The organism is Streptomyces sp. NPDC005266, from assembly GCF_040607655.1.
Lineage (GTDB): Bacteria > Actinomycetota > Actinomycetes > Streptomycetales > Streptomycetaceae > Streptomyces.
Genome location: NZ_JBEXHC010000009.1, coordinates 169233 through 226903, shown reverse-complemented (window position 1 = coordinate 226903; position 57671 = coordinate 169233). Strand labels below are relative to the sequence as shown.

Genomic DNA, 57671 nt, shown 5'->3' with positions numbered 1-57671 from the left:
ACTGACAACGCCTCGTCACCGCGGTCCCGCACCAGGTGGCGCTGGGCGCCGCACATCGCGGCCAGCGCCGCGCCGAAGCCGAGCCAGCCGATCGGGCCCGCCGCGATCGCCACCGTCACCGCCAGTGGTCCGACGCTGCGCTGGACGGCCTGGGCGAGGCCGTGGACGCCGAGGTAGGCGCCCTGTGCGGTGGCCGGGGCGAGGACCACGGACAGCTCCCAGGAGATGGTGGCGTGCAGCATCTCCGCGACGGTGAAGGCGGTCGCGGCCAGCACCAGCGCGCCGACGGCGAGCCAGCGCGCGCCCACGGTCGAGGCGGCCAGTGCGGCTCCGCCGAGGAGGAAGGACACCGCGAGCGGCCGGAGCGTGGTGCGTGCGGTATGGGGGGTGGCGCCGAACCGGGCAAGGGGGACCTGGAAGAGCACCACGAGCACGTTGTTGAGCACGAGGAGGAGCGGCACGAGCTCGTGCGGTGCGCTCGTGGCCGTGACGGCCCACAGCGGCAGGCCGATCTTGAAGACGGAGTCGTCGAGGAAGAGCACGGCCTCGGTGGCGGTGTAGGCCAGATAGCGGCGGTCGCGCCAGGGATTGGGCGGCGGTGCGGCGTCGGGTATCCGCTCCGCGGTGCAGGTGGCGGCCACGCGACTGTACGACGGTGGCTCGGCGCAGCGGAGCGTGAGCAGCGCGGAGGCGGCGAAGGAGAGCGCGTCGCCGATGAGGAGCCAGCGGTAGACGGTGACCGTTCCCCCGGTGAGCGCCCCGGCCGCGATGAGTCCGCCGACCGCCCAGCCGATGTTCATGGCGGTGCGGTTGATGGCCTGGTAGCGGGCGCGGTCGGAACCCGCGACCCGGGTCGCGTACAGCTTGGTGAGGACGGAGGCAGCCCGGTCGCCGAGGCTGCCGAGGGACGCTATGGCGAGCAGCAGGCGCAGATCCGTGGTGGTGAGGAGGGCGAGCGAGGCGGCCGCGCGCACCAGCTGTACGGCGAGGAGGAGTGGGCGCAGCGGGATCCGGTCGGCGAGGAGGCCGCCGAGGGGCGGGCCCGCGATGCCGATCGCGCCGGAGACGGCGAGCAGGATGCCGATTTCGGCGGTGGTGAGCCCGGCGGCGTAGGTGAAGTAGAGCGCGGCGGTCGCGCCCCACAGGCCCGAGCCGACCCGGTCGACGAAGCTGACGATCAGCATTCGGCGGCCGTCCGGGCCGCCGGGGATACGGGCTATCGGCGCCGTGTGCCGCCAAGTTCTCTTCATGTGGCCCCCCTTGACACTCAGTTTTGTATTGATACATAATATTTTCTGTGGTGACACAATATGAGATCAGCGGTACGACAGCCAAGGGGATCGCCGCATCGATCGAAGAGGGGGTCGTGGATGGGCAGTTGGCTCCGGGCACCGCCCTCCCACCGGTGCGCCGGCTGGCGGAGCGACTGGGTGTCAGCCCCGGCACCGTCGCGACGACGTACAAGGAGCTGCGCCGACGCGGCATCGTGGTCACCCATGGGCGGGGCGGCACGGTCGTCGCCGAGGCACCGTCGGTGGCCTCACGCCGTCCGCCGCCGGTGCCGGACGGGGTGCTCGATCTGGCGGGCGGTCACCCCGATCCGGCCTTCCTGCCCGCCCTGCTGCCGGCCGCCCGGCTGTCCCCCGGAGTCCGGCCGCACCGCGCCCGGCCCCGGCTGGCCGGTCTGGAGGAGACGGCCCGCGCGTGGTACGAGCGCGACGGCGTGCCCAGCGGGCATGTCACCTTCGCCCAGGGCGCGCTCGACTGCGTCGCCCGGCTGCTGTCGGTGGAGCTCAAACCGGGCGACGCGGTGGCGATGGAGGACCCGGGCTACCACCACCTCCTCGATCTCGTCCCGGCGCTGGGGCTGCGCAGTGTGCCGGTGGCCGTGGACGACGAGGGCATCCGGCCGGACGCGCTGCGGGCCGCGCTCAGGGCCGGGGTGCGCGCGCTCGTCTGCAGCCCGCGCGCCCAGAATCCGTACGGGGGGTGGTTCTCGGCCGGGCGTCGGGAGGCCCTGCTGGAGGTGCTGGGTGACGCGCCCGAGGTGCTGGTCGTCGAGGACGACTACGCCGCGGACATCGCCGGGGTTCCGCTGCACAGCCTCACGACGGGGGGCCTGACCCGCTGGGCCCAGGTGCGTACGGTCTCCAAGCACCTCGGGACGGACCTGCGGTGGGGCTCGGTCGCCTGCGACCCGACGACGCTGGCCCGCCATGACGGCCGGCTGCTGCTGACCTCCGGCTGGGTCAGCCATGTGCTGCAGGAGACGGTCGGCCGGCTGATGGCCGATCCCGACACCCAGTCCCTGGTGACCGGGGCCCGCTCGGCCTACGCCCGGCGGCGCGAGGCACTGCTGGCCGAGCTGGCGACCCGCGGGATCGCCGCCCACGGGGCGAGCGGGCTCAATGTGTGGGTGCCGGTCCGGGACGAGGCGGCGGTGGTCAACGGTTTGCGGACGCGCGGCTGGTGGGTCGCGGCCGGGGCCCGCTTCCGGCTGACGTCGGGGGCGGGGGTGCGGATCACGACGGCGGAGCTGCCGGTGCGGGACACGGAGCGGCTGGCCGCGGATCTGGCGGGGGTGCTGGGTGAGTCGCAGGCCACGTACGGGGGCTGAGGCCCCTCCCCGCCACCCCCGCCCTCTCGTCAGGTGGCCGACGGGCGCTTCGCCTGGGCCAGCCGCTCGTAGAAGCGCAGCAGCTCCACGTTGTCCACCGAGCCCGGGTTGACCGCCTTGTCCAGCGAGGTTCCCTGGAGGAGCCGCTTGACCGGGACCTCGATGCGCTTGCCGGTCAGGGTGTGCGGGACCCCGGGGACCTCGATGATCTCGTCGGGGACATGGCGCGGGGAGAGCCGCGTCCGGATCGTGCTCTTGATGCGGTCCAGCAGATCGTCGTCCAGCGTCGCCCCCGGGGCGAGATGGACGAACAGCGGCATCCAGTAGCCTCCGTCCGGCTGTTCGACGCCGATGACCAGGGACTCCCGGATCTCGGGGAGGCGCTCGACCGCCTCGTAGATATCGGCCGACCCCATGCGCACGCCCTGCCGGTTGAGGGTGGAGTCGGAGCGGCCGTGGATGACGACGCTGCCGCGTGAGGTGAGGGTGATCCAGTCGCCGTGACGCCAGGCGCCGGGGAACATCTCGAAGTAGCTGTCGCGGTAACGGCTGCCATCGGGGTCGTTCCAGAAGCGGACCGGCATGGACGGCATCGGGCGGGCCACGATCAGCTCGCCGACCTCGTCGATCACCGGCTTGCCCTGCGGGTCCCACGCCTGGAGGTCGGTGCCGAGGCCGGGTGCCTGGAGCTCGCCGATGTGGACGGGGAGGGTGGGCACGGCTCCCGCGAAGCAGCTGCAGACATCCGTCCCGCCGCTGACGGAGGCGATCCACATGTCCTCCGCCACCTCGTCGTGGATCCAGCGGAAGCCGTCGGGCGGCAGCGGGGAACCGGTGGTGGCGACGCACTTCACCCGGGAGAGGTCGAAGTCGCGGCCCGGGTGCACCCCGGCCTTGCGGCAGGCCATGACGTACGCCGCCGAGGTGCCGTAGAGCGTGGTCCCGGTGCGCTCGGCGACGCGCCACTGGGCGGCGGTGTCCGGGTAGCCGGGGCTGCCGTCGTAGAGGACGACGGTGGCGCCGGCGAGCAGCCCGGACACCAGGAAGTTCCACATCATCCAGCCGGTGGAGGTGTACCAGAAGAAGCGGTCGTCGGGCCCCAGGTCGCAGTGGAGGCCGAGCTGCTTGAGGTGTTCCAGCAGGATGCCGCCCTGGGACTGCACGATGGCCTTGGGCAGACCGGTGGTGCCGGAGGAGTAGAGCACCCACAGCGGATGGTCGAAGGGCAGCGGCTCGAAGACCGGCTCCGCCGGGTCGCGGACGATGTCGTCCCACTCCAGGGCGGACTCGGGGGCTGGGGTGCCCAGCAGCGGGATGTGGACGACGGCGCGCAGGGTGGGCAGCTCGCGGCGCAGCTCGGCGACGGTCTCGGTGCGGTCGTGTGTCCTGCCGCCGTAGCGGTAGCCGTCGACCGTGAACAGCACCACCGGTTCGACCTGCTGGAAGCGGTCCAGGACGCCGCGGGCGCCGAAGTCGGGGGCGCAGGAGGTCCATACTCCGCCGACGGCGGCGGTGGCGAGGAGGGCGACGGCGGCCTGGGGGATGTTGGGGACGTACCCGCTGACCCGGTCGCCGGGGCGCACGCCCAGGCGCCGCAGCTCGGCGGCGACCGCGCCGACCTGGCCGCGCAGCTCGGCCCAGGTGACCGGGCGGGGCTCATGGGTCTCGTCGACGGACAGCAGCGCGGGGGTCTCCGCGCGGGCGGGGTCCTCCGCGGCGCGCAGCGCGTGCTCGGCATAGTTGAGGGTGGCGCCGGGGAACCAGCGTGCGCCGGGCATGGCGGCGTCGGCCAGCACGGTCTCGTACGGGGTGGTGAAGCGCACCTCGAACCAGTCGGCGACCGCCCGCCAGAAGGTCTCCAGCTCCCCCACCGACCAGCGGTGCAGCGCGGCGTAGTCCGCGGCCGGGTCGCCGGGGATCGGGGCGGGCGCGCCGTACCGCTCGGCGGCCCAGGCGTGGAAGCGGGTCAGCCGGGACCGGGCGATCCGGTCCGCGCCGGGCTGCCACAGGGGGCGGGGCGGATGGTCGGGGTGCGCTGCGGTGGTCATCTGTGTCGGCTCCCGGGCTGTCCGCGTCGGTTGCACTCGTGTCGGGTACAACCGCGTCGTATGCGTCCGCGTCGTATGCGTCCGTGCAGGACGATGCCATGTGATCGACTGACGCACCAGGGGCGCCACTCCACATCGAGGGCCGGGGTGATGTGGGCGGACCACGGGTGAACGGCAGTTGAACTCTGGCCGCACCCGGCCCGGTCAATGGCAGGGTGATCAGTATGGATGCGCGTGACCTGGTGCGGTGGGCGAAGCTGGTGCGGTCGGTAAAGGTCGTCGGTACGGCGCAGGGGCTGCTGTCCCTGCGCTCGGCGTGGCGGCATCGGCGGTCCGACGCGGTCGGGCTGGAGCGCCGGGGCACGGAGCTGGCCCGGATGCCGGGGGTGGTGGAGGGGGCGGATCCGCAGCCGGGGGGCGGGGTGGTGCGGTTCGCCCGGTCCTCGCTGCGGGTGCGGGTGACGGCGGGCGGGGCGGTGTTCTGCGGCTGGGACGGGGCCGAGCCGGAGCCGTCGTACGCGCTGGACGGCACCTGCCCGGAGGCGGACGAGCGGGTGGCGCTGGAGCCGGACACGGCCGGTGGCTGGCGGGTGGTGTCCGAGCGGGTCACGGTGACGGTGTCGCGGACGGGCGAGGTGGAGGTGCGCACCCCCGGCGCTGTGCTGCTCCGGCGGGATCTGCCGCCGCGCTGGTGGGAGCCGGCCGGTGCGGGAGCCCCGGGGCAGGACGGTGCGCTGCACGGCGGGGCGGGCGCACGCTGGCTGCAGCGGTCCGAGGTGGCGGCGGACGCGCGGTTCTTCGGACTGGGCGGGCGGGCGTCGGGGCCCCGGCTGCGGGACGGCACCTACCGGCTGTGGAACACCGATCCCGGCGGCAGCTTCGAGCCCGGCGACGATCCGCTGTATCTGACCATGCCGGTGCAGCTGGTGGTGGCCGACGCGGGCACCCATCTGGTGTTCCACGACAACTCCTGGGACGGCACGGTCACGCTGCGGGAGGGCCAGGAGGGCGCGGGCTCCGGGCACGACCGGCCGGGCGGCTGCCGGATACGGATGGACGGCGGCCCGTTGCGCTACTGGGTGATCGCGGGAACGCCGGCCCGGGTGCTGCAGGGCTGGGCGGCGCTGACGGGCGCTCCGGCGGTCCCGCCGCGGTGGGCGCTCGGCCACCATCACGCGCGCTGGGGGTTCGGGGACGCGGAGGAGGTGCGACGGGTGGTGACGGGCTACCGGGAGCGGGATCTGCCGCTGTCCGCGGTGCATCTGGACATCGACCACCACGCCGCGAACCGGGTGTTCACGGTGGACCGGGGGCGCTTTCCCGATCTGCCGGGGCTCGCCGCCGAGCTGCGCGCGGGCGGGGTGCGGCTGGTGTCGATCGTCGATCCGGCGGTGAAGGCGGAGCCGGGCGACGCGGTGTACGACAGCGGGTCGGCGGAGGATGTGTTCGTCCGCGACGCCCGGGGGCGGGAGGTGCGGGGGGTGGTGTGGCCGGGCGAGGCCGTCTTCCCGGACTTCACCGATCCGCGGGTGCGCAAGTGGTGGAGCGGGCTGTACGCGGAGCGGCTGGCGCAGGGCTTCTCCGGGGTGTGGCACGACATGAACGAGCCGGTGTCGTTCGCGGCGTTCGGCGAGCCGACGCTGCCGCGCTCGGCGCGGCACGCCCTGGAGGGCCGGGGCGGCGACCACCGCGAGGCCCACAATGTCTACGCTCTGGCGATGGCGCGGGCCGGTTACGAGGGGCTGTGCGAACTGCGCCCCGGCGAGCGGCCGTTCCTCTTCTCGCGCTCGGGCTGGGCGGGTCTCCAGCGGTACGGGGGCAGCTGGTCCGGCGATGTGGCGACCGGCTGGCCGGGACTGCGCGCCTCGCTATCGCTGGTGATCGGGCTCGGCCTGTCGGGGGTGCCGTACTCGGGCCCGGACATCGGCGGTTTCACCGGCTTTCCCTCCCCGGAGCTGTATCTGCGCTGGTTCCAGCTGGGCGCGTATCTGCCGCTGTTCCGCACCCATTCGGCGATCACGGCGGGGCGGCGCGAGCCGTGGGAGTTCGGGCCGCGGGTGCTGGAGCACGCGGCGGCCGCGCTGCGCGAGCGGCAGCGGCTGCTGCCGTACTTTGTGACCCTGGCGCAGCTGGCCGGGCGCACCGGCGCCCCTTATGTGCGCCCGGTGTGGTGGCGGACGCCGAAGGACCGGGAGCTGCGCGACTGCGAGGACGCGTTTCTGCTGGGGGACGCGCTGCTGGTCGCGCCGGTGCTGGAGGAGGGCGCCGAGCGGCGCACGGTCCGGCTGCCGCGTGGCCGCTGGTACGACACGGCGACCGGCCGGGCGTACGAGGGCCCCGGGCAGGTGGAGCTGGAGGCTCCGCTGTCGCACATCCCGGTGCTGGCGCGGGCGGGTTCGGTGGTGCCGGTGGCGGGCCCGGACGGCGGGGTGGAGCTGGAGGTGTGGCTGCCGTGCCAGGGGCGCAAGGGCGGCGGGGGCGGGTGGCTGGCCGTGGACGCGGGCGACGGATGGGAGAAGACCGAGCTGGTGCGGTTCGCCACGCGGCTGCGCGGGGGTGAGGTGAGCGTGGAGCGGGAAGACGGGGGCGAGGCGGGGTACCCGTTGCGGGTACGCGGCGAGGTGCCGCCGCCACCGTCGAACCGGTCGCGGGGGCACCGCTAGGTTCTGGCCCGCGTGTCCGGCCGGGCGCGGCGCCGTTCTCTCACGGGCGCTCCGCCCGGAGGCGCCCTCGGCGGTGGTGGGCGGCCGAAGGGCCCGTGCGACCGCCCTGCCGCGGGCGCGGCGTGGCCACGGCGCGATGTGCTCGGTAGCGGGGCGGCCCGGTACGGTCAGCCGCACGGTCGCAGCCAGGATGGAACGGCCGGGCCGCATGGGGTTGTTCGCGGACCGCGTGGCTGATAGGTGGAAGGGCCATGACAAGATTTACCGCCGCGCTGCGTGCGCTCGCCCTGCCCGTCGCCGCCCTGCTGGCCGTCGCCTCCCCCGCCCCGGCGCAGGCGACGGCCGAGCCCAAGGCCCCGAAGGAGTTCGTGGCCCTGAGCGATGTGGATCCGACGATCCGGCAGGAGATCCGCTACTTCACCCCGCACAACTTCACCGGCCACCGGGTGGACGGCTACCGCAGGCCGATGTGCGTCCTGACCCGCCCCGCCGCCGAGGCGCTGCATCAGGCCCAGCGTCACCTGCTGCGGCGCGGCTACACACTGAAGGTGTACGACTGCTACCGCCCGCAGCGCGCCGTGAACGACTTCGTGGAGTGGGCCAAGGACCTCGACGACCAGAGGATGAAGGACGAGTTCTATCCTCGGGTGGACAAGACACGGCTGTTCGCGGACGGCTATATAGCCGAGAAGTCGGGCCACAGCCGGGGCAGTACCCTGGATCTGACGATAGTGAAGCTGCCCGCGCTCCCCACGCGTCCGTATGTGCCGGGTGAGAAGCTGGTGCCCTGTTACGCCCCTCAGGCGGAGCGCTTCCCGGACAACTCCGTGGACATGGGCACCGGATACGACTGCTTCGATACGCTCTCGCACACCCTGGACCCGCGGATCACGGGGCAGCAGCGTGCCAATCGGTTGCTGTTGAAGAGCACCATGGAGTCCCTCGGCTTCGTCAATCTGGCCGAGGAGTGGTGGCACTACACCTACAAGCCGGAGCTGTTCCCGGACACCTACTTCGACTTCCCGGTCTCCCGCCGGTCGTTGACCGGTCACTGACCGCCCGTCACAGCCGCCCGCCCGCGGTGCCCGAGGACAGCCGCTGCGCGATGCACACGGGCACCACGGACAGGGCGATGAGCAGCGCGGCGACGACGTTGACGACGGGTGCCTGATGATCCCGGTCGATCCGAGCGGGGGGCTCGCGTCGTTCGGGGAGGCGGTCCCGGCCCAGGCCATCGCCCAGGTGTGCGAGCTCACCTGGCAGCTGCGCGGGCAGGCGGGCGACCGTCAGGCGGCGGGGGCACGCACCGGAATCACCGCTGACCAGGGGCTGTTCGGCCATGGCGCGTCGATCGTGGCGGTCCGCTGATCCGGGCGCACGCCGGGCGGCTGTCCCGGGTCATCGTTGCCGTCCATCACCTTGACGCCCCTGGACCGCCGGTGAACACTGCTGCGGTGTCAGTCGGCGTCGCCGCGCGCAGACTCCCCCACGCTCACCCCCCATGGGCGATTCCGATGCATCCGCACGCTCGCAATGACCCAGCACGGAGGACCGGGGCAGTCCGCCCCGGGCGAGGTCCTAGGAGCCGCCATGAGCAATGGGGACATCTTCACCGGTGAGGTCATCGGCACCGCGATACTGATTCTCTTCGGCGCCGGCGTCTGCGCCGCCGTCACGTTGAACCACTCCAAGGCCAAGGCCTCCGGATGGATCGTCATCGCCTTCGGCTGGGGTTTCGGTGTGCTCGCCGGGGCCTACACCGCGGGCCCGCTCTCGGGCGGCCACCTCAATCCGGCCGTGACCGTCGGCATCGCCGTCGACACCGGCGACTGGGACAAGGTTCCGCTCTACATCGCCGGTCAGATGGTCGGCGCGGTCCTCGGTGCGGTGCTCGCCTGGCTGGTCTACTACGCGCAGTTCGCGGCCAACGCCGACCGGGACAACGCCCTGCCCACGCTCGGGATCTTCTCGACCATCCCCGAGGTCCGGAACCCGGTCGCCAACCTCGTCACCGAGATCATCGCGACGTTCGCCCTGGTGCTGCCGGTCCTCGCCTTCGGCCTCACCCAAGGGCTCGGCACGTCCGGTACACAGACCCTCATCGTGGCCTTCCTGGTGGTCGGCATCGGCCTCTCCCTCGGCGGGCCGACCGGCTACGCCATCAACCCGGCGCGCGACCTCGGGCCGCGGCTGGCGCACGCCGTTCTCCCCATACCCAACAAGGGGCCCTCGGACTGGGGTTACTCCTGGATACCGGTGGTGGGCCCGCTGATCGGGGCCGTGCTCGCGGGTCTCGTCTTCAACGCAGCCTTCTGACCGAAGGAGACGCCATGCCGAACAACACGGACAGATACGTCGCGGCGATCGACCAGGGCACCACCTCCAGCCGCTGCATCATCTTCGGCCACGACGGCGCCACCGTCGCCGTCGACCAGCGCGAGCACCGCCAGATCTTCCCCAAGCCCGGCTGGGTCGAGCACGACGCCACCGAGATCTGGGCCAAGACACAGGCCGTGGTCGCCGGCGCGCTCGCGAAGGCGGGGCTGCGCGCCGACCAGTTGAGCGCCCTGGGCATCACCAACCAGCGCGAGACGACGGTGCTGTGGGACCGCGCGACCGGCAAACCGGTGCACAACGCGATCGTCTGGCAGGACACCCGCACCTCCGCCCTGTGCCATGAACTGGGTGGCGAACACGGGCAAGACCGCTTCCGGGACACCACCGGACTGCCGCTGGCCAGCTACTTCTCGGGCCCCAAGGCCGCCTGGCTGCTGGAGAACGTGCCGGGACTGCGCCGCCGCGCCGAACTCGGCGAGATCGCCTTCGGAACCATCGACTCCTGGCTCATCTGGAACCTCACCGGCGGCACCGACGGCGGCGTGCATGTCACCGATGTGACCAACGCCGGGCGCACCCTGCTGATGGACCTGGAAACCCTCCAGTGGGACACCTCGATCCTGGCCGCCATGAACCTTCCCGAGGCGATGCTGCCCGAGATCCGCTCCTCGGCCGAGGTGTACGGCACGGCGGTCGGGCAGCTCGCCGGGGTGCCGGTGGCCTCCGCGCTCGGTGATCAGCAGGCCGCCGTCTTCGGCCAGACCTGCTACGGCGTCGGCGAGGCCAAGAACACCTACGGCACCGGCAGCTTTCTGCTGCTCAACACCGGCGACCGTCCGGTGCCCTCCAAGAGCGGGCTGTTGACGACGATGGGCTACCGGCTCGGCGGCGAGCGGCCCGTCTACTGTCTGGAGGGGTCGATCGCGATCACCGGCGCGCTGGTGCAGTGGTTCCGCGATCAGTTGGGGATCATCCGCTCCGCCGATGAGATCGAACCGCTGGCCGCGAGCGTGGCCGACAACGGCGGTGCGTACATCGTCCCGGCCTTCTCCGGACTCTTCGCCCCGTACTGGCGCTCGGACGCCCGGGGCGTGGTCACCGGCCTCACCCGCTATGTCACCAAGGCACATCTGGCGCGCGCCGTGCTGGAGGCGACCAGCTGGCAGACGCGCGAGGTGGTGGACGCGATGTACCAGGACTCCGGGGTACGGATCACCTCGCTGAAGGTCGACGGCGGGATGACCGCGAACGGGCTGCTGATGCAGCATCAGGCGGATGTGCTGGGCGTACCGGTGATCCGCCCGGTGGTGGCCGAGACCACGTGTCTGGGCGCGGCGTACGCGGCCGGGCTCGCCACCGGCGTCTGGCAGGACCTCGACGAGCTGCGGGCGCACTGGCAGCGGGACACCGAATGGACCCCGCGGATGGGCGCCGAGGAGCGCGAGCGCGAGTACGGCAACTGGCGCATGGCGGTGGAGCGCAGCTTCGGCTGGCACAAGGAAGACCAGGCTGCACAGAGCGCCGAGGGCCACGCGTAGCACCTTTCACGAACACGGTGCACGCGATGCCGCGGCCCGTACCCCGGACGGCGGAGTACGGGCCGTGGCGCGCTCCCTAGCGGCGGGTGGCGGAGGCGAGCATCGCGTGCTCCACCACGGAGATCAGCACTTCCTTGACGGACTCCCGCTCGCGGGCGTCGCATATGATGACCGGCGTCCCCGGGTCGAGGTCGAGCGCGTCGCGCACCAACTCCTCCGGGTAGATCTCGGCGCCCTCGAAGCAGTTGACGGCCACCGTGAAGGCGATGTCGCGCCGCTCGAAGTAGTCGACGGCGGCGAAGCAGTCCTCCAGCCTACGGGTGTCGGCGAGCACCACCGCGCCCAGCGCGCCGGTCGCCAGCTCGTCCCACAGAAACCAGAACCGGTCCTGCCCCGGTGTGCCGAAGAGGTAGAGCACCAGGTCCTCGCGGAGCGTGATGCGCCCGAAGTCCATGGCGACGGTGGTGGTCGTCTTGGACTCCACCCCCGCGATGTCGTCGACCGGCCGGCCCGCCTCGGTGAGCAGCTCCTCCGTGCGCAGCGGTTTGATCTCGCTGACCGCGCCCACCAGGGTCGTCTTGCCCGCACCGAACCCCCCCGCCACCAGTATCTTGAGCGTCACGGGTTCGATGATGTGAGAGCGGCCTCGGTCAGAGTGCCCGTAGCCCATTGATCACCTCGCGCAGAATCCTCTCGTCCGGCAGTTCCGCCGGAGGTACGGGCCGGGACACTCGGACGAGTGCCGCGTGGAGCAGGTCACCGATCAGCACGCGGACCACGCCGACCGGAAGGTCGAGCTCGGCCGCCAGTTCGGCGACGGACTGCGGGGTGTCCCGACTGCGTTCGACGATGTCGAGGTGTTCCGGGGACAACGTCTGGTCGGTGACGCTCCGTTGGTCCGTGCTGTCGGCGACGACGACGGCGATCAGGTCGAGCTTGCCCTCGGCCGCGCTGCGGGTGCGTCCCCGCGTCATCGCGTAGGGCCGGACCACCGGTCCCGCCGCGTCGTCGAACCAGCGGGCGGCGCTTTCCCCGTCTCCGGTCATGTCCCCCGCCTCCGTCACCCACCGGAGCGCGGAGCGGAGCCCAGATGTGCACCCACCCGCTTGACCAGCAGCGTCATCTCATATGCTACCTGCCCCACATCCGAGTCGGCGTCGGCCAGCACGGCCAGGCAGCTGCCGTCGCCGGCGGCGGTGACGAACAGGAAGGCGTCGTCGAGTTCGACGATGGTCTGACGGACACCGCCGACGTCGAAGTGGCGGCCGACGCCCTTGGCGAGGCTGTGGAAACCGGAGGCCACGGCGGCCAGATGCTCGCCGTCCTCCCGGGACAGATCGCGTGAGCCGCCGGTGAGGAGGCCGTCTCCGGAGAGCACAAGCGCCTTGCGGATGCTGCCGACTCTCCCGACCAATTCGTCAAGCAGCCAGTTCAGTTCGCCCGATCCCTGGGGCGAGGCGTTCCGTGCTGCGTTCGATGCGGTCATCGACCGTCCCCCTCATGTGTCGTTCCTGGTGCTGTGTCCGCCCCGCCGGAGCCGTTGGTCTGCTGCCTCCGGCCGCGCTGCCAACCCCGTTGCAGCGAGACCATGGTGGCCCTCGCCTGCTCGGCCTCGCGTTCCGGATCCGTGTCGGCAGCGTATCGGTCCGCCTCCGTCCGCTCTGCCGGCGGTGGGGGGTCGTTCTTCAACTGCGGGGCCAGGCTCGCCTGCCGTATCCGTTTGGGCAGCCCGGAGGCGGCCCGCTGGGCGGGCACCGCGCGCCGCCGGCCCTGCCGCTCGGTCCGCTCTGCCTGCGGTGACCGGTCGGGCCGCTCCTCGTCGCCGGGTTCGTCGCGCCCCACGCGTTCGGCCCGGGACGGCTGTCCGGCTCCGGCGCCCTGCGGGCGGGCGTGGCGTCCGCCCGAGGTCCCCCCGACCGGGCGGCCGTGGTCGGAGACCAGCACCGGTGGGACGCGGCGGGGCAGCGGCGCGAGGACGTCGGCGCGCACGGGCAGGGGGCCGTCCGGCGCCTGCTGGTGCTGCTCCACGGGGGTGGGCCGGCGCGCCGGCAGACCGCGGGCGCGGAAGATTCCGCCGACTTCCTCGTCCTGGTCCTGGTCCTCCTCCTGGACGAAGGCCGAGAGCGGGGAGACCGGCACCTCGAGTTCGACGGGCCCGTCCAACTCCGCCCCGCACGGCGTGGTCTGCCGGTCCCGCGGATCCTCATTCTCGTCCCGGTCGTCGGTGCCGCTGTCGGTGAGCAGCGAGGAGGGGATGAGCACGATGGCCGTGATGCCGCCGTAGGGAGAGGGCTGCAGCGAGACGCGCACTCCCTGCCGCTGGGCGAGCCGGCTGACCACGAACAGCCCCAGCCGGTCGGTGTCGGACAGCTCGAACTCGGGGGTTTCGGCGAGCCTGAGGTTGGCCTCCAGCAGCGCGTCGGGCGTCATGCCGAGCCCCCGGTCGTGGATCTCCAGGGTGAAGCCCTTGGCGACCCGCTCGCCGTGCACATGGACGGCGGTGTGTGGCGGAGAGAAGACGGTGGCGTTCTCCAGGAGTTCGGCGACGAGATGGGTGAGGTCGCCGACGGCCGGGCCGATGACCGCGAGCCGCGGCAGCCGGCGGACCTCGATCCGCTCGTAGTCCTCGACCTCGGCGACGGCGGCGCGCACCACGTCCATCAGCTGGATCGGCTTGCGCCACTGCCGCGAGGGGGCGGCGCCGGAGAGAATGACCAGGCCCTCGGCGTGGCGCCGCATGCGGGTGGTCATATGGTCCAGGCGGAAGAGGTCGGCGAGTTCATCGGTGTCCTCGGTGCGCCGCTCCATGGTGTCCAGCAGGGTCAGCTGGCGGTGCAGCAGCACCTGGCTGCGGCGGGCGAGGTTGACGAAGACGTCGGAGACGCCCTGCCGGAGTTCGGCCTGCTTGACCGCGGCCTCGACGGCGGCCCGCTGGAGGGTGTTGAGGGCCTGGCCGACCTGGCCCATCTCATCGGAGCCGTAGTCGAGCCGGGGTGCCTCGGTCTCGACGTCGATCTGCTCCCCGGCGCCGAGGCGGCGCATCACGCTCGGCAGCCGGACGCTGGAGACCTCCTGGGCGTCCTTGCGCAGGTGGGACAGGTCGCGGACCAGGTTGCGGCCGATCCGGAACGAGACGAAGACCGAGACGATGAGGGCGAGCAGGCCCAGGATGCCGGCGGCGCCGGCCCTGAGCAGGACGCTCTTGGCGACGGGGTCGATGCGCTTTTGGAGCCGGTCGGTCGCCTCGTTGCCCAGCCGGTCGTAGTCGTTGAGGACGGGCTGGGCCGCGGCCTCCCAGTGCTCCTGGTCCAGGGTCTTGACGGCCTTGCCGGGGTCCATCGAGGCCAGGACCCTGCCCTCGGCGACGCGCAGGGCCGCGGGGGCGGCGTTGGTCCGCCGGTAGTCGGCGAAGACCTTCTGCTCCGAGGCGGGCAGGATCGGCAGATTGGTCTCGTAGAGGAGGGTGCGCTCGGCGATGAGGTCGGAGAGCGACTGAAGGTCGGTCAGGGTCATCTTGCGCGCGGTGAGCGCCGAGACGTAGAGGGCGTCCTCGCGGGACAGCGCCTCCCGGGCGCGGATCATGGCGACGAGCGCACGGCCCTGTTTGTCCAGATCGGTGTCGGGCACGGCGTGCAGAGAGCTGCGGAATGTGTAGCAGAGATCGACAAGCTTGTTGTAGTACTCATATGCTGCGGTTCGCGTGATGCCGTTGTCCTCGGCCTTCCGGCGCAGACTGTCGAGGCCGTCGGCCGCTTTGAGGAGGTCGTCGAGTTCGTTCTCGGAGTCGTCGTTCAGCCGGTCGTGCACATCGGTGTCCGATTCGGCGGCGCGCAGCTTGCCGATGGCCTCGTCGGTCTTGCGTTGTAAGGCGTGGAGCAGGGGCAGCGCGTCGGACTGACGCGGATCCGCGAGCAGGATGAGGGTCTGCCGCCGTTCCTTCTGAACGGCCTGCACCGCGTCCTCCGCCGGCTGGCCCGCTTTGTCGATGATGGCGGAGGCGTCCAGCAGTTGCATCGCCTCGCGACTGGTGATCACGGTGGCGAAGGCCCAGATGGCCGTGAGTGACACGAGCGGCACCAGCAACAGCGCCACGATCTTCCTGCGGATGGACTTCCCGCGAAAGCGCATGGCCTCCCCAACGTCATCCCCGAAGTCCGGGGGCGGTGTTCCGAATTCCGACAACGAGCGGGCGCGAGCCTACTACTGCGAGTTGACCATCTCGAAGACTTGTCCGCTTGCTGAAGGGAACACCGCACACGCCGCGATCACGAGTTGTCGGGAGATTGCCCGACTTACCCCCCGTGGCCTGGTGGTCTACCGACGGTTACCGAGCGCGTCCAGCCGGGTGCGCTTGGCCGGTTTTCCCCTCCCCAGGGGAACCCGCGATCGCCGCCGATCGTGATGTTACGAGGGACGCCAGGGGGGCATACGACCCAAGTCCCGCTATCCGGACGGCCGGACCGGGGCAGCCGCAGAAAGGGGTGGGAGCGTCATGGACGCCATGGACAAGGATCGCGACATCCCGGCGCGAGAGACCCGCCAGTTGTGGACCGAGGAGCCGGCCCGCAGGCGGCGGCTGCCCGATCCGGTGCGGACGGCGGCGGTGCGGGCGGTCATCATCGTCGCGGTGACGATGGTGCTGGCGATGGTCGCCACGCTGTGCACGCTCGCGGGCTCGTGGTCCGCCTTTCCCGCCGTGCTCGCCACGGTGGCGAGCACGGTGGTGGCGACCTGGGGCGTGCTGGACGTCTGGGTGACCCGGCAGGTCTGGAACCAGCGCTACGGGGTGGTGTCCCGGCCCAGCAGCACGGCGCGGGAGATCCGCCGGCGGCGCCGGCTCGCCCGCAAGGCGGAGCGGGTCACCTCCCGGCCGGCTGCGGAGCGCGGGCCAGCTCGCGGCGCAGCCGTGTGAAGGACCGGGGCCGGTTGACGGCCAGGACGGCGGTGGGCCTTTCGTCGCGTTCGTAAACGGCGAGGAAGCCACCGCCGTCGGCCGTGTCCCCTTCGAGGACGCGGACCGTATCGGCCGGCTCCCGCCGCCCGGCGAACTGGATGCGCGCGCCGTACTGGTCGGACCAGAAGTACGGCAGGGCGCCGAACGGTTCGACGGTGGATCCGGCGAGCAGATTGCGGGCGGCCACCGCGCCCTGCGCGACCCCGCTCGTCCAGTGCTCGGCCCGTACGGTGCGCGCGGTGCCGGGCTGGGCGAGGCGGGCCACATCGCCCACGGCGACGATATTGGGCAGCGCGGTGACACACCCCTCGTCGCACAGCACCCCGTCGCCGAGCGCCAGACCGGAGCCTTCCAGCCATCCGGTGACGGGCCGCACCCCGACGCCGACCACCACCACATCGGCGGGCAGCACCCGGCCGTCGGTGAGCTCGACGCCGGTGACCCGGCCGGTGCCGCGCCAGGTGGCGACCCCCGCGCCGCACAGCAGCCGCACCCCGCTGCTCGCGTGCAGCGCGGCGCACACCCGGGCCATCTCCTCGCCCAGTTGGGGCATCAGCGGCAGCGGCGCGGCCTCCACCACGGTGACCTCGAGGCCGAGGGCGGCGCACGAGGAGGCGACCTCGGCGCCGATGAACCCGGCGCCGACGACCACCACCCGCTCGGCGCCCGCGCGCAGTTCGGCGCGGAGCCCGGCGGCGTCGTCGAGGGTACGCAGGGTGTGCACCCCGGCGAGATCGGGGGTGCGCAGCGTCCGGGGCGTGGCTCCGGTGGCGATGACGACGCCGTCGGTGCGCAGCGTGCGGCCGTCCGCGAGGCGGACCTCGCCGGCCGCGGCGTCCAGCCCCTCGGCTCGGACGCCGAGCAGCCACTCGGCGTCCAGTCCGGCCTCCTCCTCGGGGTCGGTCAGGGCGAGCGCGCCCAGGCCCTCACCCGCCTCGCCGTCCGCGGTCAGGAAGTCCTTGGACAACGGCGGGCGGTCGTACGGGCGGTGGCGCTCCTCGCCCACGACGACCAGCCGCCCGTCGTACCCCTGGGAGCGCAGGCCGCGCACCGCGTGCAGACCCGCGAGCGAGGCCCCGATCACCGTGACCGCCCTCATGCGACGGCTTCTTCCCGTGCCGCCCGTACGGGCTCACCGGGTACGGCGGGCACCGCGGGGTGGACATACAGCATTCCGTCGAGGACCGTGACCGCATGGGTCCGTACGGGCTTACGGGCCGGCAGGCAGGTCGGCTCGCCGGACCGCAGATCGAACAGCGCGGCGTGCAGCGGGCATTCGACGTAGCAGCCTTCCAGCCACCCCTCCGAGAGGGAGGCGTCCTGATGGCTGCAGGTGTCATCGATGGCGTAGAACGCTCCGTCGGTGTGGAACACCGCGATCGGCGCGGTGGCGTCACCGGCCTCGACACGCACCGACTCGCCCTCCGGCAGATCCTCGATACGGCAGACGGGAATCATTGGCCCCCCTCACACTGATCGGTATCATGTGCGTTTTGAATGGTGCATTGGAAAGCGCGATGCGCAACAGAATCCAGACTGGGAAGGGCGCCGTCAAGAGTTCCCCGCCGAGGGGCCCCACGCGAAGCCGCCGGATGGTGAGATCAGACCCATGACGAGAACGACCGAGGAACGGGCCGAGGAGAAGCGGGGGGCCGCCGGGGCAGTGCAGTCGGTGGACAGGGCGGTCAGCGTCCTGGAGATCCTTGCCAGGCTCGGCGAGGCCGGAGTGACCGAGATCGCCGACGAGTTGGGGGTCCACAAGTCGACCGCCTTCCGGCTGCTCGGCGTGCTGGAGAACCGCGGCCTGGTCGGGCAGGAACGCGACCGGGGGAAGTACTACCTGGGCGCCGGGGTGCTCAGACTCGCGGGCGCGGCCGCCATCCGCCTGGACATCTCACAGGAGGGCGCCCCGGTGTGCCGGGGGCTGGCCGACGAGACCGGCGAGACGGCCAACATCGCCGTGCTCGACGGGGACGCGGCGGTCAACATCATGCAGGCGCGCGGCGCCGCGGCGGTCACCGCCTTCAACTGGCTGGGCCGGCGCACCGCCCTGCACGCGACCGCGAGCGGCAAGGTGCTGCTCGCGCATCTGACCGGCGAGCGCCGGGAGCGGCTGGTGACACGGAAGCTGCCGCGCTTCACCGAGCACACCATCACCACCTCGGCCGAGCTGCGGCAGCAGTTGGAGACTGCCGCCGAGCGCGGCTTCGCGTACTCCTGCGAGGAACTGGAGATCGGGCTGAACGCGGTCGCGGCACCGGTGCGCGGCCACGACCGCGCGGTCATCGGGGCGATCGGCGTCTCGGGCCCGGCGTACCGGATGGCGCAGAGCCGGCTGCCCGATCTGGCCGAATACGCCGTGAAGACGGCCGAGGAGCTGTCCCGCCGGATGGGCTTCCCGGGCTGACCGCCGCACCACCTGTCACCACCCCACCGCCGCGCGGTCGAGGGGGCCGGAGCGTTCCGGCCCCCTCGTGGCATGTCCGGGGCCGTCCGCGGGGGCCGGGTGGCGGAGGCGAAACCGGGAGTCAGCGCACCTTTACAGCTGGTTGTCCCGTACCCCTTGACCGCATGGGGCGACGACTTTCAGGATGTTTCCCATCGCGCAACGCGCCGCGCCATACGCAACATGGCGGGTAACCAGCGGCCGTTGAGACAGCCGACTGTCCCGTCCATCGAGGCAGCCATGCCAGCTCCCATGCACCGGTCCCTGCAAGCGCAGGAGAACAGAGGAGTGAGCCATGCCGCAAGAAGCCCGCGCCGTCGTCGCGGTGAAGAAGGGCGCACCCGTCGAGGTGATGCCGGTCCTCGTGCCCGATCCCGGCCCCGGTGAGGTGCTGGTGGGAATCCAGGCGTGCGGGGTGTGCCACACCGATCTGCACTACCGGGACGGCGCGATCGGTGAGGAGTTTCCGTATCTGCTCGGTCATGAGGCGGCCGGAACGGTGGAGGCGGTGGGCCCCGGCGTCACCGGCCTCGCACCCGGTGACTATGTGGTCCTGGCCTGGCGCGCCCCGTGCGGCGGCTGCCGCTCCTGCCGCCGGGGCCGCCCGTGGTACTGCTTCGACAGCCTGGGCGCCACCCAGCCGATGACCCTCACCGACGGCACCCCGCTCAGCCCGGCGCTCGGCATCGGCGCGTTCGCCGAGAAGACGCTGGTCGCCGCGGGACAGGCGGTCAAGATCGACCCCTCGGCCCGTCCCGAGGCGGCGGGCCTCATCGGCTGCGGGGTGATGGCCGGTTACGGAGCGGCCGTGCACACCGGCGGGGTGTCCAACGGCGACACGGTCGCGGTCATCGGCTGCGGCGGCGTCGGCAACGCGGCGATCGCCGGAGCCTCGCTGGCCGGGGCGCGCCGGGTGATCGCCGTCGACATCGACGACGCCAAGCTCGACGCGGCAACCCGCTTCGGCGCCACCGACACCGTCAACTCCCGTGGTACGGACCCGGTCGAGGCGGTGCGCGAGCTGACCGGTGGCTTCGGCGCGAACATCGTCATCGACGCGGTGGGCCGCCCCGAGACCTACCGCCAGGGCTTCTATATGCGCGATCTGGCCGGGGTGCTGGTGCAGGTCGGGGTGCCGGACCCGCAGATGCGCATCGATCTGCCGCTGATCGATCTGTTCTCGCGGGGCGGTGCGCTCAAGTCCTCGTGGTACGGCGACTGTCTGCCCAGCCGGGACTTTCCCGTCCTGGTCGACCTCCATCTCAGCCGCAAACTGGATCTGGACGCGTTCGTCAGCGAGACGATCTCGCTGGAGGAGGTCGAGGCGGCATTCGCCAAGATGCAGCGCGGTGAGGTGCTGCGATCGGTGGTGGTCCTGTGAACGACACACGCACGGCCGCCGGACCGCACACGACCACAAAGCCCGCACCACCACGCCGCACCAGCACAGAAGCGAACGAGGTGGCCCTGTGAACGACACACGCACGGCCGCCAGGCCGCACACGACCACAAAGCCCGCACCACCACGCCGCACCGGCACAAAAGCGAACGAGGTGGTCCTGTGAGCCGCGACCTCTCCGCCCCTGTCGTGATCGTCGGCGCCGGGATCGTCGGCTGCTCGCTGGCCGATGAGCTGACGACGCGCGGCTGGACCGATGTGACGGTCCTCGACCAGGGCCCGCTGCTCGCCCCCGGCGGCTCGACCTCGCACGCGCCCGGGCTGGTCTTCCAGACCAGCCCCTCCAAAACCCTCACCGACTTCGCCAAGTACACCGTGGAGAAGTTCTCCTCCCTCGAGGTCGACGGGGTGTCCTGCTTCAACCCGGTCGGCGGTCTGGAGATCGCCACCAGCCCAGAGCGCTGGGCGGATCTGCACCGCAAGGCAGGGCTCGCCGCCTCCTGGGGCGTACGCGGCGAACTCCTCACGCCCGCCCGGTGCGTCGAGCTGTGGCCACTGCTCGACCCGGAGGCGATCCTCGGCGGCTTCCACACCCCCGCCGACGGACTGGCCCGCGCGCTGCTCGCCTGCCGCGCCCAGATCGAGCGGGCCACCGCGCGCGGCGCCCACTTCCTGGACCGGCACACCGTCACCGGCATCGAGCGGGAGAACGGCAGGGTCACGGCCGTGGTCACCGACCGGGGCACCTTCCCCGCCGACATCGTGGTCTCCGCGGCCGGGTTCTGGGGGCCGCTGATCGGCGCGATGGCAGGAGTGCCCGTACCGCTGCTGCCGCTCGCCCACCAGTACGCGAAGACCGCGCCGCTGCCGGAGCTCGCGGGCGTGAACGACCCGCGGACGGAGGCGAGCCGGCCGATTCTGCGCTTCCAGGACCGCGACCTCTACTTCCGCGAGCACACCGACCGCATCGGCATCGGCAGCTACGCCCACCGCCCGCTGCCGGTCGACCCGGCCACCGTGCCCGCCTACGATGACGCCCCCGTCATGCCGTCCTCGCTGCCCTTCACCGAGGAGGACTTCGCGCCCAGTTGGCGGGACGGCGTCGGACTGCTGCCGGCGCTGGGCAGAAGCCGCGTCGAGGAGGGGTTCAACGGCGTCTTCTCCTTCACCCCCGACGGGATGCCGGTCCTCGGCGAGTCCCGGGAGGTGCGTGGCTTCTGGCTGGCCGAGGCGGTGTGGGTGACCCACTCCGCGGGCGTCGCCCGGGCCGTCGCCGAGTGGATGACCGTCGGGCGGCCGTCCATGGACGTGCATGAGTACGATCTCCACCGCTTCGAGGACGCCCAGCGCTCCCCCGCCTATGTCGCCGAACGCGGAGCGCGGAACTTCGTCGAGGTCTACGACGTCATCCATCCGCTGCAGCCCATGGAGGAGCCCCGCCCGCTGCGGGTCAGCCCCTTCCACGTACGGCAGCGGGAGCTGGGCGCGTACTTCCTGGAGGGCGCGGGCTGGGAGCGGCCGCACTGGTACGAGGCCAACGCCCCGCTCGCCGAGGGGATCGAGCTGCCTGAGCGCGACCCCTGGTCGGCGCGCTACTGGTCGCCGATCGCCGCTGCCGAGGCCAAGGTCACCCGGGAGCGGGTCGCGCTGTACGACATGACCCCGCTCAAGCGGCTGGAGGTCAGCGGGCCCGGGGCGCTCGGTTTCCTCCAGCGCATGACCACCAACCAGCTCGCGAAGAAGCCGGGCTCGGTCACCTACACCCTGATGCTGGACGAGGCGGGGGGCATACGCAGCGATCTGACGGTCGCCCGCATCGCGGAAAGCCACGCTTTTCATGAACGCTGGCAGGTGGGCGCGAACGGCGGACTGGACCTGGACTGGCTGCTGCGCCACGCACCCGACGACGTCCATATAGCCGACATCACTTCGGGCACCTGCTGCATCGGTGTCTGGGGCCCGCTCGCGCGGGACCTCGTCCAGCCGCTGACCCGCGATGACTTCTCCCATGAGGCGTTCGGCTACTTCAAGGCCAGGCGGACGTATCTCGGCCATGTCCCGGTGACCGCGATGCGGCTGTCCTACGTCGGCGAGCTCGGCTGGGAGCTGTACACCACCGCCGATCTGGGCCTTCGACTGTGGGACACGCTGTGGGAGGCCGGGCAGCCGCACGGGGTGATCGCCGCCGGGCGGTCCGCCTTCAACAGTCTGCGGCTGGAGAAGGGCTATCGAGCCTGGGGCCATGACATGACCGCCGAGCACGATCCGTACGAGGCCGGGGTCGGCTTCGCCGTCCGGATGAACAAGGGCGACTTCGTCGGGCGCTCGGCGCTGGAGGGCCGCAGTGAGGAGACGGTGGCACGCAGGCTCGCCTGTCTCACGCTGGACGACCCGGCCGCGGTCGTCATGGGCAAGGAGCCGGTCTTCGTCGACGGTGTCGCGGCGGGCTATGTGACCAGCGCGTCCTACGGCTACACGGTCGGCCGGACCGTCGCGTACGCCTGGCTGCCCGCCGGGGCCGCCGTCCCGGGCACCGCCGTCCACATCGAGTACTTCGGCGAGAAGGTCCCCGCGACCGTCGCCGCCGAACCGCTCTTCGACCCGCGGATGGAACGCATCCGCCGGTAACCCAAGGAGGATGCCATGGCCCCCACCTACGATGTGATCGTCCTGGGCCTCGGCGGCATGGGCAGTGCCGCCGCCCACCATCTCGCCGCGCGCGGCGTCCGCGTGCTCGGCCTGGAGAAGTTCGGCCCGGTGCACAACCGGGGGTCCAGCCACGGCGGTTCACGGGTCACCCGCCAGTCGTACTTCGAGGACCCCGCCTATGTGCCGCTCCTGCTGCGCAGCTATGAGCTGTACGAGCGGCTGGAGCGGGACACCGGCCGCGAGGTCGCCACGCTGTGCGGCGGGGTGATGATCGGCCGCCCCGGCAGCCGTACGGTCGCGGGCAGTGTGCTCTCCGCCCGGCAGTGGGACCTGCCGCACGAGCTGCTCGACGCCAAGGAGGTGCGCCGCCGCTTCCCCACGCTGACCCCGGCCGAGGACGAGGTGGCGCTGTACGAGGCGCGGGCCGGTCTGGTGCGCCCGGAGAACACGGTCGCCGCCCATGTCCAGCTCGCCACCCAGGGCGGCGCGGATCTGCACTTTGAGGAGCCGGCCACCCGCTGGGAGGCGCTGCCGGGCGGCGCGGGCGTCCGCGTGCACACCCCCGAGAACACCTACACCGCCGGGCATCTGGTGATCTGCCCCGGGGCGTGGGCGCCCGGGCTGCTGGCCGATCTGGGGGTGCCGTTCACCATCGAGCGCCAGGTCATGTACTGGTTCGAGCCCAGGGGCGGCACCGGTCCGTACACTCCGGACCACCACCCCATCTACATCTGGGAGGACGCCGCCGGGGTGCAGATCTACGGCTTCCCGGCGATCGACGGCCCGGGCCGCGGGGCGAAGGTGGCGTTCTTCCGCAAGGGCACCGTCTGCACCCCGGAGACCATCGACCGGACCGTGCACGACGAAGAGGTGGCGGCGATGGCCGGCCAGCTCGCACCGCGGCTGCCCACCCTGCCCGGCACCTTCCTCAAGGCCGCCACCTGCATGTACAGCAACACGCCCGACGAGCACTTCGTCATCACCCGGCACCCGGCACACACCGACGCGGTCACCGTCGCCTGCGGCTTCTCCGGACACGGCTTCAAATTCGTGCCGGTCGTCGGCGAGATCCTCGCCGACCTGGCGCTCACCGGTGACACCCCGCACCCCATCGAACTCTTCGACCCCCGACGGCTGACCGCCGCCGCGCCCGCCTGAGGAGACCCCATGACCGTCGCACCCGAGTCACCCACCGCCGCCGCTGCCTCTCCAGGCTCCAGTCTTATCGCGACGCTCCCCGGTCACTGGTACACCTCTCCGTCGGTCTTCCGGCGGGAGCAGGAGCATCTCTTCGAGGCCCTGTGGTTCTGCGCGGTGCGCAGCGCCGATCTGGACCGCCCCGGGGCGTTCCGTACCGTGCGGGTCGGCCGCGAGAGCGTGCTGATCACCCGCAACCGCCGCGGTGAGCTGCGCGCGTTCCTGAACATCTGCCGCCACCGCGGCGCCCGGCTGTGCACCGAGGAGTCCGGCACGGTGCGGCGCTCGCTCCAGTGCCCGTACCACGCCTGGACCTACGATCTCGACGGCAAGCTCACCGCGGCCCCCAATCTGCAGAAGATGCCCGATATCGACCGGGCCGAGCGCGGGTTGCTGCCCGTGGCGCTGCGCGAATGGCTCGGGTATGCCTGGGTGTGCCTGGCCGAGGAGCCGCCGTCGTTCGAGGAGACGGTCATCGGGGCGGTCGCCGAGCGGCTCGGCGACGCCGCCGCCGTGGAGCGCTACGGGGTGGCGGGCCTGTCCCTGGGCCGCCGGATCAGCTATGACATCCGGGCCAACTGGAAGCTGATCGTCGAGAACTTCATGGAGTGCTATCACTGCGCGACGATCCACCCGGAACTCACCGAGGTGCTGCCGGAGTTCGCCGACGGCCTCGCCGCACAGTACTTCGTCGGGCACGGCGCCCGGTTCGCCGAGGAGGCCGAGGGGTTCACGGTGGACGGCAGCGCGGGGTTCGGCCGGATCACGGGTCTGGCCGAGGAGCAGGACCGCCGCTACTACGCGATCACCGTGCGGCCACAGGTCTTCCTCAACCTCGTGCCCGACCATGTGATCGTTCATCGGATGTTCCCGCTCGCCGCCGATCGCACGCTGGTGGAATGCGACTGGCTCTACGCGCCCGAGGTGGTCGCCTCGAAACGGGATCTGTCGAAGTCGGTCGAACTGTTCCATCGGGTCAACACCCAGGACTTCGACGCCTGTGAGCGCACCCAGCCCGCGATGCACTCGCGCGCATACCGCCGCGGCGGGGTGCTCGTCCCCAGCGAGCACCACATCGGCGCCTTTCACCAATGGGTGACCGACCATGTCCCGACCCCGGAAGCGGAGGAATGCCCGTGAATGATCTCTTCATCGGTGGCCAGTGGATCGAGGCGATCGACGAACGCACCCGTGGGATCCGCTGCCCGGCCGACGGATCGCTGGTGGCGGTCGTCGACGAGGGCGGGGGCAAGGACGCCGCCGAGGCGGTGGCCGCCGCCCGGCAGGCGTTCGACCAGGGGCCGTGGCCGCGCACCCCGGCCGCGACGCGCGGCGATCTGCTGCTGCGCGTCGCGGACCTGATGGAGCGGGACAAACCCGGACTCGCCCGAGCGGAGTCCCTGGACACCGGAAAGCGGCTGGCGGAGAGCGAGCTGGACATCGACGACGCGGTGGCGTGCTTCCGCTACTACGGGCGGATGGTGCGCACCGAGGCGGACCGGGTCGTGGACACCGGCACCGAGCACGCCGTCAGCCGCGTCGTCCAGGAGCCGGTCGGGGTCTGCGCGCTGATCACCCCCTGGAACTATCCGCTGCTGCAGACCGCTTGGAAGGTGGCGCCCGCGCTCGCCGCGGGCAACACCTTCGTCCTGAAGCCCAGCGAGCTCACGCCCAGCACGGCCATCGCCCTGATGCGGCTGCTGGAAGAGGCCGGGCTGCCCGGCGGTGTGGCCAATCTGGTGCTGGGCCCCGGCGCCGAGGCCGGCGCACCGCTCACCGACAACCCCGACGTGGACATGGTCTCCTTCACCGGAGGGCTGCGGACCGGGCGCCGGATCATGGCCGCCGCCGCGGGCACCGTCAAGCGAACCTCGCTGGAGCTGGGCGGCAAGAACCCCAATATCGTCTTCGCGGACGCCGACTTCGAGACCGCCGTCGACTACGCGCTCACCGCGGTCTTCCTCCACTCCGGGCAGGTCTGCTCGGCCGGCGCCCGGCTGCTGGTGGAGGACCGGCTGCACGACGCCTTCGTCGAGGAGGTCGTACGCCGCGCCCGCGGGATACGGCTCGGCGGGCCGTTCGACGAACATGCCCAGACCGGTCCGCTGATCTCCGCCGCGCACCGGGCCAAGGTCGAGGCGTATGTGGCCACGGGGATCGCCGAGGGCGCACGGCTGCGCTGCGGCGGTGCCCGTCCCGACGATCCGGATCTGGCCGACGGCTTCTACTATCTGCCGACCGTTCTGGACTCCTGCCACCACGGCATGTCCGTGCTGGCCGAAGAGTCCTTCGGACCGGTGCTGACGGTGGAGCACTTCGCCGGCGAGGACGAGGCGGTACGGCTGGCCAACGGCACGGTCTTCGGGCTCGCGGGGGCGGTGTGGACGGGCGACGAAGGGCGGGCGCAGCGGGTCGCCTCCCGGCTGCGGCTGGGCACCGTCTGGATCAACGACTACCACCCCTATGTCCCGCAGGCGGAGTGGGGCGGGTTCAAGCAGTCCGGCACTGGCCGGGAGCTGGGACCCGGCGGTCTGGCTGAGTACCGCGAGACCAAGCACATCTGGCGCAATACGCGTCCGCGTCCTCAGGGCTGGTTCTCCTGAGAGCTCCCGGCCGTGGCCGGCGCCGGCTCAACGCGCCGGGCGGCGCCGGGCCGTTCGGGTGACGCCGGGGCGGCGGTGTTGCTCCACGCGTCACCACAAGGGGTTGCTGAAACGGTCCGATTCCGGTGGGCCGCCCATCCTTTCCGGAGGAGCGAGGCGGCGTCCTGCCCTGTTCCGGGCCTCCCCATGATGACTCCGCGTCTGAGTGCTCCTCCGCAGGGGACACGCAGGGACCGAGAACTGCGTCGCCGTCGTCGACCCGGAGTCCCGCGGAATCGTCCGCACACTCAGCGCGCTGATTCCGCTCGTGGCGCGGGGAGCCTCGGACGGCCTGGTCCCGCGCACCGCGAACGCCGCGCCCTCCGTCACGGCACGTCTCCGGGGGCGTGGCGACCGTCACCCACGCCTACGCGAGCTCGTCCGGCAGCCCTTACACGATCAGCGCCGGCTACAGCGGATACGCCGACTTCGCCCCCCTCCACCCCCGGAGCGGGGACGCCCACCGGGACCGTCACCCTCGCCATGACGGAACGTACCCCGCAGACAGTGATTCTCGTCGGCGGCACGGCCTCCACGACGTTCAGTCCGCTGCCGAAGGGGACCCACACGGTCACCGCCCACTCCAACGGCGACGGCAGCTTCTCGTCCTCCTCCGTGTCCATCACCCGGACGGTGCCCCCTGGTCAGGGGTAGCCCCGCGGCTCCTACGGGCGGTCCGCCGCCTCGGCGGGCGCGCCCGCGCCCGCCTCGGGCCGCCGGTACATCCGTGTCGCCGTGATCTGGCCGTGCACCTGCTCGCCCTCCGGGTCCTGGGCCGGCAGCCCCGGGCGCAGATGCTCCTCGACGCTGATGTATTTCAGCCCGGCCCGCAGGTCCGCGTCGTTCCGCAACCGGATCACCAGCGGGAACTCGGCCAGCGCGGTCGTGTCGAACAGCCCCGTCGTATAGAGCAGCTGGACGCCCAGCGCGTCGGCGACCGCCCGCTGGAGCTCCAGCAGATACGTCGCGTTGGCGCGGCCGATCGGGTTGTCGAGGAAGAGCGTGCCCGCGTGGCGGTGCTTGTCGCGGCCCCGGTCGTTGCTGCGCAGCGCCGCCATGGTGCAGTACAGGGCGATGGCGGCGGTGAGCAGCTGGCCACCCGAGAAGACGTCGCCCATCTGCCCCACCGGGACCCGCTCGGCGCGCAGCACCGCGTCCGGCTTGAGGATCTCGACGGCCACCCCGCGCGGCTGGAGCGCCGCGTGGACGCCGCGCAGCAGCAGCGACATGCCGTCGCGGCGCAGATCGGAGTTCTTCTTCACGGCCGAGCGAGTCGCCTCGTCGATGACCTCGCCGAGCCGCTCGGTGAGCGTCGCCTGATCCGGGTCGTCGAAGCGGATCCGCAGGAACTCCTGCCCCGACCACTCGCCGAGCCCCTCCGGGAGCCGGGAGAGCCGCTGCGCCGAGCGCAGCGTGGCCAGGCACGACTCGACCAGGCCGCGCAGCCGGTCCACGATGCTGTCCCGGTTGCGCTCCAGCTGCTCCAGCTCGTCGGTCAGCACGCGCAGCCGGGGCGCGAACGCCTCGGCCCAGGCCGCGGCGTGCTCGGGCAGGGCCGCCGCGGGCAGTTCGCGGATCTGCTGGCGGGCGGGGGTGCGTACCTGCTCGTAGCGGGTGGAGTTGGCGTGCCGTACGAGCACATCGCTGGCCTCCCGGACCGCCGAGTCGGCCGCCGACAGGTCGGCGGCGCAGCCGCGCAGCGAGCGCCGGACCTCGGCCGCCGCCTGACGGGCCTCGGCCAGGTCACCGGCGTACGGATCGGGCTGCTCAGTCTCGTCCTCCGCGGCGCCCGGACCGTCCCGCAGCAGATCCCGCAGCAGGGCCGCGGTCTCGTCGAAGCCGCCCGCCGCGTCCTCGGCAAAGCGGTGGGCGCGCTGCAGATCGGCGTGGGCGGTGCGGGCGGCCTCCAGGGCGTCCGTACGGGCGGCCAGTTCGGCGTTGGCGGTGCGCAGCAGCTCCTTCGCGCGCTCCGCGTCGGCCGGAACCATCTCCTCCGGCAGTTCGGTGTGCGCGTCGCCGTCAGTGGGCGCCAGCCGCTCGGCCTCGCCGCGCAACCGTCCCAGCTGCTCGCTCGCCGCCGAGGCACGGGTCTCCAGCATCTGGACGAGCGACTCGGCGCGGGCGGCGGCGGCCTGGCGGGACGGGCCGTCGGCGCCGTCGGTGCCCTCCAGGAGCTGGGCGGCGCGGGTGCGGACCTTGTTGGTGAGCCGGTCGAGCGCGGCGAGGGCAGCGCTCTCGTCGCTCTCGGCGCGGGCCTGTTCGGCGCGGAGGTCGGCGCCGACGCCGACCTTCTCGTACACCTGGGACGCGGCCCGGTACGCCTCGCGGAGCGCGGGCAGCGAGGCGGAGGGCGGCTCGGTGTCGTCGCCGAGGTCGTCGGGGGCGCCCGCGATCTCCGCGCGCTCGGCGCGCAGGGCGCGGGCGGTGCGGTGCGCGTCGTCCGCCGCGCGCTGGGCGGCGCGCCGGTCCTCGTCGGCGGCGCGGGCGCGGTCCACGCACGCGGCGGCCCGCTCCTCCGCCTCGGCGGCCTCGTCGGCCAGTTCGCGCAACCGGGTCTGCCAGGAGGCGCGCTCGCGCAGGCGGTAGGCCAGCCCGGCGAGCGCGTCGGCCACCCGGCGGGCCCGCTGCGCCGCCTCCTGGCGCTCATCGCGCACCCGGGCCGACTCGGTGGCGGCCTCGTCGGCCTCCGCCCGCTCCGTACGCGCCTCCTCCAGCTCCCGCTGCGCGGCCTCGGCGGCCTCCCGGGCGGTGTCGGCAGCCGCGACGAGCTCCGCGAGCCGGCCGGGCGGACAGCCGGTGCGCCAGGACGCGAGCCGCGCGGACAGCGCCCGGTCCCCGGCCAACCGGGCGGCCAGCACCCGGATCTCCTCGTCGCGCGCGGTGGCGCGGGCCCGCAGCTCGCGCCGCTCGTCGTCGGCGGCGCGCTCGTCGTGCATCGCCGGGTTCGGCGGGACGAGGAACACCCCGGTGTCCCGCGCCCCGGGCGCGGGCGTCGGCGCGAGCAGCGCGGCGGAGGTTCCGACGGCCACCGCCGAGCGCGGCAGCAACGACGCCTGGTCCAGCACCTCGCGGGCGCGGGCATGGGTGTCGGGGTCGGTGATGATGACACCGTCCACCAGCTCCGGGCGGGCCGCGAGCACGGCGGCGTGGTCCATGGGGTCCACGGCCTGGGCGAGGTAACGCCAGCCGGGGAGGGCGGGGATGCCGTGCTCGCCGAGGTACTCCACGGCGGCCAGCACATCGGGGCCGGGCGGCAGCAGGCCGCCGTCGCCGAGCGCGGCGAGGATGCGCGAGTCGTCGGCGGCGGCGGTGCGCAGCTCGAACAGCTGACGCTCGGCGGACGTGACGCTTTCGTCGAGGAGCTCGCGCAGCGCGTCGGCGTTGCGGTCGAGTTCCTCGGCGGTCAGCGGGCCCTCGGGGCGCAGCGGAACGTGGGTAAGGCTCGGTTCGGGCTCCGGTGCGCGCTGGGGCGCGGGGGGCTCGCCGTCGGTGTCGGGTGCCCAGCAGTCGGCGTCGTCGGCGGTGTGGTCGCCCTGGTCACCCGGCTCGGCATCGGTCTGCGCGCCGCCCTCTGTCGCGTCGATGCGGGCCGAAACCTCGCCCGGCGGCCGGGATTCGGCGGCCACCGCCCGGCTTCCGCGAGCCGCCGTGGGCTCGCCGTCGTGGCGTACGTCCTGGGTCTTGGTCGCGGTGTCGTCGCCGTCGGTCTCCTCGATACGGACCGTCACCTGCCCCGGCCTGCGCGTCTCCGCCGCCACGGGACGACCGCCCGCGGCGCCGCCGGGCTGATCCTGGGCCGAGCCCCGCCCGGCCGCCGCCGCGCCGTCGCCCGGCCCTGCCCTGAGGTGGACCGTGTCCTGCCCGGCCGGGCGCGCGTCCCCCGCCGGCGGACGGCCCCCCGGCGCGGCGTCCGCCACGGCACGGTACGACGCCCAGCCACCCGGCTCACCCGAGCCGGCGGCCCGCGACGCACCGTCCTCCTCCTCGACCCCGACGTGAACCGTGCCGTGCCCCGCCCGGCGCGCGTCCTCCGCCGACGGACGGCCCCCCGGCGCGGCGTCCGCCACGGCACGGTACGACGCCCACCCACCCGGCTCACCCGAGCCGACGGCCCGCGACGCACCGTCCTCCTCCTCGACCCCGACGTGAACCGTGCCGTGCCCCGCCCGGCCCGCGTCCCCCGCCGACGGACCGCCCCCCGGCGCGGCGTCCGCCACGGCACGGTACGACGCCCACCCACCCGGCTCACCCGGACCGCCGGACGACGCCCTCTCCGGCTCCCCGGAGCGGGGCGGAACCGGCTCCGTGAGGCGCGGCCCAGCCGCCAACGGACCGCCACCCGCGGCCCCGTCCCTCTCTTCGGTCCCGGCGTGGGGCCTCCCCGAGCCCGCGTCCGCCCCGAACGAATGGCCGCCCCACGCCTCGTCCGCGTCCGCGTACGCATGCGCGCCGTCCTCGTCCACATCGGCGAACGCGAACCGGCCCCCCTCCGCGGCCTCCTCGATACGCACCGGGCCGTCCGCGCGGAAGGCCGCGGGGAGTTGGGAGAGGCCCAGCATGTCGTCCGCGTCCTCCTCCTCGTCCACGCGAACGGTGATCCACCCCGCCCGGCCGGAGTCGGTCGGCAGGGCGCGGGCACGCTGCCCGGCTGCGGCGTCGGGGATACGGACCGTCACCCCGCCCGCCGCGCGGGACTCCGCCGCCGACGGGCGGCCGGCCCCGCGCGGGGCGGGGACGGTGGCCGGGGGCTGGGGAAGGCCCAGCAGTTCGACGAGGCGCTGTTCCGCGCCCAGCGACTCGGCGGACCGCCGCTCGGCCTCGTACGCGGACTCCGCGGCGCGCGCGGCGTCCACCGCACGGGCCGCGGCCAGTTCGGTGCGGGCCTCTTCGGCGGCGGCCGCCTTCGCGTGGTCGGCGGTGCGGCGGGCCGCCTCGCGGGCGGCGTCCCAGGCGGCGACCGTCGTCTTCTCGGCGTCGCTGGCGGCGAGCGCGGCGCGGGCCGGGTCGGCGTCGGGGGCGGAGTCGTCGAGCCAGCCGGCGCGTACGGCCTCAGCGGTCTCCTGCTCGACCTCGGCGAGCCGCTGACGCAGATGCTCGGCGTCGCTGCGGGCACGCTGGGCGGCGGTGGCCGCGGAGGTGGCGTCGCGGTGGGCGACCTCGCTCGTCTCCTGGAGGGCGGCGGAGCGCTCCTCCTCCTCGTTGGCGAGCCGCTCGCCGTCCGCCGCCGCGGCGTGCAGGGCGCGTACGAGGTCGGCGGCGGCCTTGGCGCGGGCGGCGAGTGCGGGGGCCGCGTCCCGCTCGGCCTCGCGGATGGCGGCGGCCACGCGCGCGGAGCGGTCGGCGGCGGCGCGGTGGCGCAGCACCGTCTCGGCGGCCTGCCAGGCGGAGTGCAGAGTGCGGGCGTCGTTGAGCTCGCGGCGCTGCGCCGCGGCGCCCTTCTCGGCGGCGGCGAGGGCCAACGAGGCGTGGCGGTAGGCGAGTTCGGCGGCGATCAGGGCGCTGCGGCCGCGCGCCTGGTCGGCCTCGGTGACGGCGTCAGCGGCGGAGGCGACCTGCTGGGCCAGCTCGGCGGTGCGCCCCCGCTCCTGCGCGCCGCGCGCGGACAGCCGCCGGGCGAGCGTACGGGTGCGGCGCTCGGCGCCCGCGTGGACGCCGCGCGCCTGTTCGCGTCGCTCGGCGGCCTCGGCGATGCGCTGGAGCAGGTCCAGTGATCCGGCGGTGAAGTCCCGCTCGGCCGTGAGCTCCGCGCGGCGGCCGAGCTTGTGGGCGAAGCCGTGGACGAGGTCGGCGAGCCCGTCGGTGTCGCGGGTGTCGGTGACGGCGCGCAGCAGCAGATCGGTGAAGTCGGAGTCGTTCTTGACCGCGAAGAGGCCGGCCGCCTCGCCCTCGTCGGCGTTCATCTCGCGCTGGTAGCGGAAGAGTTCGGGGTCGAGGCCGAGCTCGCCCAGGTGTTCGTTCCAGCGCTCGTGGATCTCCACCCACACCACGTCGAGGTGCGGATATGCCTTGCCCGCCTCGGTGATGGCGTCCCGGAACCCCTTCATGGTACGGCGGCGGCCGCGGGCGGTGGACGCGCCCTCGGCGATGGGCCGCACCGCCGCGGACGCGGCGACCGGCAGCGAGTCGAGGCTGAGGCCGGGCCCGGGCCGGAAGGAGTACCACGCCTCGGCGAACTTCCTCGGGTCGTTGGAGACCTGACGGCCGCGCCACTCGCTGACCTTGCCGACGACGACGGTCTCGCCGGTGACGGTGTGCTGCCACTCCAGGGCGACATGCCCGCAGTCGTCGGCGAGCAGGAACTTGCGCAGCACGCCGGAACTGGCGCCGCCGAGGGTGTTGCGGTGGCCGGGCAGCATGACCGAGAAGATCAGCTTGAGGAGGACGGACTTGCCGCCGCCGTTCTCCAGGAAGAGCACACCGGCGGGCGCGGGGCGGCGCGGCGGCCCGACGGGCTCCTCCTCGAAGAACTCCGCCTGGGTGGGCGCGGGGCTGGGCACCGGCTCGCCGACTCCGCGCAGGTCCAGCACGGTGTCGGCGTAGCGCGCACCGGCAGGCCCGATGGAGTAGAGGCGGACCCGGGACAGCTCGTACATGGCGGCGGACTCTCGTTGTCGTGAAGGTGGGGGCGGGCGGTGGTCGGGGGCTCAGGAGTGGAAGGGCAGACCGGCGTCGGCGACGAGGTCGAGGTCGTCGGTGTCGTCCGGCGGCAGCAGGGTCGCGCTGCCGTCGCCGACGGGCACGACGCCGAGCTCCAGCAGCTCGGCCATGGCGGCGCCGGCTGCCATGTCGCGCACCTGCAGCTGATAGCGGGCGGTCGTGCGGTACGTGCCTCCGGCGTCGTCCCCGGTGCGCTGCAGAAAGCCGGAGTCGACGAGGAAGGCGACGGCCTTGCCGACGATGCCGGTCGTCGAACCCGCGAGCCTGCGGGCGTCCTTGGTCGCGCCGGTCGCGCTGCGGCGCGCGTACACCCGCCAGGCGGATTCCAGCCCCGGCGCACCGGTGGCGGGGTCGGTGTTCTCCCCCTGCTCCTCGGCCCGCTCTTCCAGCCGGCGGCACGACTGGCGGACGAAGGCGTCGACGCCGTTGACGGTGACGCGGCCGATATAGCCGTCGTCGGCCAGGTCCTCGGGGCGCGGGAACGCCAGGGCGGCGACCGCGAGATGGGCGAGGCCGTGCAGAAAGCGGTCGGCGGAGTCGGAGGCGGCCCGGCGGGCGTAGTCGCCCATGCGTACGGCGAACACGGAGTCCTCGGCTGCCGTCACGGCCATCCCGGCGCGGGTGGACACCTCGAGTACGATCAGCCCGAGCCCGGCGGCGATGGCATCGGTGAGGCGCGCGAACGCCGGTTCGTCCCGGTGCCGGCGCAGCAGCTCGGCGTACTCGACGTCCCGCGCGGGCACCAGCCTGGGCTGCAGCCCGAAGGCCACCAGCCGCGCGGCGTCGGCCGCGTCGGCGGGCGTCATCCCGGGACCGGCCGGTGCGGGGGCGGCCGGTGCGGGCTGGGGGAGGTCGTCGGCGTCGTACTCGGTCACGACTGAGGCTCCTTGCGCGGGGCGGTCTCACGGTTGGCTGCGGCTGCTCGCCGATTCGGCGCCCCGCTCGGGCGACGCGTGCCCATCACACCACCTCCGCCCGGTCCGCCGCCATGCCCGCCGCGTCCAGCAGCGCCGTGCCCACGATGAGGTCCGCGCCGCCGAACTCCGGGTCGTGCAGCTCGGTGCCGTCGTCCACCGCGAACAGCAGCCGCTGTTCGCCCTGGCGATAGGCGGTGCCGACCGGGGGGCTGGCGGCGTGGACCGCGAGCAGGGCGATGAGGTAAGGGAGGTCGGGGTCGCGGCGGCGGGCGTCGGCGAGCAGGCCGGAGAGGCGGCGGGGGGCGTCGGCGGGGAGGTCGAGGAGGTCCATGGCCAGCGCGAGCTGCCCCTCGCTGAAGCGGCTGTCGTCGGGGGTGGCGATGAGGTCCGGCTCGGGCATCTCCGCGCCGAGGTGCTCGCGCTCCACGGGCAGGGTGAGCAGCATCTCGACCAGGTCGCCCACGCGCACCGAGCTCGGCGTGCGCAGCCCCGTGCCGCGGGCGAAGAACGCGTCGGTGACCCGGCCGGCCTGCTCGAGGGGGAGCGGGAGGAGCGGGGCCAGCAGCTGCCCGTACAGATCAAAGCCGGAGCGCGCGGCGGGGGCGGCGAACGCCTGGCGGTCCTGCTCGGCGCGGAAGAGGGGTCCGGCCTCCAGCAGCCGGGACTGCAGCTGGGTGTGGCGCCGGATGCAGTCCTTGACGATGTCGACGAGCTCGGCGGCGCGCCGCTTGTGCTCGGAGTCCCGTCCAGAAGCAGCCTCGTCGCGCGCCTTGCGGATGTTGGTGAGGATCGCGTTCTCGTGCCGGTAGCGGTCGGCGACATGGTCCAGCGCCTCGGTGATCAGCTCGGGCACCGTGCGCAGCCAGTCGACCGCGCGGACGTTGCGCCGGGTCGCGTCGAGGGTGCGGCGGAGGGTCTCCGAGTACTGCACGGTGCGGTAGCGGGCCTGCTCGGCGGCGAGTTGGGCGTCGGCGAGCCGACCGCGGCTGATGAGCACCTCCAGCTTGACCTCGGCGGCGATCTGGGCGCTGGTGACATCGGTGTCGAGCGCGCCGACCAGGACGTTGACGGCCTCGTCGGTCGTGCGCAGATAGACGCTGCCGCCGGGGCCGGGCACCTCCTCGATCAGCTTGAAGTCATAGTCCCGCCGGACATACGCCCCATCAGGGCCGAATGTGCCGTAGACCGCGCGGAAGCCGCGGTCCACACTGCCGACGTTGATCAGGTTCTCCAGCACCCAGCGCGCGACGCGCTCGTGCTCGGCCGAGGGCCGCTCCAGGGCCTGGGCCGCCACGCGGGGCAGCAGCCTGGCCACTATCTGCTCATGGTCGGCACCGGTGTCGAAGTCCATGTTGAGCGTGACGAGGTCGATGGCGGCGAGGGCGACCTCCGCCATCGCGTACACCCCGTACTCCCCCGCCAGGTTGGCCTTGCGCACATCGAGGTCGTGCAGCGGCGCGGTGCACGCGAGCGCGCGCAACCGACGGGCCAGGCCCTCGTCGGCGGCCGGGCCCGGGGCCGGGCGGGCGGCCCCGCCATGGCCGTTGAGCTGGGGCGCAGTGGCCCCGTGGGGTGGAGATGTCACGTCGCACAGAGTAGGCGGTCGCACCGACAACGTACGAAACGGCACGGAGATCCCACTATGGCACGGAGCCGCCCCGCGCGCAGGCGCTCGTACACCGACGCGTCCCCCGCCGCACACCGGCCCGTCAGTCTACGGCCCGCACCCCGGTGGTCCGTCCCGGGCGAGCGCCGCGGCGGCGGCAGGGCCTCTGCTCGTATGACTGCTCGTATGACCCGCTCAATGCGTCGCCCCCTCGGCGACGCGCAGATCGGTTTCCGTACCCACCGCCGTGGCGATGATCACCCGGAGCGCCTCGGCGACCGTGGCGGCGGGCAGCGACGGTTCGGCCCCGTTCAGGACCTGCTCGGGCGCGTACGGGACGTGGACGAAGCCGCCGCGCACGGCCGGCCGGCGGGTGGCGATCAGATGGGCGAGCCCGTAGAAGACGTGGTTGCACACAAAGGTCCCGGCCGTATGCGAGGCGGCGGCGGGGATCCCCGCCGCGCGGACAGCGGCGACGCACGCCTTGATGGGCAGGGGTGCGAAGTAGGCCGCCGGGCCGCCCTCGACCACGGGCTCGTCGATGGGCTGCCGGCCGGCGTTGTCGGCTATGCGGGCGTCATCGACGTTGATCGCGACGCGCTCGACGGTGATTCCGGGGCGGCCGCCGGCCTGGCCCACGCACAGCACCAGGTCGGGGTCGGCCGCCTCCACCGCGGCGTCCAGCTCCTCCAGCGCCCTGCCGAAGACGCAACTCAGCTGGACCGCCGTGACGTCCATACCGGGGGGCGGCCGGTCGGCGGCGAGGGAGACCGCCTGCCATGAGGGGTTGACGTCCGCGCCCGCGAAGGGTTCGAAGCCGGTGAGGAGCACCCGGGTCATCTGTGCGGCCTCCTCAGAAGGCGAAGAGCGAGATGATGGCGATGTTGCAGACCAGCAACGCCCCGGCGGTGGGGATCTGGGCCTTGATGGGCCCGTACTGGTCCTTGAGCTCCAGCAGCGCGGCGGGCACCAGATTGAAGTTGGCGGCCATGGGGGTCACCAGCGTGCCGCAGAAGCCGGCCAGCATGCCGACGGCGAGGACGACGGGCGCGTCCCCGTGCATCTGCTGGATGAGCACGGGCCAGCCGATGGCGGCGGTCATCACGGGGAACGCGGCGAAGGCGTTGCCCATGATGACCGTGAACAGGGCCATTCCGACGCAGTAGACGGCCACGGCCACGTACTTCTGGCCGTCCGGAAGCAGCTGTTCGGTGATCTTGCCGACCTGGGTGCCTACGCCTGCCACCTGGAAGATGGAGCCGAGCACGGCGAGCAGTTGCGGCAGCAGCAGCGCCCATCCCATGGACTCCAGCAGCCCGCGCCCGGAATGCAGGGGTACGGCGGCGCCGCGCTCGCGGACCACGACCATGGCGACCAGCAGCCCGGCGATCGCGCCGAAACCGAGGCCGAGGATGGTCTCGCTGCCGGCCTCCAGGACCGGCTCGCCGCCGATGTGCCAGTGCTTGACGGCCGAGGCGCAGACCACCGCGACCAGCGGGATGGTCAGCGCCGGGATGAACAGCCGGCTGCCGAGCCGGGCGGCCGAGACGGTGCGCTGCTCGGGGGTGGTGGTGCGCGGGACGCCGCGCCCGGTGAGCCCGAAGCCGCCCAGGCAGACCATGGCGAGGACGGCGACACCCAGGGGCTCGGCCGGGGCCGTCTTCTCGACCACCCAGGTGCTGTAGAAGAAGCAGCCGCCCAGCAGGCCCCAGAAGGCGGCCGAGCCAAAGCGCTTGGGGTTGCTGCGGTCGACGGCCATCTGTGCGGCCATGACCAGGAAGACGGCGCCGACGAGCCAGAAGAACCACTCGGCCTTGATCACTTGGCTTCCTCCGCGGTGCGGCTGCCCTCGGCAGCGGCCGGGCCGCTCACGGCGGCGATGTCGTTCTGCAGGGAGCGGTCCAGGCGCAGCAGCCGGAAGCCGTGGATGAGGAAGGCGCAGACGGCGGTGGGCATGGCCCACAAGGCCAGCTGCAACGGCTCGAGATGGGTGTGGTAGGTGGTGTTGACGAATCCGGTGATGAGCAGGATCGAGCCGATGGCCAGGAAGCAGTCCTCGCCGAAGAACAGCCCGACGGTGTCGGCGCTGGCGGAGTACGAGCGGACGCGCTCGCGGATCCGCTCGGGCAGCGGTCCGTGGCGCCGCTCCGCGGCCCCCTCGGCCATCGGCGCGACCATGGGGCGCACGCTCTGGGCCGGGCCGGCGATGCTGGTGAGGCCCACCGCCGCCGTGAGCTGGCGGATCAGCAGATACAGGGCGAGGAAACGGCCGGTGGTGAGCTTGCCCAGCCGGCCGATGAGGATCCGGGCCTGTTCCTGGAGACCGTGACGCTCCAGGAGTCCGATGACCGGCAGGGTGATGACGAAGATCGTCACCGAGCGGCTGGAGGCGAAGCCGTTGCCGAAGGCCGCCAGGATCTCCTGGGGCGAGAGCTTGGCCAGCAGCCCGGTGGCGATACCGGCGGCTCCCACCACCAGCAACGGGTTGCGTCGTGTGGCGAATCCGAGGATCACCACGAGGACGCCCAGGAGAACGATCATGCGTCCCGCCTTCCGCGCACAGGACCTCACCGGAACGTGAGGAGAGTGCACCGGAGGCTAGATGTTCGTTGAACGATCCGACAAGGTGTTGAACCCAATGAGTTCCCGGCCCGCCCGATCGTTTACCTCCGGGAAACGGCTACCGCTGGGACACCTGCTGCGCGTAGGCCCCGGCCAACTGCGCCTGGGAGTCGTCCAGATAGGAGGCCAGCAGCCGCTCCGCCTCCGCCGCGTCCCCGGCCTGCAGCACCTCCAGAATCTGCCGGTTGCGGACCAGATACGGGGCGTAGAAGCGGCGGGGGTCGTCCATCACATGGAAGACCAGTCGCAACTCGGCCAGCACCCCGCGCATCAGCTCATCGGCGCGCGGGCTTCCGGCGAGGGCCACGATCGCCTGGTGGAAGCGGATATTGGCGGTGGACAGGTCCTGCCACGCCCGGTCGTGCGCGGCCCGCTCCCCCGCCGTGACCGCCGCCTCGACCGCCTCCAGGGGGTACGGGGGCTCCCCCAGGCCGCGGACGGTGGCGCATTCGACAAGCCTGCGCACGCGGTAGATGTCATGGAGGTCGTCGACCGTGACGATGCGGACGAACACCCCGCGGTTGAGCTCGTGCACCAGCAGCCGCTCGTGCGTGAGCAGGCGGAACGCCTCGCGGAGGGTGTTGCGCGAGACGCCGAGCGCGCCACCCACGCTGTCCTCGGAGAGCCGGGTGCCGGGCGGGAAGAACCCTTCGGCGATACGGTCGCGCAAAATGTCCGCCACCCGCTCGGCGGTGCTGGTACGCCCCAGCAGCGCCCGGTCGGCCTCAAGGCCGGCGACCTCGGACATCGCCGATACCTCGGACACGCTCGACGCCTCCGCCAGTCGCCCTTTCACACCCTTCACCCCGTTTGCCACCTTTACTCCCTTCCGCTGGCTTTTACCGCCTTGCTCGTTCCGTATGCCGAGAAGTGAAGCCCAGAATCGGGAAAGCAACAACACGCTTCTTGTCGGATCGTTGAACGATCAGTACCTTGTGGTGCCATGGCGAACCCGACGATCGACCTCAACGCCGACCTCGGCGAGGGCTTCGGCCGCTGGCGGCTCACCGACGACGACGCCCTGCTGTCCATCGTCACCAGCGCCAATGTCGCCTGCGGCTTCCACGCCGGCGACCCCTCGACCATGCGCCGGGTATGCGAACTGGCCGCCGAGCGCGGCGTACGCGTGGGCGCGCAGGTCTCCTACCGGGACCTGGCCGGCTTCGGACGCCGCACCATGGACGTCCCGCCGCGCGAGCTGGCCGATGAGATCGCCTACCAGATCGGCGCGTTGGAGATCTTCGCCCGGTCCGCCGGGGCGCGGGTGGCCTACGTCAAACCGCACGGCGCGCTCTACAACCGCAGCGTCCACGACGAGGTGCAGGCGGCAGCCGTGGTCGAGGGGATCCGGCTGGCGGCCGACGGTCCGCTGCCCGTCCTGGGCCTGCCCGGGTCCCGGCTCCATGAGGCGGCCCGCGCGGCCGGGTTGCCGGTGATCGCCGAGGCGTTCGCCGACCGCGCCTACACCTCGGCCGGCACCCTCGTCCCGCGCGGTGAGCCCGGCGCCGTCGTCTCCGACCCCGGCACCGTCGTCAAGCGCGCCCTGGGCTTCGCCCGCGACCGCGCGGTGACCTCGATCGACGGTGAGCGGATCGAGGTGGAGGCGCGCTCCCTGTGCGTCCACGGCGACACCCCCGGCGCCGCCGAGCTCGCCCGCCGGGTGCGGACGGAGCTGACAGGTGCGGGCGTCCGCGTGGCGGCGTTCGCGTGAGCCTGCGCGGCCTGCCCGTGGGCGGCCACGGGCTGCTCATCGAATGCGACAGCGGGGAGGCGGCCGAGGCGCTCCACGCCGAGCTGCTGCGCCGCGCGGCGGCCCGCCAACTGCCCGCGGTACGCGAGATCGTGCCCGCCGCGCGGACCGTCTTCCTCGACGGGCTCGACGACCCCGGGCGCCTCGCCGCGGAGCTGCGCTCCTGGCGGATACCCCCTCTGAGCCGGGGCGACAGCCCGACCGTGGAGGTCCCCGTGCGCTACGACGGGCCGGACCTGGCCGAGGTCGCCGAGGCGTGGGGCGTCACGCCCGAGGAGGCCGTACGCATCCACTGCGGCACCGAGTTCCGGGTGGCCTTCTGCGGGTTCGCGCCGGGCTTCGGCTATCTGACGGGACTTCCCGAGCGCTGTCACATGCCACGCCGGGCCACCCCGAGGACCAGGGTCCCGGCCGGCTCGGTCGCGCTCGCGGGCCCGTACACGGGCGTCTATCCGCGCTCCTCGCCCGGCGGCTGGCAGCTCATCGGCACGACGGACGCCGTGCTGTGGGACGCGGCGCGCGAACCCGCGGCGCTCCTCGCCCCCGGGACGCGCGTCCGCTTCGTCCCCGAGGAGCGTCGCGGATGACCGACAGCGCCTTCGTGGTCGTACGCTCCGGCGCGCTGACCACCGTCCAGGATCTGGGCCGCGTCGGCCACGCCCATCTCGGCGTGCCCCACTCCGGAGCGCTCGACCTGCCCGCCCACCGGCTCGCCAACCGGCTGGTGGGCAACCCGGACGGGGCCGCGACCCTGGAGACCACGCTGACCGGCTGCGCCCTGCGGCTGCGCCGCGCGGCGACGGTGGCGGTCACCGGCGCGCCCTGCCCGGTCACCGTCGACGGCCGTCCCGCCGCGTGGGGCGCGCCCCTGCGGATCCCGGCGGGCGCGCTGCTGGAGGCGGGGGCCGCGACCCATGGCGTGCGCAGCTATGTGGCGTTCGACGGCGGGGTCGGAGCCGAGGTGGTGCTCGGCAGCCGGGCCACGGATGTGCTCTCCGGGCTCGGCCCGGCCCCCTTGGCGGAGGGCGCCGTCCTGAGGCTCGGGCCGCCGCGGGGCCCCGCGCCGGGCGTGGACTGGGTGCCCCACCGGGGCGTCACCCGGGAATTGGTCCTGCCGGTGGTGCTCGGGCCGCGCGATGACTGGTTCACCACCGCGGGGCTCCACACCCTCACCACCGGTGACTTCCGGGTATCGGCCGCGAGCAACCGGATCGGGCTGCGGACCGAAGGGCCCTGTCTGGAACGGGCGAAGGACGGCGAGCTGCCCAGTGAGGGGATGGCGCTCGGCGCGCTGCAGGTTCCGCCCGACGGCCGCCCCGTGCTCTTTCTCGCCGACCATCCGACGACCGGGGGCTACCCGGTGGTGGGTGTCGTACCGGAGCCGTATCTGGCCGCCGCCGCGCAGGCAGCGCCCGGCACCCCGGTGCGGTTCACCCGGCTGGACCGGGTGTCCTGGGGGCCGGCCGCGCGGCGGTGACGCCCGCCCCGCCCCCGGCCCGACGCGCCTCAGCGGGCGGCGCGCCGTCCACCGGAGTGCGCCACCGACCGCTCTCTACCGTATCCGCGCCCCTGACGCTGTGCCCGGCGGCGCAGGGCACGCCGCTCCTCCTCACCGGTACCGCCCCAGACGCCGTGGGTCATCCCCGTCTCCAGCGCGTACTCGAGGCACTCATGGACCACCGGGCAGTGGCCGCAGACCTCCTTGGCCCGTGCCTCCTGCTGCCGAGCGGCGGGACCCGCCACTCCGACCGGGAAGAACAGCTCGGGGTCCTCGTCCGTACACGCGGCGTTCCGCCACCACTCCATGACTGCCCCTTCTGTGAGAAATCGTGCGGATGCCCGCCACCGGCCTCGCCGCGCGTGATCCGCGGGGCGGCACCCCGTGATCTCCGGGGCAGGGTGGGGCGGGCTTGACTCCTCCTTCGGGTTTCCGATGGGGGCGGCGGCAAACTGCCGTGAAGGCCATCCATCCCATCGGGTGAGGCGGCACACCGTCCCGCAGGCGCCCCGGCGTCCCCCGGCCCGCGCTCACCGGGGCGGCGCGGGGCCGTAACCGCCGCCTCCCGGGGTGCGGACGACCAGCACATCGTCCACGCCGACGTCCGCCGCGTCGCGGCCCTCCAGCGGTTCCACCGAGCCATCGGCCCGCTCGATCAGATTGGCACCGAGCGCGCCCGGTTCGCCGCCCGCCATGCCGTACGGAGCCACCCGGCGGTGGCCGGTGAGCAGCGCCACCGTCATCGGCTCCAGGAAACGGATCCGGCGGCTGACGCCATGGCCGCCCCGCCAGCTGCCCCGGCCGCCGCTGTCCCGCCGGATCTCAAAGGACTCCACCCGCACCGGATAGCGCCATTCCAGTACCTCCGGGTCGGTCAGCCGGGAGTTGGTCATATGGGTCTGCACGGCATCCGCGCCGTCGAAGCCGTCGCCCGCGCCCGAGCCGCTGGCGACCGTCTCGTAATACTGGACGCGGTCGTTGCCGAAGGTCACGTTGTTCATCGTGCCGGATCCCTCGGCCTGTACGCCGAGCGCCGCGTACAGCGCGCCCGTGACGGCCTGTGAGGTCTCGACGTTGCCCGCGACCGTGGCGGCCGGGAAGACGGGCGCCAGCATCGAGCCCTCCGGAATACGGACCTCGAGCGGTTTCAGGCAGCCGCTGTTGAGCGGGATGTCCTCGGCGACCAGTGAGCGGAAGACATAGAGCACGGCGGCCATCACCACCGAACTGGGCGCGTTGTCGTTGCCCGGCTGCTGCGGCGAGGTGCCGGCGAAGTCCAGTACGGCGCCGCGCGCCCGGTGGTCGACGGTCACGGTGACCTGGATGACCGCGCCGCTGTCGGTCTCGTAGCGGTAGGAACCGTCCTTCAGGACACCGACGATCCGGCGCACGGACTCCTCGGCGTTGTCCTGGACGTGGCCCATATAGGCGTGCACGACGTCCAGCCCGAACTGCGCGATCATCCGGCGCAGTTCCTGGATGCCCTTCTCGTTGGCGGCGATCTGGGCGCGCAGATCGGCGAGGTTGGCGTCCGGGGCGCGGGACGGACAGGGCGCCGCGGTCAGCAGCTCGCGGGTCTCCCGCTCGCGCAGTGCGCCGTCCCGTACCAGCAGCCAGTTGTCGAAGAGCACGCCCTCCTCCTGGATGGTGCGGCTGAAGGCGGGCATGGAGCCGGGCGTGATGCCGCCGATCTCGGCGTGGTGGCCGCGGGAGGCGACCAGGAACAGCAGCCCGGCGCCGTCGTCGTCGAAGACCGGGGTCACCACGGTGACGTCGGGCAGATGGGTGCCGCCGTGGTACGGGTCGTTGATGGCGTACACATCGCCCGGCCGCATCGCGTCCCCGTTGCGCCGCAGCACCTCCTTGATGGACTCGCCCATGGAACCCAGATGCACCGGGATGTGGGGGGCGTTGGCGATCAGATTGCCTTCCGCGTCGAACAGCGCACAGGAGAAGTCGAGCCGCTCCTTGATGTTGACGGAGTGGGCGGTGTTCTCCAGCCGCAGGCCCATCTGTTCTGCGATCGCCATGAAGAGGCTGTTGAAGACCTCCAGCATCACGGGGTCCACCTCGGTGCCGACCGCGACCGTGCGCGGCCGGGGCCGCACCCGGGTGAGCAGCAGATGGCCGCGGTCGCCCGCGGCGGCCTGCCAGCCGGGGTCGACGACGGTGGTGGCATCCGCCTCGGCGATGATCGCGGGGCCGATGACCCGGTCCGACGGCCGCATCCGGTCGCGCTCGAAGAGCGCCGTCCTCTGCCATCGCCCTTCCGTGAACATCGTGACGGCCGCGACCGGGGACAACTCCCCTTCCCGCGCCACAGGTTCGACGGCGTGGCCTCCGGCGGGCCCCGCCGCGCCCACGGCCTCCACCGACACCGACTCCACGACCAGCGGCTTGTCCATGGTGAAGGCGTAGCGGGTGCGGTGTGCCCGGACGAAGTCGGCGGTCATCGCGGGGACGGAGTCCAGACGGACGGGGATGCCGGCGTCCGTGCCCGCGTACCGCAGGTGCACCCGGGCCGTGGCGTCCAGGGTGTCCTCCGGAACGCCGTCGGCGAGCAGTTCCGCGCGGGTCTGCCCGGCCAGCAGGTCGCACAGCCCGCGCACCGTCGGCAGCGTCTGCTCGGTCAGCTCCGCCTCGACGGCCTGTTCCCGCATGGCGGTGGCGTCGGCGACACCGATGCCGTACGCGGACAGGACGCCCGCGAGCGGCGGCACGATCACCGTGCCGATGCCGAGCGCGTCGGCGACCGCGCAGGCGTGCTGGCCGCCCGCGCCGCCGAAGCTGGTGAGTGCGTAACGGGTGACGTCATGGCCGCGCTGCACGGAGATCTTCTTCACCGCGTTGGCCATATTGAGGACCGCGATGTCGAGAAAGCCCGCCGCGACCTCCTCCGGTCCACGCCGGTCGCCCGTCGCCTCCGCGATCTCCCCGGCGAGCGCGGCGAACCGCTCCCGGACGGCCTCGGCATCCAGCGGCTGGTCGGCGTGCGGGCCGAACACCGCCGGGAAGTGGTCGGCCTGGACGCGGCCGAGCATCACATTCGCGTCCGTGACGGTCAGCGGTCCGCCGCGCCGGTAACTCGCCGGACCGGGGACGGCGCCGGCCGAGTCGGGCCCCACCCGATAGCGGCGCCCGTCGAAGTGGAGCACCGAGCCACCGCCCGCCGCGACGGTGTGGATGTTCATCATGGGTGCGCGCATCCGTACCCCGGCGACCTCGGTGCCGAAGACCCGCTCGAACTCGCCCGCGTAGTGCGACACATCGGTCGAGGTACCGCCCATGTCGAAGCCGATGACCCGGTCGTGTCCCGCCTCGGCGGAGGAGCGCACCATGCCCACCACGCCGCCCGCGGGCCCGGACAGCACCGCGTCCTTGCCGCGGAAGTGCGTGGCCTCCCGCAGCCCGCCGTTGGACTGCATGAACATCAGCCGGATGCCGCGCAGCTCGGCGGCGATGTCCTCGACATAGCGGCGCAGGATCGGCGAGAGATACGCGTCGACCACCGTGGTGTCGCCGCGCGACACCAGCCTCATCAGCGGGCTGACCTCGTGCGAGCAGCTCACCTGGGTGAAGCCCAGGTCACGCGCCGCCGCGCCGACCGCCCGCTCGTGCCCGGCGTGCCGGTATCCGTGCAGCAGGACGACTGCGGCGCTGCGGAAGCCGTCGCGGTAGGCGGTGCGCAGCGCCTCGGTGGCGGCGTCGAGGTCCAGGGCGCGGACGACGCCGCCGTGCGCGTCCACCCGCTCGGGTATCTCGATGACCCGGTCGTACAGCGCCTCCGGCAGCACGATCCGGCGGTCGAACAGGCGGGGGCGGTTCTGGTAGGCGATGCGCAGCGCGTCCCGGAACCCCTCGGTGACGACGAGGACGGTCGGCTCGCCCTTGCGCTCCAAAAGAGCGTTCGTGGCGACGGTGGTGCCCATCTTGACGACGGCGATACGGCCGGCCGGGACCGGGTCGCCGTCGCCGAGCCCCAGCGTCTGCCGGATCCCGGCGACGGCCGCGTCCGTGTAGCGCTCCGGGTGGTGCGACAGCAGCTTGCGAGTGACCAGCCGGCCATCCGGACGTTTGCCGATGACGTCCGTAAAGGTTCCGCCACGGTCGATCCAGAACTCCCAGCGACCCGTCACCCCGCCATTGTCGCAGCGCGCGGCGTCGGATCGGCGGGCTTGCCGCCGGGCGGGTCGGGCGGAAGCCCGTGGGTCACCGAGGCGAGGGCGGCGAGCGCCGCCCGCCGGTCCCGGGCCTCCACAAGCTCTCCGGTGCCCTGGACCCGGTGGCGCCATTCCAGGGCCGCGAGCGCGAGCAGCCCCGGCAGAAGATCGGTGCAGCGGTCCGCGACCCAGCGCGTTCCACGGGTCGCCATCCACCACGCCGCGCCGGCGCGTGAGGGGCCGGGCCCGTCGAGCGCCAGGGACGGCGGTTCGCCGGTGGCGATGGACCGGGCGCTGAGGGCGGTGTGGAACTCCCTGGCCAGCAACCGGTGCCCGAGCTCGCTCGGATGCAGCCGGTCCACACTCCACGCCCGCCGGTCGGCGACCCACGCATGGCTCCCGAGCTCCACATGGACGGCCTCGTGGCGCTGGGACAGCGCGTGCACCACGGTGTTCACCGCGCGCATACGCCGCCCCAGCGGGCGGGCGAGCGCGGACGGCAGCCCGAGCATCCGCCCGGGGTCGGGCAGACACGCGGTGAGGACCACGGCGCCGTCCGCGCGCAGCGCTCCGATCGTCGTGTCGAGGGCCCGGGCGACCCGGTGGATGTCGAAGGAGTCGCGGAGCGTGTCGTTCCCACCGACCACCACGGACGCCAGATGCGGGCGCGCGCGGCGGGCGGCGGTCAACTGCTCCTCGGCGACATCGGCGGCGAGCGCACCGCTGCGGGACAGATTGACGAGCTCCACCGGCTCGTCGTGCCGTCCGGCCGCGGCGGCGAGCAGCGCGGCCCAGCCGCGCCATCCGCCGCCGGGTGCGGGATCCCCGAGCCCCTCGGTGAGCGAGTCGCCGAGGGCGGCGAACCGCAGCGTGCGCGGGGTGACAGCGCGCGCTGCGCTCACCGCGCACCGCCGACGGGCACACCCGTGCCGCCCTTGACGCCGAGCTCGGCGGACGCGTCATGCGCCGCCAGGAAGGAGGCCACCGCCGCCGGCCAGCCGTAGCGCTCGGCACGGTGGCGGGCCGCCTCGCGGCGGGCGGGCTCCGGGCGGGCCAGGACGCGTTCCACCGCATCCGCGAAGGCCGGGCCGCTGTCGGCCGCCGTCTCGCCCGCCGCACCGACGATGTCCGGAAGGGCGGAGAGCGCGCTGACGACGACGGGCGAACCGCACGCCAGCGCCTCCAGCGCGGCCAGCCCGAAGGTCTCCGCCGGGCCCGGCGCCAGGACCACGTCCGCGCTCGCCTGGACCGCCGCGAGCCTCGTCCGGTCCGGCACATGGCCGAGGAAGACGGCCGGCAGTCCCTCCTCGCGGACACGTGCCTCCAGCCGCGGACGCATCGGGCCGTCCCCCGCGACCACCAGCGCCGCCGGGACGCCCCGCCGCCGCAGCTCGGCGAGCGCGTCGAGCGCGCGGCCCGGACGCTTCTCCGGGGAGAGCCGCGAACACATCGCCAGCAGCACACCGGCCGCACCGCGATGGTGATCACGCAGCCCGGCGTCGTGATGAGACGGATGAAAGTGGTCGAGGTCGACACCCAGGGGGGCGCGTACGACATTCCGCGCGCCGATCCGGACAAACTCGCGCGCCGCCCACGCCGTCGTACAGACGACGCGTGAATACGACCGCGCGGTGCGCAGGTTCAGCCGGTCGGCCGCCCCCCGGGCAAAGGCGTCCGGCACGCCCCAGGTGCGCAGCACGGCGTCCGCGCTCTCATGGGAGACCATCACGCCGGGCACCCGGGCGCGGCGTGCCCACTCCCCCGTCCAGCGCAGCGTGGTGCGGTCCGACACCTCGAGCCGGTCGGGCGCGAGAGCGTCGAGCAGCCTGGCCACCCGCCGCCGGTCGGTCAGGACGCGGTAGCCGCCGGTGCCGGGGACGCACGGCCCGGGAAGGGTGATCACCCGGCCCTGCCGGGTGTGCTCGTCCGAGCCGCGCTCACCCGGCACCACCAGGACGGCCTCGTGCCCCGCCGCCTGATAGCCCGCCCCGAGCTCGCGCAGAGCGGTGCGCAGCCCGCCGGAGGCGGGGGTCACGAAGTTGGCGAGCCGAACAATGCGCAACCCGCTCATGCCGCCACCGCCGTACGGTCCGTCAGCACCTCGGCGTAATGGTCGATCAGCTGGTCGACGATCGCCCCCCAGGTGCGGCCCTCAACCGCTTCCCGGCCCGCGCGCCCCAGCCCCGACCGCAGCCCGGGATCGGCCGTGAGCCGCGAGACGGCCTCACTCACCTCGGTCGCGTCGCCTGGCGGCACCAGCAGCCCGGTCCGCCCGTGGTCGACCAGGTCGAGCGGGCCACCCGCGGCCGGGGCCACCACCGGTACGCCACTGGCCTGCGCCTCCTGCACCGTCTGGCAGAAGGTCTCCTGCGGTCCGGTGTGCACGAAGACGTCCAGCGACGCGAAGATCCGGGCCAGCTCCCCGCCGGTACGACGGCCCAGGAAGCGGGCCCCCGGCATGGCGGCGCGCAGCGCGGGCTCGCTCGGCCCGTCCCCGACCACCACCACCCGGACGCCGGGCAGCAGACACAACGGCGCCAGCAGCTCGACGTTCTTCTCCGGGGCGAGGCGCCCGACATAGCCGACGATCAGCTCACCCCCAGGGGCGAGCCTCCGGCGCAGATCCGGGTCCCGGCGCGCCGGCTGGAACCGTTCCGTATCGACGCCACGCGGCCACAGCCGGACCCGGGGCACACCGTGCTCGTCGAGATCGCGGGCCGCGGCGGTGGACGGGGCCAGCGTACGGTCGGCCGCGGTGTGCACGGCCCGTATCCGCCGCCAGGCGGCGTTCTCGCCGGCGCCGAGATAGGTACGGGCGTAGCCGCCCAGATCGGTCTGGTACACGGCGACGGTGGGAATCCGCAGCCGCAGCGCGGCTGTCATCCCGCGCGCGCCGAGCACGAAGGGGCTGGCGAGGTGGACGACGTCGCTCTTGTGCGAGGTGATGGCACTCGCGAGCCGCCGGCTGGGCAGCGCGAGCCGCACCTGCGGATAGCCGGGCAGCGGCAGGGACGCGATCCGGACCACGGGATAGGGCCGCGACCGGTCGAGCTCGCTCTCCGGTGGCGGTCCTCCGGGGGGACCGGCCGGGGCGATGACGAGGGGATGATGACCGCGCCGATGGAGATGGTCGGCGGTCTGCAGCGTGCAATGAGCGACGCCGTTGATGTCGGGCGGAAAGGATTCGGTCACGATGGCGACTCGCATACCGGTGTTCTCGGCGTACGAAGGGTGGCTGCGGCGTCCTGCACGTTTCGCTCGGTGGAACGTCCCATGAGCGTTGGCCTTCAGCCGTTCATCAGCGGACGAACCGCCCCGAATCGCTGAGGAGCCACCTCACCGGTGGCGCAAAATGATCGCCACGCCACCGGGCCGGGGCCGGGGCGGCGCCCGTCGGCGCCACGCACCGGGAGCCGCCACCCGGCGTCAGACCCCAGCAGCGTCAGGCCCGATCCGACTGCGCACAGCCGTCTGCACCTCCGCCTCCTCCGCCGGATCGGCGGCCAGACGACGGAGCCTGTCCACGACACGAGCCTCCGCGGTGGCCGCGTGCCGGGCGGCGAGCTCACGCGTGCTCTCCTCGCAGTCCCACAGGCATTCGACGGCGAACCCCGCCGCGAAGGACGGATCGGTGGCGGCCAGGGCGCGGGCGGCACGCCCGCGCAGATGAGAGGAGGCCGTCTCGCGGTAGACATGGCGCAGCACGGGCGCGGCACAGGTGACGGCAAGGCGTCCGGCACCGTCGACGAGCGTCCACAGGGCCTGCGCGTCCGGGCCCTGAGTCCGAACCGTGCGCCGCAGAGCCGAGAGCACCAGCGCGGCGTCGTACTGACCGCCACGGCAGGCGAGCATCGCGGCGGCGGCGTCGCCGAGGGCGTCGGGACGGTGGGCCCAGATCCGGGCGCGGTCGAGGGCGGCGATGCTGCGCATGCGTTCGAAGGAGGAGAGGGCCGCCTGGGCGACCAGTTCCGTGGCGCCCGACTCGGTCACGGCGGCCTCGATCAGGTCGAGCACCTCGGGGTCGCCGGTCTCCGCGAGGTGCCGCAGGGCCGCCGCGCGGGCCGCGTCCGGCGCGGACGCGGCGGCGGCCAGCAGCTCGGGCCGGTCTTCGGGACCCGCGACGGCGGCCAGGCAGCGGGCCGCCGCGTCGGGGCGGCGGGCGCCCGGCCCCTGGTCGTGTTCTCGCTGGGCCCACAGGAGGACGTCATGGACGCTCCACCCGGGGCGCGGTCCGGAGGGCCGGAGCTGGCGCTGCCAGCGGTCGAAGGCGCCCTGCTCCTGCGCGGCGCGCACCCGCGGGCCGTAGTACGGGTCGTCGGCCCACAGCCGCCAGGGCCGTGGCTCGTAGGCGCCGCGCACGGCGGCGGTGAGCTCGGCGTCGCCGTCGGGGGTCTCCGGGAAGCGGGCGAGGATCGCGGGGGCCAGGGCGCGCAGTCCGTTGTCGTCGTCGCGCAGGGCCAGCTCGTCGAGGGCCCATTCCCAGTTGCTCCCCGCCCCTGCGTAGCGGCGCAGCAGCCGCAGGGCGTCCGTCCGCTGGTAGGCGGCGAGGTGGCCGAGGACGGCGAGGGCGAGGCCGGTGCGCTCCTCGTCGGTGTTGACGAGGTCGTCGGGGTGGAAGAGGTGCTGTTCGATCTCGTCGAGTCCGGCGTCGAGATCCAGGCAGAGCCTGGCGTAGTACAGGGAGCGGTTCTCGACCTGCCAGTCACGGCGGGGGTCGTGCAGCACACAGTGGTGCAGTGCCGCGAGCGCCTCGGCCCGCGGCGCGGCGAGGGCGTGCAGGGTCCCGTCGCCGCGGCCTCGCTGAAGGAGGCCGAGCAGGGTGCCGCTGGGCGCTATGTCTGGATCGAACATGAGGTCAGCATCCGGTGCGGGAGGGTCGCTGGCAACGGGATTTCCGCTGACCGGCATTCTTGCCGGGGTCCTGGCGCCGTATGCCTGATGGACGCCGTGGACTGAGGGATTCCCGAGCGCCGCAGCCTACCCGGAATCCTGGCCTCCGCCGAGTCGCGGCCGACCTGCACCCCCAGAGCCGCTGACATATGCCGGAAGCACCACCGGATCGGGTAGTGCCAAACCGCTTACGGGACGTCGCAGCCTGTGCAAGAGTCGTAACCGGTCCCTCCCTCAGAACCGGCCGCGCCGCGCCCGTATCGGAGAACGTCATGCCGTCCCCCCGCTCCGCGGACCACTCCGCCGTGCAGCCTCCCCAGCGCGGCACGGTGGACGCCCTCATCTCCCAGACCCAGCGGCTCCGCGGCGGGGTCGACGCGGTCCGCCGCGATACGACGGCTGACATAGCCGGTACGGACGATCCCCAGCTGCGCTGGCAGCGCGCGCTGTGCGATCTCGCCGTTCACCATCTGGACGATCTGGGCCGGCATCTGGACCAGCTGCGCGAGGGGCTGCCCGCCGACCAGGGGCCCGAGGCCGAACTCGACACCGAAGCCGCCACCGCGACCGGGGCAGCGGCGGCAGCCCCGGCGCCCTGGGCAACCGGGGAGGCGCGGTGGACCCCGCCACCCGCAGCCGCCACCGCGGACCGCGACTCGCTGCTCAGCCGCGTCGGCAGCGCCGAGTGGAATCTGCTCACCGACGAGGTGATCTGGTCCGATGAGCTCTGCCGGATCTTCGGCCGCGACCCCGGCGACGGCGGGCTCACCCTCGACGAGCTGCCCTCCTGGGTCTTCTCCGAGGACCAGCCGATCCTGACCGCCATGGTCACGGACTGTCTGGTGGACGGAAAGCCGATCGACGGCGAGTTCCGCGTGGTGCGCGTGGACGGCGTGGTCCGCACCCTCCATATGACGGGCGAGCCCGTGCTCGACACGGACGGCAGCACCGCCTCCATGTGGGCCGTGCTCCGGGACGTCAGCGAGCTGCGCCGCAGTCAGCGGGCGGTGCGGGAGAGCCGTGACTCGCTCCAGCGCCAGCGGCATATCGCCCGCACCGAGCGCCGGCTGGCGGTGGAGCTGCAGGAGGCCGTGCTGCCGCCCTGGCGCGGCGCCCTCCGGTTGCCTCACAGCGGCCACAGAACCCACGACGGCCGGCACGACGGCGACGCACCGGCCGAGCGAGCCGCACCGGCCGAGGGTGCCGCGCTCGACCTCGCCGCCCACTACCTCCCCTCCGAGACCAGCGCCCAGATCGGCGGCGACTGGTACGACGCCCTGGAACTCCCGGACGGCCGCACGCTGCTCAGCGTCGGCGACCTCACCGGCCATGGCGTGGCCGCGACCTCCGGTATGGCCATGCTGCTGGGCGCGGTACGCGGCATGGCGGTGGCCGGGATCGAGCCGGGCCCGCTCATGGGGCGGCTCAACCAGCTGCTCGAGGTCACCTCCCAGCCCGCGCTGGTCAGCGCCGTCTGCGGACGCTATGACCCGGGCACCCGCACGCTGGTGTGGTCGCAGGCCGGACACCCCGCCCCGCTGCTCTTCCGCGACGGAACGGGGCGCGCCCTGCGGCCGCCGGACGGCGTGCTGCTCGGCGCCATGGCCGGGGCCATGTACACCCAGGCAGAGGAGCGGCTGCAGCCGGGCGATCTGCTGGTGATGTACACCGGCGGGCTCGCCCAGGACGCCACGGTGGTCAGCGAGCGGCTGCTCGGTCTCGCGCCACGGTTCACCACCGCCCGCACTGCACGGGAGTGCGTACGGACCGTGGTCGAGGCGTTCGGCGACGAGCGGCGCGAGGACGACGCCTGTGTGCTGATCACCAGGATCGGCGCATAACGTCTCGCCGTAAGACCGGGTGCCGTAAGACCGGGTGCCGTAAGACCGCGTGCCGGACGACCGCGTACGGCGGCCGTCAGATGGTCGCGGTCTTCGCCATGTCGCCCGCCCCTTTGACCCCCGCGCCCTTGGGTCCCTTGCTCCCGCTCCTCGGCAACGCCTGCTGGATCTCCTCGCGCAGCTCCCGGATCGCCGCGTTCGACGCGTACGGCGCGGTGAGCCGGTACATCTCCCGCAGCCGGTCCCAGGTGCGGTGCGAGGAGTTCTGTTCGATCGTGGCCAGCGCCTGGCGGGCGTAGCGGTCCCCCTGTTCGGGGTCGCCGCCGATGAAGCACGCCGAGGCGATCGAGATGTGGTCGAAGATCTGCGACCGCTGACGGCCGCCCTCCCGCATCCGGAGCGCCTCCTTGGCATGGCGCTGGCCGATGGCCGCGACCGAGGGATCGTGCTCGGCCAGAGTGCGGTAGACCAGCCCCTGCATGCCGTGCAGGTCGGCCTCGTTGAACAGCTGCATCCAGCTCGGCGCCGGCCCGTTGTCGCGGTCGGAGACGAACCACTCCTCCGCCTCGCCGAGGGTGCGGCGCACCGCCTGGCCGTGTCCCAGCGACGCCTGCGCCCATGCCTCGATGGTGCAGAACATGGCGCGGGTGCACGGCAGGGCCGCCTCGCCCGCGCCGGACTTGGCGAGCTTCATCAGATCGAGTGCGTCGGCCGGGCGGCCGATGTGCACCATCTGCCGGGCGGCGCGGGAGAGCGCCTCGCTCGCCCGGGGCCGGTCGCCGCCCTCACGGGCGGCGTGCGCGGCGATGACGAAGTACTTCTGGGCGGTGGGCTCAAGGCCGACGTCATGGGACATCCAGCCGGCGAGCACGGCCAGGTTCGCAGCGACACCCCACAATCTGCGTTGCAGGACCTCGGGATGGCGATAGGCGAGCATGCCGCCCACCTCGTTGAGCTGGCCGACCACGGCCTTGCGCTGGAGCCCGCCGCCGCGGGCCGCGTCCCAGGCGCGGAACACCTCGACGGAGGTCTCCAGCGCGTCGATCTCCTGGGAGCCCACGGGGGCGGCTTCATAGCGGTCGAAGCCCGCCGGTTCGACGGACAGGGGGTTGTCGGTACGGGGTGCGTCGGTAGCGAGGGTGGGGTCGGAGAGCAGCCAGTCGCTCATGGCACCGGTGATGGCGGATCCTGCGGCGAGCGCGGCGCCCGCACCCACCAAGCCGCGTCGGTTGAACATAAGGTCCATTCCCGTGAATTCGGTGAGGACCGCGGCCGTGGACTCGGGCGGCCAGAACAGCCCGTCGGCGGACTGCCCCTTTCCCGCGCGCCCACCACGCCCGAAACCGAGATCCTCGATGGTCACGACTCGACCGAGGCGCTCGGTGAACAGGGCGGCCAGCACCTTGGGCACGGGATCGCGCGGCGTCTCACCGGTGTCGATCCAACGCCGCACCCGCGAGGTGTCGGTCGCCAGCTGCGGATGGCCCATGGCCGCCGCCTTCCGGTTCACGAGCCTCGCGAGCTCTCCCTTGGACCAGCCGGCGAGGCCGAAAAGGTCCGCAAGACGGGTATTGGGTTCCCTCGTCACGTCAAGCCCCCAGGTTCCTCGGCTGGCTTGACAGTAACGGCCCCGTCACAAGCTGTGCGACTATTCGCCAGGGTTCGCCAGGGTCCGCCAGATGGTGTGCCACCCGCACGCGGGTGTGATGTAGAAGCGCGTTACCCGGCCCGGTGGCGGCTCGAGCGGAACCGACCGCATTCCCCAGGGTGCGGCCCCGCCGCGGGGCCGGGAGCGTACGCAACTCGTCGGCACACGAAGGGATCTGTCTCGCCCATGTACGCAGCATCGTCCTCCGTGTCCGCCCCGCCCCGGCCGTACCGGCGGCAGCTGCCCGGCACCGGGCCGTACCTCGATCCCGCCCACTCCGGCCGCGCCCGGGCCACCGCCCTCGGCCCTGTGCCGCCCCGCGGGAGACTCGACGTGTCCGGTCCCCAGGGTGCGCAGCTGCGCACCGCGATCGCATCGATCCATCGCATCTGTCCGGAGTTCAACCCGGTGCAGGTGCTGCGACGCAGCGGACGGTCCGTGCTGTTGGTCGGCACGACCGGCCGCACCACCGCGGTCGCCAAGTGTCTGCTGGACCACTCCCCGGCGTGGGCCGAACGGTTCCGCCGGGAAATAACGATGTACCGGGCGTTCGTACGCCAGCGCCCGCCGGTGCGGGTGCCCCGGCTGATCGCCGCCGACCCGGACAACTGCACGCTGGTCATCGAGCGGATGCCCGGGCGGATCGCGGCCTCGCATCGCCACCCCACCGAACCGCCGCCGCGCGCCGATCTGGGAGCCGCGCTGGGCGCGATCCGGCGGATCAATCAGTGGCGGCCGCCCGCCGATCTGTTCGACACCCCCATCGACTACGCCGCCCGGCTCTCCCGCTACCACGAGCTGGGGCTGCTGACCGACCGCGACATGGGCGATGTGCAGAAGCTGCTGCGCGGCCTGTCGCACGCGCCGGGGCGGCAGGTGCCCGGGCAGTTCTGCCATGGCGACGCCCTGTTGAACAACATCCTGCTGTCGCCCTCGGGGGCGGTGCTCCTCGACTGGGACCACGCGGGCTGGTATCTGCCCGGCTATGACCTGGCGACGCTGTGGACGGTCCTGGGTGACGCCCCGGTGGCGCGCCGTCAGATCAGCCAGCTGGCACAGGCCGCCGGTCCGGCCTCGCGGGACTCCTTCCTGGTGAATCTGATGCTGGTGCTGACGCGCGAGATCCGCCAGTACGAGACCGCTGTGCAGCGCACCATGCACGATCCCGCACCGGTGGTGCCGGGCGCGACTCCGGCCGGTGAGGAGCAGCGGCTGCTGCTGCGCCGGCTGCATGACGACTGCGCGATGGCCCGGCGCGCGGTGCGGGCGGCAGTCGGCACCGGGTGAGCCCGAGCGGTGCGTCACCGGTCTGGACCGGTGACGCACCGCAGGCAGGCTGACGTGCGAACACTCCATTGGGCCACACCGATTGACGGATGGCCTGGCAGCGGATACCTCTAAGTGGCTCGGCTCGGTCGGCCCGCCTTGGAGGAGGCTGCAATGCCAGGATCCGCACAGGACAGCGCCCACGACGCGAACAGACCGGCCCCCGGCCCGACGCGGAGGACGACGCTGCGGGGCGCGGGGGCCGCGGCGTCGGCGGCCTTTCTGCTTCCCCTCGTCTCCGCGACGTCCGCCGCGCGGGCCGATCAGCCGGCCGACCAGCCACCAACCGAGGAGCCCGGCGCCGGTGGCGACACCTTGCGCCGGGCCTTCGATGCGGCGGCCTCGGAGTACGGCGTTCCGCTGAGCGTGCTGCTGGGCGTGTCCTATCTGCAGTCCCGCTGGGACGGCCACCGCGGCGCGCCCAGTGTCACCGGCGGCTATGGCCCCATGCACCTCACCGACGCCTACACCGCTCTCTCGGCGGCTCCGCACCACAGCCAGGGCGCCGAGGACGCGCGCGGCGATGCGGCGCGTCCCCTGAGGGTGCCTCAGACCCCCGTCCCCGAGGCCCGGCAGCTGCCCGCGCGGCTGCGCACCCTCAGCCGGGCCGCCGAGCTCACCGGGCTGCCGGCGGAGGCGCTGCGCGGCGACGGGGCGGCCAATGTGCGCGGTGGCGCGGCGCTGCTGGCCGCCGAGCAGAAGCGGCTGGGCCTGCCGCGGAGCGAGGACCCGGCCGACTGGTACGCGGCGGTGGCTGCCTACTCCGGCGGCGAGGACACAACGGCGGCGGCCGTCTTCGCCGACGAGGTGTACGACGTGATCCGCGGCGGTGCGAGCCGTACGACGGGTGACGGCGAGCGGGTGTCCCTGGCCGCCGTGCCCGGCGTGGCCCCCGACCGCCGGCAGCTGCGGGCACTCGGACTGCCCTCCCGTCAGCGGGATCCGCGGGTCGAGGCTCCCAAGAATGTGTCATGCGAGTGGGTCCCCGCCCCGTACGAGCAGTTCGGCGACAACGACTACGGCAATCACGATCTGGGCGACCGCCCCGCGTCCCAGTCGATCGACTACATCATCATCCATGACACCGAGGGCTCCTGGGACACCACCATCAAGCTGGTCCAGGACCCCACCTATGTCTCCTGGCAGTACACCCTGCGCTCCTCCGACGGGCATATCGCCCAGCATGTGCCGCTCAAGGACGTGGCCTGGCACGCGGGCAACTGGTACGTCAACGCCAAGTCCATCGGCCTGGAGCACGAGGGCTTTCTGACCGCCCCCGACGCCTGGTACACGGAGGCGATGTACCGCTCCTCGGCCCGGCTGGTGCGGTATCTCGCGAAACGGTTCGGCATTCCGCTGGACCGTCAGCACATCCTGGGCCACGACAACGTGCCCGGCACGACCACCGCCACCATCAAGGGCATGCACACCGACCCGGGCCCCTACTGGGACTGGGCGCACTACTTCACGCTGCTCGGTGCGCCCTTCCACCGCACCGCGGGCCGCTCCGGCGGTCTGGTGACCATCCGCCCCGACTACGACGCCAACGAGCTGGTCTACACCGACTGCGAGAAGGCGGGCGGGCTGTGCTCCCCGCACGGCTCCGCGGCCGTGCGGCTGCACACCGCGCCCAGCGCGGACGCCCCGCTGGTCAAGGACATCGGGCTGCGCCCGGACGGCTCCGACTCGACGACCGGGGTCAACGACACGGGCGCCCGCGCCACCACCGGGCAGCAGTTCGCGGTCGCCGGGCGCGAGGGCGACTGGACGGCGATCTGGTACCTCGGCCAGCGGGCGTGGTTCCAGAATCCGAAGGGGCGGCCCACGGCGGTGGACGCCAAGGGGCTCGTCGTCACGCCCAGGGCGGGCGCGACGGAGGTCCCGGTGTACGGCCGCGCCTACCCGGAGAAGGAGGCGTACCCGGAGGGCGTACCGGTGCAGGCGGTCTCACCGCTGCCGTACAAGCTTCTCGCCGGGCAGTCGTATCCGCTGGGGCTGCGGACGCAGGGCGAGTATCTGTGGGCGACCACGTTCGATCCGGCCGGGCACAAGGTGGTGCGCGGAAAGGACACGTACCACCAGATCCAGTTCGGTCACCGGGTGGCATTCGTACGGGCCGCGGATGTGACGGTCCGCCGCTCCGGGAAGTGACCCCGCGGCCGTACGGCGTGGTGCAGCCGTACGGCCGCCTCGCGCCCCTCAGCGCTGCTGGAACATCTCCGCGGGCAGCGGCTTGAGCAGCCGGTACAGATCGTCGGTGATCGGC

At 73.0% G+C, this 57671-nt stretch carries 42 protein-coding genes and 2 pseudogenes (2 of these 44 cut by a window edge); 20 read left to right on the top strand and 24 right to left on the bottom strand.

Annotated features, from left to right (window positions below; translation table 11 throughout):
• On the bottom strand, positions 1–1250 hold the 5' portion of the coding sequence (locus ABZU99_RS19520; protein ID WP_356049132.1) for an MFS transporter. It extends 28 nt beyond the left edge of the window; the window shows 1250 of its 1278 coding nt (coding positions 1–1250); it begins with the start codon at positions 1248–1250; the stop codon falls past the left edge of the window.
• A 47-nt stretch (positions 1251–1297) separates the two neighbouring features.
• Here ABZU99_RS19520 and ABZU99_RS19515 point away from each other — a divergent pair, with 47 nt between their 5' ends.
• Positions 1298–2617, top strand: a complete 1320-nt coding sequence (locus ABZU99_RS19515) for an aminotransferase class I/II-fold pyridoxal phosphate-dependent enzyme (protein ID WP_355955056.1) — start codon at positions 1298–1300, stop codon at positions 2615–2617.
• Between the two features lie 29 nt (positions 2618–2646).
• Here the strand turns inward: ABZU99_RS19515 and ABZU99_RS19510 are convergent, their stop codons facing one another.
• Positions 2647–4665: an acetoacetate--CoA ligase gene (locus tag ABZU99_RS19510; protein ID WP_355955053.1), complete on the bottom strand. Its 2019-nt coding sequence runs from the start codon at positions 4663–4665 to the stop codon at positions 2647–2649.
• A 224-nt stretch (positions 4666–4889) separates the two neighbouring features.
• Here ABZU99_RS19510 and ABZU99_RS19505 point away from each other — a divergent pair, with 224 nt between their 5' ends.
• Both ABZU99_RS19505 and ABZU99_RS19500 read left to right on the top strand, forming a co-directional pair.
• Positions 4890–7328, top strand: a complete 2439-nt coding sequence (locus tag ABZU99_RS19505) for a glycoside hydrolase family 31 protein (protein ID WP_356049133.1) — start codon at positions 4890–4892, stop codon at positions 7326–7328.
• A gap of 251 nt (positions 7329–7579) precedes the next feature.
• Positions 7580–8383, top strand: a complete 804-nt coding sequence (locus tag ABZU99_RS19500; protein WP_355955047.1) for a M15 family metallopeptidase — start codon at positions 7580–7582, stop codon at positions 8381–8383.
• A 7-nt stretch (positions 8384–8390) separates the two neighbouring features.
• On the opposite strand, the pseudogene ABZU99_RS19495 reads toward ABZU99_RS19500, so the two are convergent.
• A pseudogene (locus ABZU99_RS19495) lies at positions 8391–8507 on the bottom strand (ABC transporter permease); the annotation flags it as partial.
• Between ABZU99_RS19495 and ABZU99_RS19490 the strand changes: the two are divergent.
• From ABZU99_RS19490 to glpK, 3 genes and pseudogenes are all read left to right on the top strand, one after another.
• A pseudogene (locus ABZU99_RS19490) lies at positions 8502–8696 on the top strand (lipid-transfer protein); the annotation flags it as partial. The pseudogenes ABZU99_RS19495 and ABZU99_RS19490 overlap by 6 nt on opposite strands.
• Before the next feature lie 222 nt (positions 8697–8918).
• Positions 8919–9644 carry an MIP/aquaporin family protein gene (locus tag ABZU99_RS19485; protein ID WP_355955044.1) on the top strand — a complete coding sequence of 242 codons (726 nt, stop codon included), beginning with the start codon at positions 8919–8921 and terminating at the stop codon, positions 9642–9644.
• A 14-nt stretch (positions 9645–9658) separates the two neighbouring features.
• Positions 9659–11203 (top strand): glycerol kinase GlpK, encoded by a 1545-nt coding sequence (gene glpK, locus ABZU99_RS19480; RefSeq protein ID WP_355955041.1) that lies wholly within the window; start codon positions 9659–9661, stop codon positions 11201–11203.
• A gap of 76 nt (positions 11204–11279) precedes the next feature.
• On the opposite strand, the gene ABZU99_RS19475 is transcribed toward glpK, so the two are convergent.
• From ABZU99_RS19475 to ABZU99_RS19460, 4 genes are read right to left on the bottom strand one after another with little or no spacing between them, the layout of a single operon-like run.
• Positions 11280–11873 (bottom strand): ATP/GTP-binding protein, encoded by a 594-nt coding sequence (locus ABZU99_RS19475; protein WP_355952567.1) that lies wholly within the window; start codon positions 11871–11873, stop codon positions 11280–11282.
• The gene (locus ABZU99_RS19470; RefSeq protein ID WP_355952565.1) at positions 11854–12249 is read right to left on the bottom strand and encodes a DUF742 domain-containing protein; all 396 of its coding nucleotides are present in this window, start codon (positions 12247–12249) and stop codon (positions 11854–11856) included. The genes ABZU99_RS19475 and ABZU99_RS19470 overlap by 20 nt, the downstream gene beginning before the upstream one ends.
• Before the next feature lie 14 nt (positions 12250–12263).
• Positions 12264–12689, bottom strand: coding sequence for a roadblock/LC7 domain-containing protein (locus tag ABZU99_RS19465; RefSeq protein ID WP_355952562.1), 426 nt, complete (start codon positions 12687–12689; stop codon positions 12264–12266).
• Positions 12686–15331: a nitrate- and nitrite sensing domain-containing protein gene (locus ABZU99_RS19460; protein ID WP_356049135.1), complete on the bottom strand. Its 2646-nt coding sequence runs from the start codon at positions 15329–15331 to the stop codon at positions 12686–12688. The genes ABZU99_RS19465 and ABZU99_RS19460 overlap by 4 nt, the downstream gene beginning before the upstream one ends.
• A 364-nt stretch (positions 15332–15695) precedes the next feature.
• Between ABZU99_RS19460 and ABZU99_RS19455 the strand changes: the two genes are divergently transcribed.
• Positions 15696–16115, top strand: coding sequence for a hypothetical protein (locus ABZU99_RS19455; protein ID WP_355952556.1), 420 nt, complete (start codon positions 15696–15698; stop codon positions 16113–16115).
• Here the strand turns inward: ABZU99_RS19455 and ABZU99_RS19450 are convergent.
• Positions 16063–17256: an FAD/NAD(P)-binding oxidoreductase gene (locus ABZU99_RS19450; protein ID WP_356049136.1), complete on the bottom strand. Its 1194-nt coding sequence runs from the start codon at positions 17254–17256 to the stop codon at positions 16063–16065. The two genes, ABZU99_RS19455 and ABZU99_RS19450, sit on opposite strands and share 53 nt — an antisense overlap.
• A complete protein-coding gene (locus tag ABZU99_RS19445; RefSeq protein WP_355952551.1) occupies positions 17253–17615 on the bottom strand; it encodes a bifunctional 3-phenylpropionate/cinnamic acid dioxygenase ferredoxin subunit in 363 nt (120 codons plus the stop codon). The genes ABZU99_RS19450 and ABZU99_RS19445 overlap by 4 nt, the downstream gene beginning before the upstream one ends.
• Positions 17616–17766: 151 nt before the next feature.
• Here ABZU99_RS19445 and ABZU99_RS19440 point away from each other — a divergent pair, with 151 nt between their 5' ends.
• The 7 genes from ABZU99_RS19440 (at position 17767) to ABZU99_RS19410 (ending at position 27144) form a co-directional block, all read left to right on the top strand.
• A complete protein-coding gene (locus tag ABZU99_RS19440) occupies positions 17767–18564 on the top strand; it encodes an IclR family transcriptional regulator (RefSeq protein ID WP_355952548.1) in 798 nt (265 codons plus the stop codon).
• 334 nt (positions 18565–18898) lie between these two features.
• Entirely contained in the window at positions 18899–19984 is a 1086-nt protein-coding gene (locus ABZU99_RS19435; protein WP_355952545.1) for an S-(hydroxymethyl)mycothiol dehydrogenase, read from the top strand.
• 180 nt (positions 19985–20164) lie between these two features.
• Complete coding sequence (locus ABZU99_RS19430; protein ID WP_356049137.1) at positions 20165–22630, top strand: FAD-dependent oxidoreductase; 2466 nt, start codon at positions 20165–20167, stop codon at positions 22628–22630.
• A 15-nt stretch (positions 22631–22645) separates the two neighbouring features.
• Positions 22646–23809, top strand: a complete 1164-nt coding sequence (solA, locus tag ABZU99_RS19425; RefSeq protein ID WP_356049139.1) for an N-methyl-L-tryptophan oxidase — start codon at positions 22646–22648, stop codon at positions 23807–23809.
• Positions 23810–23818: 9 nt separating this feature from the next.
• On the top strand, positions 23819–24988 hold the full coding sequence (locus ABZU99_RS19420) for an aromatic ring-hydroxylating dioxygenase subunit alpha (protein ID WP_356049140.1): 1170 nt from the start codon (positions 23819–23821) through the stop codon (positions 24986–24988).
• Positions 24979–26451: an aldehyde dehydrogenase family protein gene (locus tag ABZU99_RS19415; RefSeq protein ID WP_356049141.1), complete on the top strand. Its 1473-nt coding sequence runs from the start codon at positions 24979–24981 to the stop codon at positions 26449–26451. Before ABZU99_RS19420 ends, ABZU99_RS19415 begins: the two co-directional genes overlap by 10 nt.
• A gap of 522 nt (positions 26452–26973) precedes the next feature.
• The gene (locus tag ABZU99_RS19410; protein WP_356049142.1) at positions 26974–27144 is read left to right on the top strand and encodes a hypothetical protein; all 171 of its coding nucleotides are present in this window, start codon (positions 26974–26976) and stop codon (positions 27142–27144) included.
• Between the two features lie 11 nt (positions 27145–27155).
• Here ABZU99_RS19410 and ABZU99_RS19405 read toward each other — a convergent pair whose 3' ends face one another.
• The 7 genes from ABZU99_RS19405 to ABZU99_RS19375 all read right to left on the bottom strand — a co-directional run bounded on the left by ABZU99_RS19405 (position 27156) and on the right by ABZU99_RS19375 (position 39040).
• Positions 27156–33083, bottom strand: coding sequence for a hypothetical protein (locus tag ABZU99_RS19405; RefSeq protein ID WP_356049143.1), 5928 nt, complete (start codon positions 33081–33083; stop codon positions 27156–27158).
• Positions 33084–33134: 51 nt separating this feature from the next.
• Positions 33135–34022 (bottom strand): hypothetical protein, encoded by an 888-nt coding sequence (locus ABZU99_RS19400; RefSeq protein WP_356049144.1) that lies wholly within the window; start codon positions 34020–34022, stop codon positions 33135–33137.
• An 85-nt stretch (positions 34023–34107) separates the two neighbouring features.
• Complete coding sequence (locus ABZU99_RS19395) at positions 34108–35649, bottom strand: hypothetical protein (RefSeq protein ID WP_356049145.1); 1542 nt, start codon at positions 35647–35649, stop codon at positions 34108–34110.
• Positions 35650–35865: 216 nt separating this feature from the next.
• A complete protein-coding gene (pcp, locus tag ABZU99_RS19390; protein ID WP_356049146.1) occupies positions 35866–36510 on the bottom strand; it encodes a pyroglutamyl-peptidase I in 645 nt (214 codons plus the stop codon).
• Positions 36511–36523: 13 nt separating this feature from the next.
• A complete protein-coding gene (locus tag ABZU99_RS19385; RefSeq protein ID WP_356049147.1) occupies positions 36524–37492 on the bottom strand; it encodes a DUF979 domain-containing protein in 969 nt (322 codons plus the stop codon).
• Positions 37489–38211: a DUF969 domain-containing protein gene (locus ABZU99_RS19380; protein WP_355952519.1), complete on the bottom strand. Its 723-nt coding sequence runs from the start codon at positions 38209–38211 to the stop codon at positions 37489–37491. The genes ABZU99_RS19385 and ABZU99_RS19380 overlap by 4 nt, the downstream gene beginning before the upstream one ends.
• Before the next feature lie 139 nt (positions 38212–38350).
• Entirely contained in the window at positions 38351–39040 is a 690-nt protein-coding gene (locus tag ABZU99_RS19375; protein ID WP_356049163.1) for a GntR family transcriptional regulator, read from the bottom strand.
• Positions 39041–39235: 195 nt separating this feature from the next.
• Here ABZU99_RS19375 and ABZU99_RS19370 point away from each other — a divergent pair, with 195 nt between their 5' ends.
• The 3 genes from ABZU99_RS19370 to ABZU99_RS19360 are packed head-to-tail and all read left to right on the top strand — an operon-like array spanning position 39236 to position 41519.
• Positions 39236–40003 (top strand): 5-oxoprolinase subunit PxpA, encoded by a 768-nt coding sequence (locus ABZU99_RS19370; RefSeq protein ID WP_355952516.1) that lies wholly within the window; start codon positions 39236–39238, stop codon positions 40001–40003.
• Complete coding sequence (gene pxpB / locus ABZU99_RS19365; RefSeq protein ID WP_355952514.1) at positions 40000–40629, top strand: 5-oxoprolinase subunit PxpB; 630 nt, start codon at positions 40000–40002, stop codon at positions 40627–40629. The genes ABZU99_RS19370 and pxpB overlap by 4 nt, the downstream gene beginning before the upstream one ends.
• Positions 40626–41519 (top strand): biotin-dependent carboxyltransferase family protein, encoded by an 894-nt coding sequence (locus ABZU99_RS19360; protein WP_356049149.1) that lies wholly within the window; start codon positions 40626–40628, stop codon positions 41517–41519. The genes pxpB and ABZU99_RS19360 overlap by 4 nt, the downstream gene beginning before the upstream one ends.
• Positions 41520–41548: 29 nt before the next feature.
• Here the strand turns inward: ABZU99_RS19360 and ABZU99_RS19355 are convergent, their stop codons facing one another.
• The 6 genes from ABZU99_RS19355 to ABZU99_RS19330 all read right to left on the bottom strand — a co-directional run bounded on the left by ABZU99_RS19355 (position 41549) and on the right by ABZU99_RS19330 (position 50551).
• Complete coding sequence (locus tag ABZU99_RS19355) at positions 41549–41848, bottom strand: WhiB family transcriptional regulator (protein WP_355952509.1); 300 nt, start codon at positions 41846–41848, stop codon at positions 41549–41551.
• A 222-nt stretch (positions 41849–42070) separates the two neighbouring features.
• Positions 42071–45676: a hydantoinase B/oxoprolinase family protein gene (locus ABZU99_RS19350; RefSeq protein WP_356049150.1), complete on the bottom strand. Its 3606-nt coding sequence runs from the start codon at positions 45674–45676 to the stop codon at positions 42071–42073.
• Positions 45673–46602: an SGNH/GDSL hydrolase family protein gene (locus ABZU99_RS19345; protein ID WP_356049151.1), complete on the bottom strand. Its 930-nt coding sequence runs from the start codon at positions 46600–46602 to the stop codon at positions 45673–45675. The genes ABZU99_RS19350 and ABZU99_RS19345 overlap by 4 nt, the downstream gene beginning before the upstream one ends.
• Positions 46599–47771, bottom strand: a complete 1173-nt coding sequence (locus ABZU99_RS19340; protein ID WP_355952499.1) for a glycosyltransferase — start codon at positions 47769–47771, stop codon at positions 46599–46601. Before ABZU99_RS19340 ends, ABZU99_RS19345 begins: the two co-directional genes overlap by 4 nt.
• Entirely contained in the window at positions 47768–48907 is a 1140-nt protein-coding gene (locus ABZU99_RS19335; RefSeq protein WP_355952497.1) for a glycosyltransferase family 1 protein, read from the bottom strand. The genes ABZU99_RS19340 and ABZU99_RS19335 overlap by 4 nt, the downstream gene beginning before the upstream one ends.
• Positions 48908–49126: 219 nt before the next feature.
• Positions 49127–50551, bottom strand: coding sequence for a HEAT repeat domain-containing protein (locus tag ABZU99_RS19330; protein ID WP_355952494.1), 1425 nt, complete (start codon positions 50549–50551; stop codon positions 49127–49129).
• 311 nt (positions 50552–50862) lie between these two features.
• Between ABZU99_RS19330 and ABZU99_RS19325 the strand changes: the two genes are divergently transcribed.
• Positions 50863–52431 (top strand): PP2C family protein-serine/threonine phosphatase, encoded by a 1569-nt coding sequence (locus tag ABZU99_RS19325; RefSeq protein WP_356049152.1) that lies wholly within the window; start codon positions 50863–50865, stop codon positions 52429–52431.
• Positions 52432–52507: 76 nt separating this feature from the next.
• On the opposite strand, the gene ABZU99_RS19320 is transcribed toward ABZU99_RS19325, so the two are convergent.
• Complete coding sequence (locus tag ABZU99_RS19320; protein ID WP_355952490.1) at positions 52508–54019, bottom strand: hypothetical protein; 1512 nt, start codon at positions 54017–54019, stop codon at positions 52508–52510.
• Positions 54020–54265: 246 nt separating this feature from the next.
• Between ABZU99_RS19320 and ABZU99_RS19315 the strand changes: the two genes are divergently transcribed.
• On the top strand, positions 54266–55366 hold the full coding sequence (locus ABZU99_RS19315; protein WP_355952487.1) for an aminoglycoside phosphotransferase family protein: 1101 nt from the start codon (positions 54266–54268) through the stop codon (positions 55364–55366).
• A 153-nt stretch (positions 55367–55519) separates the two neighbouring features.
• Positions 55520–57556 (top strand): peptidoglycan recognition family protein, encoded by a 2037-nt coding sequence (locus tag ABZU99_RS19310; RefSeq protein WP_356049153.1) that lies wholly within the window; start codon positions 55520–55522, stop codon positions 57554–57556.
• Positions 57557–57604: 48 nt separating this feature from the next.
• Here ABZU99_RS19310 and ABZU99_RS19305 read toward each other — a convergent pair whose 3' ends face one another.
• Positions 57605–57671 carry the final stretch of a hypothetical protein gene (locus ABZU99_RS19305; protein ID WP_355952481.1) on the bottom strand. The gene runs 434 nt beyond the window's last position, so the window shows 67 of its 501 coding nt (coding positions 435–501); its start codon lies beyond the right edge, outside the window — the gene reads right to left on this strand; it ends in the stop codon at positions 57605–57607.

Excerpts from the sequence above, each read along its gene's own strand:
- ABZU99_RS19465 (WP_355952562.1), bottom strand. The coding sequence starts at position 12,689 with ATGACCGCATCGAACGCAGCACGGAACGCCTCGCCCCAGGGATCGGGC.
- ABZU99_RS19340 (WP_355952499.1), bottom strand. The coding sequence starts at position 47,771 with ATGAGCGGGTTGCGCATTGTTCGGCTCGCCAACTTCGTGACCCCCGCC.
- ABZU99_RS19455 (WP_355952556.1), top strand. The coding sequence starts at position 15,696 with ATGGACGCCATGGACAAGGATCGCGACATCCCGGCGCGAGAGACCCGC.
- ABZU99_RS19475 (WP_355952567.1), bottom strand. The coding sequence starts at position 11,873 with ATGGGCTACGGGCACTCTGACCGAGGCCGCTCTCACATCATCGAACCC.
- ABZU99_RS19420 (WP_356049140.1), top strand. The coding sequence starts at position 23,819 with ATGACCGTCGCACCCGAGTCACCCACCGCCGCCGCTGCCTCTCCAGGC.
- ABZU99_RS19470 (WP_355952565.1), bottom strand. The coding sequence starts at position 12,249 with ATGACCGGAGACGGGGAAAGCGCCGCCCGCTGGTTCGACGACGCGGCG.
- ABZU99_RS19500 (WP_355955047.1), top strand. The coding sequence starts at position 7,580 with ATGACAAGATTTACCGCCGCGCTGCGTGCGCTCGCCCTGCCCGTCGCC.
- ABZU99_RS19415 (WP_356049141.1), top strand. The coding sequence starts at position 24,979 with ATGCCCGTGAATGATCTCTTCATCGGTGGCCAGTGGATCGAGGCGATC.
- ABZU99_RS19510 (WP_355955053.1), bottom strand. The coding sequence starts at position 4,665 with ATGACCACCGCAGCGCACCCCGACCATCCGCCCCGCCCCCTGTGGCAG.
- ABZU99_RS19505 (WP_356049133.1), top strand. The coding sequence starts at position 4,890 with ATGGATGCGCGTGACCTGGTGCGGTGGGCGAAGCTGGTGCGGTCGGTA.
- pcp (WP_356049146.1), bottom strand. The coding sequence starts at position 36,510 with ATGACCCGGGTGCTCCTCACCGGCTTCGAACCCTTCGCGGGCGCGGAC.
- solA (WP_356049139.1), top strand. The coding sequence starts at position 22,646 with ATGGCCCCCACCTACGATGTGATCGTCCTGGGCCTCGGCGGCATGGGC.
- ABZU99_RS19445 (WP_355952551.1), bottom strand. The coding sequence starts at position 17,615 with ATGATTCCCGTCTGCCGTATCGAGGATCTGCCGGAGGGCGAGTCGGTG.
- ABZU99_RS19315 (WP_355952487.1), top strand. The coding sequence starts at position 54,266 with ATGTACGCAGCATCGTCCTCCGTGTCCGCCCCGCCCCGGCCGTACCGG.
- ABZU99_RS19460 (WP_356049135.1), bottom strand. The coding sequence starts at position 15,331 with ATGCGCTTTCGCGGGAAGTCCATCCGCAGGAAGATCGTGGCGCTGTTG.
- ABZU99_RS19435 (WP_355952545.1), top strand. The coding sequence starts at position 18,899 with ATGCCGCAAGAAGCCCGCGCCGTCGTCGCGGTGAAGAAGGGCGCACCC.
- ABZU99_RS19410 (WP_356049142.1), top strand. The coding sequence starts at position 26,974 with ATGACGGAACGTACCCCGCAGACAGTGATTCTCGTCGGCGGCACGGCC.
- ABZU99_RS19310 (WP_356049153.1), top strand. The coding sequence starts at position 55,520 with ATGCCAGGATCCGCACAGGACAGCGCCCACGACGCGAACAGACCGGCC.
- ABZU99_RS19375 (WP_356049163.1), bottom strand. The coding sequence starts at position 39,040 with ATGTCCGAGGTCGCCGGCCTTGAGGCCGACCGGGCGCTGCTGGGGCGT.
- ABZU99_RS19440 (WP_355952548.1), top strand. The coding sequence starts at position 17,767 with ATGACGAGAACGACCGAGGAACGGGCCGAGGAGAAGCGGGGGGCCGCC.
- ABZU99_RS19485 (WP_355955044.1), top strand. The coding sequence starts at position 8,919 with ATGAGCAATGGGGACATCTTCACCGGTGAGGTCATCGGCACCGCGATA.
- ABZU99_RS19360 (WP_356049149.1), top strand. The coding sequence starts at position 40,626 with ATGACCGACAGCGCCTTCGTGGTCGTACGCTCCGGCGCGCTGACCACC.
- glpK (WP_355955041.1), top strand. The coding sequence starts at position 9,659 with ATGCCGAACAACACGGACAGATACGTCGCGGCGATCGACCAGGGCACC.
- ABZU99_RS19380 (WP_355952519.1), bottom strand. The coding sequence starts at position 38,211 with ATGATCGTTCTCCTGGGCGTCCTCGTGGTGATCCTCGGATTCGCCACA.
- ABZU99_RS19330 (WP_355952494.1), bottom strand. The coding sequence starts at position 50,551 with ATGTTCGATCCAGACATAGCGCCCAGCGGCACCCTGCTCGGCCTCCTT.
- ABZU99_RS19405 (WP_356049143.1), bottom strand. The coding sequence starts at position 33,083 with ATGTACGAGCTGTCCCGGGTCCGCCTCTACTCCATCGGGCCTGCCGGT.
- ABZU99_RS19370 (WP_355952516.1), top strand. The coding sequence starts at position 39,236 with ATGGCGAACCCGACGATCGACCTCAACGCCGACCTCGGCGAGGGCTTC.
- ABZU99_RS19335 (WP_355952497.1), bottom strand. The coding sequence starts at position 48,907 with ATGCGAGTCGCCATCGTGACCGAATCCTTTCCGCCCGACATCAACGGC.
- ABZU99_RS19325 (WP_356049152.1), top strand. The coding sequence starts at position 50,863 with ATGCCGTCCCCCCGCTCCGCGGACCACTCCGCCGTGCAGCCTCCCCAG.
- ABZU99_RS19450 (WP_356049136.1), bottom strand. The coding sequence starts at position 17,256 with ATGAGGGCGGTCACGGTGATCGGGGCCTCGCTCGCGGGTCTGCACGCG.
- ABZU99_RS19355 (WP_355952509.1), bottom strand. The coding sequence starts at position 41,848 with ATGGAGTGGTGGCGGAACGCCGCGTGTACGGACGAGGACCCCGAGCTG.